This is a genomic window from Streptomyces sp. SD15 (genome assembly GCF_054462255.1).
Window position 1 is genome coordinate 1 of record NZ_JBTLMO010000031.1, and the last position, 57,671, is coordinate 57,671.

Annotated in this window: 51 protein-coding genes, 1 tRNA gene, 2 pseudogenes and 2 CRISPR repeat arrays (1 of these 56 running past the window's edge); of the genes and pseudogenes, 48 read left to right on the forward strand and 6 right to left on the reverse strand. The window is 69.6% G+C overall.

Going from position 1 to position 57,671, the window contains the following annotated elements; genetic code table 11:
• Nucleotides 1-147: 147 nt before the first annotated feature.
• The 9 genes from ACX28W_RS27315 to ACX28W_RS27355 all read left to right on the forward strand — a co-directional run bounded on the left by ACX28W_RS27315 (nucleotide 148) and on the right by ACX28W_RS27355 (nucleotide 8,238).
• Nucleotides 148-2,022: a tyrosine-type recombinase/integrase gene (locus ACX28W_RS27315; RefSeq protein ID WP_459002187.1), complete on the forward strand. Its 1,875-nt coding sequence runs from the start codon at nucleotides 148-150 to the stop codon at nucleotides 2,020-2,022.
• Between the two features lie 200 nt (nucleotides 2,023-2,222).
• Nucleotides 2,223-3,323 carry a hypothetical protein gene (locus ACX28W_RS27320; RefSeq protein ID WP_459002189.1) on the forward strand — a complete coding sequence of 367 codons (1,101 nt, stop codon included), beginning with the start codon at nucleotides 2,223-2,225 and terminating at the stop codon, nucleotides 3,321-3,323.
• 578 nt (nucleotides 3,324-3,901) lie between these two features.
• Nucleotides 3,902-4,741, forward strand: a complete 840-nt coding sequence (locus ACX28W_RS27325; RefSeq protein ID WP_459002190.1) for an IS5 family transposase — start codon at nucleotides 3,902-3,904, stop codon at nucleotides 4,739-4,741.
• 252 nt (nucleotides 4,742-4,993) lie between these two features.
• Entirely contained in the window at nucleotides 4,994-5,380 is a 387-nt protein-coding gene (locus ACX28W_RS27330) for a hypothetical protein (protein ID WP_459002191.1), read from the forward strand.
• A gap of 100 nt (nucleotides 5,381-5,480) precedes the next feature.
• The gene (locus ACX28W_RS27335) at nucleotides 5,481-5,906 is read left to right on the forward strand and encodes a hypothetical protein (RefSeq protein ID WP_459002192.1); all 426 of its coding nucleotides are present in this window, start codon (nucleotides 5,481-5,483) and stop codon (nucleotides 5,904-5,906) included.
• Complete coding sequence (locus ACX28W_RS27340; protein ID WP_459002194.1) at nucleotides 5,903-6,316, forward strand: hypothetical protein; 414 nt, start codon at nucleotides 5,903-5,905, stop codon at nucleotides 6,314-6,316. The genes ACX28W_RS27335 and ACX28W_RS27340 overlap by 4 nt, the downstream gene beginning before the upstream one ends.
• Nucleotides 6,205-6,747, forward strand: coding sequence for a hypothetical protein (locus ACX28W_RS27345; RefSeq protein WP_459002196.1), 543 nt, complete (start codon nucleotides 6,205-6,207; stop codon nucleotides 6,745-6,747). The genes ACX28W_RS27340 and ACX28W_RS27345 overlap by 112 nt, the downstream gene beginning before the upstream one ends.
• 13 nt (nucleotides 6,748-6,760) lie before the next feature.
• The gene (locus tag ACX28W_RS27350) at nucleotides 6,761-7,456 is read left to right on the forward strand and encodes a hypothetical protein (protein ID WP_459002197.1); all 696 of its coding nucleotides are present in this window, start codon (nucleotides 6,761-6,763) and stop codon (nucleotides 7,454-7,456) included.
• Nucleotides 7,457-7,479: 23 nt separating this feature from the next.
• On the forward strand, nucleotides 7,480-8,238 hold the full coding sequence (locus ACX28W_RS27355; protein ID WP_459002316.1) for a hypothetical protein: 759 nt from the start codon (nucleotides 7,480-7,482) through the stop codon (nucleotides 8,236-8,238).
• A 177-nt stretch (nucleotides 8,239-8,415) separates the two neighbouring features.
• Here the strand turns inward: ACX28W_RS27355 and ACX28W_RS27360 are convergent, their stop codons facing one another.
• Nucleotides 8,416-8,724 carry a hypothetical protein gene (locus ACX28W_RS27360; RefSeq protein ID WP_099498658.1) on the reverse strand — a complete coding sequence of 103 codons (309 nt, stop codon included), beginning with the start codon at nucleotides 8,722-8,724 and terminating at the stop codon, nucleotides 8,416-8,418.
• Between the two features lie 889 nt (nucleotides 8,725-9,613).
• Between ACX28W_RS27360 and ACX28W_RS27365 the strand changes: the two genes are divergently transcribed.
• The 15 genes from ACX28W_RS27365 to ACX28W_RS27435 all read left to right on the forward strand — a co-directional run bounded on the left by ACX28W_RS27365 (nucleotide 9,614) and on the right by ACX28W_RS27435 (nucleotide 22,195).
• Nucleotides 9,614-10,021, forward strand: coding sequence for a hypothetical protein (locus tag ACX28W_RS27365; RefSeq protein ID WP_459002198.1), 408 nt, complete (start codon nucleotides 9,614-9,616; stop codon nucleotides 10,019-10,021).
• A gap of 275 nt (nucleotides 10,022-10,296) precedes the next feature.
• Nucleotides 10,297-10,680, forward strand: coding sequence for a hypothetical protein (locus tag ACX28W_RS27370; RefSeq protein WP_459002200.1), 384 nt, complete (start codon nucleotides 10,297-10,299; stop codon nucleotides 10,678-10,680).
• A complete protein-coding gene (locus tag ACX28W_RS27375; RefSeq protein WP_459002202.1) occupies nucleotides 10,677-11,480 on the forward strand; it encodes an SPDY domain-containing protein in 804 nt (267 codons plus the stop codon). Before ACX28W_RS27370 ends, ACX28W_RS27375 begins: the two co-directional genes overlap by 4 nt.
• A 25-nt stretch (nucleotides 11,481-11,505) precedes the next feature.
• Complete coding sequence (locus ACX28W_RS27380) at nucleotides 11,506-11,862, forward strand: hypothetical protein (protein ID WP_459002204.1); 357 nt, start codon at nucleotides 11,506-11,508, stop codon at nucleotides 11,860-11,862.
• Nucleotides 11,853-12,674, forward strand: coding sequence for an SPDY domain-containing protein (locus tag ACX28W_RS27385; protein ID WP_459002317.1), 822 nt, complete (start codon nucleotides 11,853-11,855; stop codon nucleotides 12,672-12,674). The genes ACX28W_RS27380 and ACX28W_RS27385 overlap by 10 nt, the downstream gene beginning before the upstream one ends.
• A gap of 169 nt (nucleotides 12,675-12,843) precedes the next feature.
• The gene (locus ACX28W_RS27390) at nucleotides 12,844-13,260 is read left to right on the forward strand and encodes a hypothetical protein (protein WP_459002205.1); all 417 of its coding nucleotides are present in this window, start codon (nucleotides 12,844-12,846) and stop codon (nucleotides 13,258-13,260) included.
• 129 nt (nucleotides 13,261-13,389) lie between these two features.
• A complete protein-coding gene (locus ACX28W_RS27395; RefSeq protein ID WP_459002206.1) occupies nucleotides 13,390-14,037 on the forward strand; it encodes an SPDY domain-containing protein in 648 nt (215 codons plus the stop codon).
• Nucleotides 14,038-14,069: 32 nt separating this feature from the next.
• Entirely contained in the window at nucleotides 14,070-15,863 is a 1,794-nt protein-coding gene (locus ACX28W_RS27400; RefSeq protein ID WP_459002208.1) for a type IV secretory system conjugative DNA transfer family protein, read from the forward strand.
• A gap of 353 nt (nucleotides 15,864-16,216) precedes the next feature.
• Nucleotides 16,217-16,627 (forward strand): tryptophan synthase subunit alpha, encoded by a 411-nt coding sequence (locus tag ACX28W_RS27405; RefSeq protein ID WP_459002209.1) that lies wholly within the window; start codon nucleotides 16,217-16,219, stop codon nucleotides 16,625-16,627.
• Nucleotides 16,584-16,958: a tryptophan synthase subunit alpha gene (locus tag ACX28W_RS27410; RefSeq protein ID WP_459002211.1), complete on the forward strand. Its 375-nt coding sequence runs from the start codon at nucleotides 16,584-16,586 to the stop codon at nucleotides 16,956-16,958. The genes ACX28W_RS27405 and ACX28W_RS27410 overlap by 44 nt, the downstream gene beginning before the upstream one ends.
• Nucleotides 16,951-17,400 carry a hypothetical protein gene (locus ACX28W_RS27415; RefSeq protein ID WP_459002213.1) on the forward strand — a complete coding sequence of 150 codons (450 nt, stop codon included), beginning with the start codon at nucleotides 16,951-16,953 and terminating at the stop codon, nucleotides 17,398-17,400. Before ACX28W_RS27410 ends, ACX28W_RS27415 begins: the two co-directional genes overlap by 8 nt.
• Before the next feature lie 54 nt (nucleotides 17,401-17,454).
• Nucleotides 17,455-18,378: an adenine nucleotide alpha hydrolase family protein gene (locus ACX28W_RS27420; protein WP_459002319.1), complete on the forward strand. Its 924-nt coding sequence runs from the start codon at nucleotides 17,455-17,457 to the stop codon at nucleotides 18,376-18,378.
• Nucleotides 18,375-19,646 carry a DNA cytosine methyltransferase gene (locus tag ACX28W_RS27425; protein ID WP_459002215.1) on the forward strand — a complete coding sequence of 424 codons (1,272 nt, stop codon included), beginning with the start codon at nucleotides 18,375-18,377 and terminating at the stop codon, nucleotides 19,644-19,646. Before ACX28W_RS27420 ends, ACX28W_RS27425 begins: the two co-directional genes overlap by 4 nt.
• On the forward strand, nucleotides 19,646-20,764 hold the full coding sequence (locus ACX28W_RS27430; protein ID WP_459002216.1) for a DnaB-like helicase N-terminal domain-containing protein: 1,119 nt from the start codon (nucleotides 19,646-19,648) through the stop codon (nucleotides 20,762-20,764). Before ACX28W_RS27425 ends, ACX28W_RS27430 begins: the two co-directional genes overlap by 1 nt.
• 63 nt (nucleotides 20,765-20,827) lie before the next feature.
• Nucleotides 20,828-22,195, forward strand: a complete 1,368-nt coding sequence (locus ACX28W_RS27435) for an SPDY domain-containing protein (protein WP_459002217.1) — start codon at nucleotides 20,828-20,830, stop codon at nucleotides 22,193-22,195.
• A 178-nt stretch (nucleotides 22,196-22,373) separates the two neighbouring features.
• Here the strand turns inward: ACX28W_RS27435 and ACX28W_RS27440 are convergent, their stop codons facing one another.
• Complete coding sequence (locus ACX28W_RS27440; protein WP_459002218.1) at nucleotides 22,374-23,264, reverse strand: DUF5655 domain-containing protein; 891 nt, start codon at nucleotides 23,262-23,264, stop codon at nucleotides 22,374-22,376.
• Between the two features lie 1,268 nt (nucleotides 23,265-24,532).
• Between ACX28W_RS27440 and casA the strand changes: the two genes are divergently transcribed.
• The 8 genes from casA (at nucleotide 24,533) to ACX28W_RS27480 (ending at nucleotide 42,044) form a co-directional block, all read left to right on the forward strand.
• A complete protein-coding gene (gene casA, locus ACX28W_RS27445) occupies nucleotides 24,533-29,146 on the forward strand; it encodes a type I-E CRISPR-associated protein Cse1/CasA (RefSeq protein WP_459002220.1) in 4,614 nt (1,537 codons plus the stop codon).
• Nucleotides 29,147-29,240: 94 nt separating this feature from the next.
• A complete protein-coding gene (gene casB / locus ACX28W_RS27450; RefSeq protein WP_459002222.1) occupies nucleotides 29,241-29,981 on the forward strand; it encodes a type I-E CRISPR-associated protein Cse2/CasB in 741 nt (246 codons plus the stop codon).
• A gap of 102 nt (nucleotides 29,982-30,083) precedes the next feature.
• Nucleotides 30,084-31,313, forward strand: a complete 1,230-nt coding sequence (cas7e, locus tag ACX28W_RS27455) for a type I-E CRISPR-associated protein Cas7/Cse4/CasC (protein ID WP_459002224.1) — start codon at nucleotides 30,084-30,086, stop codon at nucleotides 31,311-31,313.
• Entirely contained in the window at nucleotides 31,310-32,041 is a 732-nt protein-coding gene (gene cas5e / locus ACX28W_RS27460; RefSeq protein WP_459002226.1) for a type I-E CRISPR-associated protein Cas5/CasD, read from the forward strand. The genes cas7e and cas5e overlap by 4 nt, the downstream gene beginning before the upstream one ends.
• Nucleotides 32,041-32,784, forward strand: a complete 744-nt coding sequence (gene cas6e / locus ACX28W_RS27465; RefSeq protein ID WP_354817437.1) for a type I-E CRISPR-associated protein Cas6/Cse3/CasE — start codon at nucleotides 32,041-32,043, stop codon at nucleotides 32,782-32,784. The genes cas5e and cas6e overlap by 1 nt, the downstream gene beginning before the upstream one ends.
• Nucleotides 32,785-32,787: 3 nt before the next feature.
• Entirely contained in the window at nucleotides 32,788-33,738 is a 951-nt protein-coding gene (gene cas1e / locus ACX28W_RS27470) for a type I-E CRISPR-associated endonuclease Cas1e (protein ID WP_459002228.1), read from the forward strand.
• Nucleotides 33,735-34,097 (forward strand): type I-E CRISPR-associated endoribonuclease Cas2e, encoded by a 363-nt coding sequence (gene cas2e / locus ACX28W_RS27475; RefSeq protein WP_459002230.1) that lies wholly within the window; start codon nucleotides 33,735-33,737, stop codon nucleotides 34,095-34,097. Before cas1e ends, cas2e begins: the two co-directional genes overlap by 4 nt.
• Before the next feature lie 168 nt (nucleotides 34,098-34,265).
• A CRISPR array of direct repeats spans nucleotides 34,266-40,942; the repeat unit is 29 nt; unit sequence GTGATCCCCGCGCCTGCGGGGTTGGTCCC.
• A gap of 301 nt (nucleotides 40,943-41,243) precedes the next feature.
• Entirely contained in the window at nucleotides 41,244-42,044 is an 801-nt protein-coding gene (locus ACX28W_RS27480; RefSeq protein ID WP_459002231.1) for an IS5 family transposase, read from the forward strand.
• Here the strand turns inward: ACX28W_RS27480 and ACX28W_RS27485 are convergent.
• Complete coding sequence (locus ACX28W_RS27485; protein ID WP_459002232.1) at nucleotides 42,013-42,243, reverse strand: hypothetical protein; 231 nt, start codon at nucleotides 42,241-42,243, stop codon at nucleotides 42,013-42,015. The genes ACX28W_RS27480 and ACX28W_RS27485 overlap by 32 nt on opposite strands.
• A gap of 192 nt (nucleotides 42,244-42,435) precedes the next feature.
• Nucleotides 42,436-43,074: direct repeats of the CRISPR family, unit length 29 nt; unit sequence GTGATCCCCGCGCCTGCGGGGTTGGTCCC.
• A gap of 70 nt (nucleotides 43,075-43,144) precedes the next feature.
• On the opposite strand from ACX28W_RS27485, the pseudogene ACX28W_RS27490 reads away from it, so the two are divergent.
• The 7 genes and pseudogenes from ACX28W_RS27490 to ACX28W_RS27520 all read left to right on the forward strand — a co-directional run.
• A pseudogene (locus ACX28W_RS27490) lies at nucleotides 43,145-43,318 on the forward strand (ISL3 family transposase); the annotation flags it as partial.
• A 70-nt stretch (nucleotides 43,319-43,388) separates the two neighbouring features.
• Nucleotides 43,389-43,820, forward strand: a complete 432-nt coding sequence (locus ACX28W_RS27495; RefSeq protein ID WP_459002233.1) for a hypothetical protein — start codon at nucleotides 43,389-43,391, stop codon at nucleotides 43,818-43,820.
• 160 nt (nucleotides 43,821-43,980) lie between these two features.
• Complete coding sequence (locus tag ACX28W_RS27500; protein ID WP_459002234.1) at nucleotides 43,981-44,745, forward strand: IS5 family transposase; 765 nt, start codon at nucleotides 43,981-43,983, stop codon at nucleotides 44,743-44,745.
• A gap of 307 nt (nucleotides 44,746-45,052) precedes the next feature.
• The gene (locus ACX28W_RS27505; RefSeq protein WP_459002236.1) at nucleotides 45,053-46,381 is read left to right on the forward strand and encodes an IS110 family RNA-guided transposase; all 1,329 of its coding nucleotides are present in this window, start codon (nucleotides 45,053-45,055) and stop codon (nucleotides 46,379-46,381) included.
• 352 nt (nucleotides 46,382-46,733) lie between these two features.
• Nucleotides 46,734-47,138 carry an FKBP-type peptidyl-prolyl cis-trans isomerase gene (locus ACX28W_RS27510; protein ID WP_354733873.1) on the forward strand — a complete coding sequence of 135 codons (405 nt, stop codon included), beginning with the start codon at nucleotides 46,734-46,736 and terminating at the stop codon, nucleotides 47,136-47,138.
• 59 nt (nucleotides 47,139-47,197) lie between these two features.
• Nucleotides 47,198-47,326, forward strand: a complete 129-nt coding sequence (locus ACX28W_RS27515) for a hypothetical protein (protein WP_459002238.1) — start codon at nucleotides 47,198-47,200, stop codon at nucleotides 47,324-47,326.
• A gap of 209 nt (nucleotides 47,327-47,535) precedes the next feature.
• Nucleotides 47,536-49,032 (forward strand): tyrosine-type recombinase/integrase, encoded by a 1,497-nt coding sequence (locus ACX28W_RS27520; protein WP_459002239.1) that lies wholly within the window; start codon nucleotides 47,536-47,538, stop codon nucleotides 49,030-49,032.
• A 31-nt stretch (nucleotides 49,033-49,063) separates the two neighbouring features.
• On the opposite strand, the gene ACX28W_RS27525 is transcribed toward ACX28W_RS27520, so the two are convergent.
• Nucleotides 49,064-49,140 (reverse strand) — tRNA-Pro (locus ACX28W_RS27525).
• A 100-nt stretch (nucleotides 49,141-49,240) separates the two neighbouring features.
• On the opposite strand from ACX28W_RS27525, the gene ACX28W_RS27530 reads away from it, so the two are divergent.
• From ACX28W_RS27530 to ACX28W_RS27540, 3 genes and pseudogenes are all read left to right on the forward strand, one after another.
• A complete protein-coding gene (locus ACX28W_RS27530; RefSeq protein ID WP_459002240.1) occupies nucleotides 49,241-49,768 on the forward strand; it encodes a DUF309 domain-containing protein in 528 nt (175 codons plus the stop codon).
• A gap of 70 nt (nucleotides 49,769-49,838) precedes the next feature.
• On the forward strand, nucleotides 49,839-50,609 hold the full coding sequence (gene cobF, locus ACX28W_RS27535) for a precorrin-6A synthase (deacetylating) (protein ID WP_459002242.1): 771 nt from the start codon (nucleotides 49,839-49,841) through the stop codon (nucleotides 50,607-50,609).
• A gap of 19 nt (nucleotides 50,610-50,628) precedes the next feature.
• Nucleotides 50,629-51,185 (forward strand): annotated as a pseudogene (locus ACX28W_RS27540) (MFS transporter); the annotation flags it as partial.
• A gap of 8 nt (nucleotides 51,186-51,193) precedes the next feature.
• Here ACX28W_RS27540 and ACX28W_RS27545 read toward each other — a convergent pair.
• Together ACX28W_RS27545 and ACX28W_RS27550 are read right to left on the reverse strand one after the other, a co-directional pair.
• Entirely contained in the window at nucleotides 51,194-51,940 is a 747-nt protein-coding gene (locus tag ACX28W_RS27545) for a cobalt-precorrin-6A reductase (RefSeq protein WP_459002243.1), read from the reverse strand.
• A 21-nt stretch (nucleotides 51,941-51,961) separates the two neighbouring features.
• Nucleotides 51,962-52,741 carry a sulfite exporter TauE/SafE family protein gene (locus ACX28W_RS27550; protein ID WP_459002244.1) on the reverse strand — a complete coding sequence of 260 codons (780 nt, stop codon included), beginning with the start codon at nucleotides 52,739-52,741 and terminating at the stop codon, nucleotides 51,962-51,964.
• 161 nt (nucleotides 52,742-52,902) lie between these two features.
• On the opposite strand from ACX28W_RS27550, the gene ACX28W_RS27555 reads away from it, so the two are divergent.
• The 6 genes from ACX28W_RS27555 to ACX28W_RS27580 all read left to right on the forward strand — a co-directional run.
• The gene (locus ACX28W_RS27555; protein WP_459002246.1) at nucleotides 52,903-53,724 is read left to right on the forward strand and encodes an SAM-dependent methyltransferase; all 822 of its coding nucleotides are present in this window, start codon (nucleotides 52,903-52,905) and stop codon (nucleotides 53,722-53,724) included.
• 44 nt (nucleotides 53,725-53,768) lie between these two features.
• Nucleotides 53,769-54,476, forward strand: coding sequence for a hypothetical protein (locus ACX28W_RS27560; RefSeq protein ID WP_459002248.1), 708 nt, complete (start codon nucleotides 53,769-53,771; stop codon nucleotides 54,474-54,476).
• A gap of 128 nt (nucleotides 54,477-54,604) precedes the next feature.
• On the forward strand, nucleotides 54,605-55,738 hold the full coding sequence (locus ACX28W_RS27565; RefSeq protein WP_459002249.1) for an acyl-CoA dehydrogenase: 1,134 nt from the start codon (nucleotides 54,605-54,607) through the stop codon (nucleotides 55,736-55,738).
• Between the two features lie 162 nt (nucleotides 55,739-55,900).
• On the forward strand, nucleotides 55,901-56,113 hold the full coding sequence (locus tag ACX28W_RS27570; RefSeq protein WP_459002250.1) for a hypothetical protein: 213 nt from the start codon (nucleotides 55,901-55,903) through the stop codon (nucleotides 56,111-56,113).
• A 151-nt stretch (nucleotides 56,114-56,264) separates the two neighbouring features.
• Entirely contained in the window at nucleotides 56,265-57,407 is a 1,143-nt protein-coding gene (locus ACX28W_RS27575; protein WP_459002252.1) for an SDR family oxidoreductase, read from the forward strand.
• Nucleotides 57,404-57,671: the start of an aspartate aminotransferase family protein gene (locus tag ACX28W_RS27580; RefSeq protein ID WP_459002253.1), read on the forward strand. It continues 1,016 nt past the right edge of the window; 268 of the gene's 1,284 nt are visible here — the first part of the coding sequence; its start codon is at nucleotides 57,404-57,406; its stop codon lies off the right edge, out of view. The genes ACX28W_RS27575 and ACX28W_RS27580 overlap by 4 nt, the downstream gene beginning before the upstream one ends.

A 57,671-nucleotide genomic window follows, 5' to 3' on the forward strand; every position in this document is an offset into this window, starting at 1 on the left:
CGACCACTTCCTCGCCTTCACCAGCATCGCCTGCACCCTCATCTGCTATCGCAGACTCACCAAATGAGATGACGTCTTAAGAAGTACGCCGCCCAGGTCGCTCACCATGATTTCTCCTGGCCCCACAAACGCGAAGCGCTCTTCGATGTGTGCTGCCTGCTCGCGGTCCAGGGCATCGGCTTCGCCGACCTCACCCCGGCGGCCCTGCTCCACCACGCCCACGCCTCACGCACGGCGAAGGCTGTTCTGCGGCCCGGCAACGCCAACGTGTTCGCCGGGCATGCTGCCTGGAACGTCCTGCACGCGATGGGCCACTTCCCGCCCAGCACACCCGCCACCCTGCGGCAGGCCCTGCACCGGGGCCAGCTCACGCTCGAGGAACTCGTCGACCGCCACACCATCAGCAACCAGGGCGTCCGCCGGCTCCTGCTCGACTACTTCCACCGCCGCAAGTCCGGTACCGACTACGCCTCCCTGGTCAACCTCGTCCGCAACGTCGCCCACGACTTCTGGGCCCGCATCGAAGAGATCAACCCCGAGCAAGCCGATCTGAACATCCCAGCCGACCTCTACAGCGCCTGGCGCCGGCAGATCGGCATCCGCCACGACGGCAAGCCCCGGATCGGTGTCGACACCATCGTCATCGCCGTCCGCAGCTTCTACTACGACCTGCACACCTGGGCTGCCGACGAACCCGAACGATGGGCTCCCTGGGTCGCCTCATGCCCTGTCCCGCCCAGCGAACTACGCGGACTGGCCAAGCGCCGCCGCCGGATCAACGAGCGGTCCGCCGACCGAACCCGTCTGCGCCAACCCCTCCTGCCCCTGCTCGTCCGACACGTCGAGGAGCGCTACGACCACACCCGCACCCTCCTGGAACACGCCTCAGCAGCCGCCACCGACACGCTCCTCACCCACGGAGGCCGCACCTACCGCCGCGTCCTGACCGAGGAGGACCGCACACTCGCCCGCGGCGGCCACCGCACCCCCGTCCGCGTCCGGGACGACACCGGGCAGCTGGTCCAGATCGAAGCGGAGGAAGAGACTGCCTTCTGGGACTGGGCAGCGGTCAAAACCTTGCGTCACTCAGGTGCCCGCATCGAGGAGATGTGCGAGGTCAGCCACCTCAGCATCCGCCACTACCAGCGCAACAACGGCGAGATGGTCGCCCTCCTGGTCATCAGCCCGTCCAAGACCGACCGCGAGCGCGTCATCCCGATGTCCGCCGAGCTGTTCCACGTCATCGCATCGGTCATCCGACGGCACACCCGTGACGGCAGCCCGGTCCCGATCCTGCGGCGCTTCGACCCGCACGACAAGGTCTGGAGCCCGCCGATGCCGTTCCTGTTCCAGCGCAAGATCGGCTCCACCCGCAGCGTGATCAGTCCCGTGACCGTCCTCAACATGCTCGCAAGGTGCTGCAAGGACCTCGCTGAGCACCATCCCGCGTTCCGCTCGGTGACATTCACCCCGCACGACTTCCGCCGCATCTTCACCACCGAGCTCGTCAACAGCGGACTGCCCATCCACATCGGCGCCATGCTGCTCGGCCACCTCAACATCCAGACCACCCGCGGTTACGTCGCCGTGTTCGACGAAGACGTCATCCGCCATTACCTCGCCCATCTCAACGAACGTCGCGAGCTCCGCCCCGACGACGAATACCGCGACGTCACCAGCGAGGAGTGGGACGAGTTCGAAGAGCACTTCGACAAGCGCAAGGTCGAACTCGGCGCATGCGGGCGCCCCTACGGCACCCCATGCCAGCATGAACACGCGTGCATCCGATGTCCGATGCTCCAGGTCAGCCCGAAGATGATCAGCCGGCTTGACGACCTGGAAGCCGACCTCATCACCCGCAGAGCCCGCGCCCAAGCCGAAGGCTGGGCCGGTGAACTCGAAGGACTCGACCTCACCCTCCAGCTCCTCCGCGCCAAACGCGACGACACCCACCGCCGCACCCGACGCCCCACCGTCGACCTCGGCATCCCCACACCCCGCAGAACAAAGGAGGATCAGTGAAAACCAACTAAAGGTTGTCCCGTATGGGACAACCTCTAGAGCGGCTGGTGCTGCGAAGTGTCGTCGAATGACCGTTGCGCTGTTTGGGGCGGCCGCGCCTTCGTTCGACATGTCGCGGCAATCCGCGACCACATATGCCTCTACGGTTGCGACGACAATTGGAGGCTGACTGCACAACCTGACAGGAAGCCCCAGCAGGCGTGAGAGAAAGCACCGAGGAGGCCCTCGCGATGCACGCTCCCTGGCGCGGCACCCGTCGACTCGCCGTCATCCCCACCCTCGACGTCACCGTGGACACGAACCCACCAGCGGACTTTGCGGATCAAGTGGCCGCGCGGGTCTGGTACGACCCGGACCCCGCGACCGGCGTCGACCGCTCTCTCCGGCGATACATCAACACCATCTCCTACGGCTTGGCCGACTTCGAAGCCACCATGTATCCCGTCGTGAAGGCACCGGACGCCCGCACCCGCGAAGCCGCTATCGATTCGCTCCCCGCCGGACACGGGTACACCTCAGTGCTCGTCGTGCTGGCTAGCGGCGGAGCCCACCGCACCGGCTTCGCTTGGATTCACGACACGCCCCGCAACGGGATCACCAATACTGCTCGCTGCAACCTCGACGAGGGACTCGGGGTATGGGGAATGGAGCTCCTGCACGCCCTCGCAGACTTCGGCGACCTATACTTCACCGACCCCAACCTCGGCCGGTTCGACAACATGGCCTGCTCCTGCGGTACGCACCCCAGCGCCCACACGAAGATGGCGATGCAATGGCTCGACCCGGCAACGATTGGGAACCACGTCCACGGCGGCACTACCCACCACAACCTGCACGCGATCGGGCTTAGGCAACCGCCAACGCCCGGTCGGCACTCTGCTGTCCGCATCCGCTCCCGTGTGACCGAGCGTCACTTTCTAGCGGAAGCGCGCCTCCGAGTCGACGACTACGAGCGCGAGTCGTATGCCTCCTCGGGTATCCCCGGCGAGGGCGTAATCGTGTACGAGGTAGCTGGTACGACCGAGGTGTACTTGCGAACGGCCACGGCGCTGGGCGTGGGCGAAACGTTCTCGCTGGGCCCGGACGAACAGACGACGGTGCACGTGACGGGACAGATCCCCGGTGGATTCACTGTTTCGGTGGAGAGCCCAGAGCATCCCGAGTGCCCTGGGCTGCGCGACCAGATCGACACCGTAATGCAGGCTCTCCATGGGGAACTTGACCTGGATGACCGTCGGGAACTCATCGCGGAACTGCACGAGCTCAATAGGCGCAAGGCCGAACTGGGGTGTGCCTCGTAGTACTCCGGCAGCGGTCCGCTATCTGGCCTAGCCGGAGATGAGCTGGTCACAGCGGTGGCGCAAGCGTAAGGCCGTCGTCCGGCACCCTGCCACTACCGGCGACGAGCCCACCCTTGAGAGGGCGGTAAGTGACTGTTTGTCCAGCCTTGACGCGGCTTATCGAGGCGGTGGCACGCGGCGCGCTACCTCGGCGGCCTGGGACGATGCCGCTGACCGATCGGCTGCGTGGGGTGATTTCGCCCAAGCCGGTGTCGGCCTGAGCGGCCGGAGCCGGGCCCCTGTGGAGCGAACGACCAGCTCGCCTACCCCAACCGCTAAGACAGAACTCCATGTTCAGTCGCAAACCGCCCTCTCAGTGGGCGTTTGGAGGTGGTCTGTGTCGTTAAATGAGCTCTACGGTCGAGGGTTTTCACGGTTTTTGCCCCATGCGTGCACCTTCGCGTCCGTCGAGCCGTTGACCCGGCCACCCGTTTGCTCCGCTTCTCGTGCGTGAAGTCCGTCTGGTTTGAAGATGAGGCAGAAACGCCCAGCAGGCAGCGGAACGACATCGTCCGCCGCGTCCACGCCAACGCTACGAGGTGAGTCAGCGCAAGCCGTACCCCAGCGACCTGTCCGACGCCCGATGGGCCTTGATCGAGCCGACGCTGACGGCCTGGAGAAAGGCCCGGCTCGACCGCAGGCCCACCGGCCAGCCAGCCAAGATCGACCTCCGTGACGTGTTCAACGCGATTCTCTACGTCAACCGCACCGGAATCCCCTGGAAATACCTCCCACACGACTTCCCGAACCACGGCACCGTCTACGCCTACTACGCCGCCTGGCGCGACGAGGGAATCCTTGCCAGGCTCAATTACGACCTGACCGGACTGGCCCGCGTGAAAGAGGGCCGAAAACCCGAACCGACGGCCTCCGTCATCGACACCCAGAGCGTGAAGACCTCCACCAACGTGCCCCTGACCAGCCAGGGAACGGACGCCGCCAAGAAGATCGTGGGCCGGAAGCGGGGCATCGTCACCGACACGATCGGCCTGATCCTCGCCGTGACCGTCACTGCCGCGAACCTCTCGGAAAACGCCGTAGGAATACGCCTTCTCAACCAGGCCAAGAAGACCTACCCCAGCATCTCCAAGAGCTGGGTCGACACCGGCTTCAAGAACGCCGTCGTCGAGCACGGCGCAGGTCTCGGAATCGACGTCGAAGTCGTCAATAGAAACCCCGGAGTTCGCGGCTTTCATGTCGTGAAAAGGCGCTGGGTTGTCGAGCGAAGTCTGGGTTGGATCATGATGCACAGGCGCCTCGCCCGCGACTACGAGACCCTCCCGGCCAGCTCCGAAGCGATGATCCATATCGCTTCGATCGACAACCTCGCCAAGCGCATAACGGACGAGACCACCCCCACCTGGCGAGGAACCTACTAGGGCAGAAAGGGCAATCTGCCTAGATCAAACGCCCTCTCAGGGGTCAGCTCGTGGTCGTCCGGGTTCGGGGAGACGACCTCGCAGCCAGTGACATGGCTGATCACCCGCTGATTGTTTGGGGAACGGGCCATCCAGGACCCGGTCCTGGTCAAAAACGGGCCGTCCGGCGCCCCATGCCAGCAACCAATCAACTGTCCCCTCAGGAAAGGAACATCCCCCTGCGCCATAGCCCGCCCCGCCCATTCGAGTGAAGTGCAGAGAAGCTCTGACTGCTGGAAGGCGGCGCGCGATGCCGACACCGAGTCCAAGGAGGAGTGGCTCGCGGCGAAGCGCGCCGCTGCGCAGGAGGCTGCCGTCGCGTGGGCGAAGCAGTTCGACATGCCGCAGTTGGAGGGACCGGAGAAGGCCCTGGAGTGGGGCGAGCGATCCCGCCACCAGCTGATGACGGCCGCGCACACCGCGCTGGTCGTGGAAGGGACCTGGGACGAGGCGGACTGGGCGGAGCTGGAGGAGAAGGCCCGCGCCATCACCGCCGCCGGATGGTGGATCGACCAGCGCGACGCCGAGGGCACTGACCTGCTCGAACTCCTCAACGCTGCAGGCGAGAACGACCGCGGTACGGAGAACCCGTTCCGCTGACGGCGGGGGAACATAGCCGGGAAACGCCGGTTAGCCAAACCGGCGTTCCTCCGGACCATTGTTCCTCCCACCCCGCCACCGATTGCGTGGAAGGAACCGCATGTCCCAGCCCCCGCCCACTTCGGCCTTCGCCCCGACGCCCGACCCGCTCACCCCCGCCCGGGACATCACGCACCAGCACTTCCAGGCCGGTGAAACTGTCGTCGTCCTGAAGGGGGTGGCCGGCGGGGAACTGTGGGGCGACGCGATGCGCGTCGTCGCCCCGTCCTGGCACACCCCGACCGACGAGGACGGGTGGCGGCTGCGTGATGCGACCGGCGGCGCCCAGTCCTACGTCACCGGCCACCCCCGCTACCTCGTGCACCTCTCGCGCCGCTGCCCGGACTGCCTGATCTACCTGCGGGCCATGGAGGACGCCCTCCTGCCGCGGTACCCCGGCCATGACGAGCTGATCGACTGCGGCTGGTACACCACCACCGCCCTCAACCAGTTGGTGCACATCGCCGACATCCGGGGCGGCCGGTGATTCCCCGCCTGCACGAGCGGACCCACACGCCGCACGACCCGCTCGCCGAGGCGCTGAGGCGGCCGGTCTCGCCAAACGAGGGCCTGACGGAGTGCACGGTCGTCGCCCACTGGCCGGGCCTGGATTACTTCACCCTGGACGACGAGCAGAAGACCTGGACCTCCGTCCAGTGGGCCGAGCACCTCGAAGACCCGTACCTGGAGCACCCGTTCGCAGCCAGCCCGGACGACGACCGGCGGGCGATCCTCCACCTCGACATCCGGCTTCACCCGGACGACCGAGAGCTGACCGGACCAGAGTGGGCCGAAACAGCCCACCGCCTCGCCCGGGCCGCGGCATCGAGATTCCCGGCAAGGAGCACGGCTGCCGGTGGATCGCCGTTCAGGCCCAGCCCGGACGCCTCGACCTGATCGCCAACCCGATCCACCTCGACGGCGCGTGGCACGCCCCGCCCGCGGACATCCTGCGCCGCCTCTCGGACGAGGCGCGTCGCATCGACCAGGACCTCCACCTAATTTCCGTGCGCACCGGACCCGCGGCGCGGCCCGCCATCCGGCCGGCGCCCACGGCATCGGCCCAGCTCGCGAGCGTCCTCACGCAGCTCGCCGACGAGCAAGTCGGCCCGCTGGCCACGGTCCGCGGACTCGTCGAGCACACCGCCCACCGGATCGCCCGCCAGCCCGGCGCCGCCGGCACCGACACGGCGCACCGCCTGGAGCTGATCGCCCGCCGCCTACACGCCATCCAGCAGGACCTGGACAGCACCGCAGCCCACCTGGTCCAGCCCTGGGTCGCCGCCGTACCGCCCGCCGCCCGGCACACCGCCCACCGATCGCCGTAGGAGAAACGTCTCCTTGCCCCGTACCGACCGCTTCCTGGACATCCGCCGCGACCCGCACTCCGACGAACTCCTCGCCCGCGGCGGGGACTCCGAGGCACACAGCATCCTCCAGCGCGCGGGTTTCATCGCCGTCGTCCGCCTCCACGAGACCTACCACCGCGCCCCCACCGGCCTCACCGAAGACGACGAGAACCGCCTCGCCACCGACGCCGTCACCCGCCTCCGGGCAGCCGGATACCACGTCGACTGCGCCCCGGACTTCGACACCGACGCCCGGCCGACCAGTTACCTGCCGCTGGGCTTCTCCGTCGCCCACCGCGCCGAGCGCCTTCGTAACGCCACCACCACGGACGAGGCGGCCGACGCGCTGACCGAGCTGACCGCCGCCCACGACGGCATCCTCGCCGCGCTGGAGGAAGTGCTCACCGCCACCGCCGAGTTCCACGACGGTCTCGGCCAGCCGGCCGACCCCTACACCGCCCGGCGACTGCGCTACCTCGCCGACGAGCACCTCCACATCATCCGCACCGACCTCGCCCACACCCGCAACGCCCTCGCCGACCGGCACGCCCCGCACCCCGGCCGCAGCACCTGCACCGGGGAGGTCCCCACCACCGAACGCGAACGCTCCGCCGTGTGCGCCTGCCCGCCCCCGCCGCGCACGCTCCCGGCCCCGCCGCCACCGGTAGCCGCCGGACTGCGACGCTGACCCCCACCTCGCCCAAGGACACCATGCACAACCACGACACCTCCGAGCGCCTCGCCTCGTACGCCGACGTCCTCATCGGCGAGCTCCCCGACACCTGGACCAGCACTCACCTCCCGCCGGAGGCCAAGGACGATCTCGCCGAACTGGCCGACCGCATCTGGGACCTGGACCTAGTCGCCGCGTCCCTCGCCGAGTGCCCGCTTCAGCAGGCAGCCGTCCTGAGCCGCCCCGACGGCGCCCAGCTCGTCCTTCTGGACCGGCACGACGAACGCGACGGCTTCCTCATCGCCGCCATCGCCCCTCGCGCCCTGCCCGACGAGGCGTACCGCGCCGTCCCCGAGCCCAACGGCATCGCCCTAGCGGACGACCCGTTCCTTAGCGCGGAACAGATCGCCGGCGACCTGCTCGCCCGCTACGACAGCGCGCTCGCCCAGGTCCGGCACAACGCCCTGGGCGGCATCCAGCCCTCCCAGGCCGACCGGGTCGTCCTGACCTGGCAGCAGGACGGCAGCGTCGCCACCGCACCCGTCGACGACCGTGCCGGCGCGATCCTCGTCGCCCACGGCTTCGTCCAGGACCCGCAGAGCGGCATCTACCGCCTCAGCGGTGACGACACCAGGGCGCAGGCGCGCGCCCTGCGCGAGATCGGCCCGCAGCTGGACGCGCTCGGCATCGGCACCGCCCTCCAGCACCCCGCAGGCCGGACCGCGCCCACCTCCGCCCCAGCCTCCATGCCGCCCTCTCCGGCCGGCAGTCGTGCGCCGGCCACCAGGGCTCGATGAAGCAGACGGAGCCCGAGTTCTGGGTGCTGGAGTACATCACCATCACCAAGGATCCCCGCACTTCTGTTGGGGTGCCAAGCACGTCGTGCACTGTCGCAGTTCGCAGGTCCACTCACCCGAGTGAGACAGCCGCTGTAGGGGTGTCGTGCACGTCAGGGCGGGACAGAATGACGCGCGTCAGTCCTGGTCGGGGTCATACTCGAACACGTACTTGAGGGAGTCGAAGGTGCGTGCCGTGATGCCCTCAGCATCGCTCGGGTTGATAGGCCGAGTGCTTGCGGCGGCTCCTGCGGTGTAGTTCGCGATGGTGCGACCGGTCCCGTCTTCCACGGCAAGCAGTGCCGGAACCGCAGTGCCTCCATGGGCAATGAGCACCGCGACGCCGTCCCTGTAGTGCAGGGAGAGCATCCCCACATCTGCGGGGTCGACATCCTCCACCGGCCTGATGAGTCCGCCGTCTTCCGACGAAGTCTGCTTGTCGGTCATGGTCTTCCCCTTTGTCGTCGGGATCTCACAGGCTGTAACTGATCCTGCCACGCCCTGACCGGCCCCAAGCAGCGAACTGGGCGATGATCCAAACGAAACGGCCTAGACGGCGCGGCCACCCGGAGCCTTCCAGCTGTCCCGGCAACCGCGCGATACAAGGGAAGCAAGAACGCAACGTCGAATACGTGCGCGACACCTGTCGCGCTGCGCGCGGGCACCTCCGCCTTTCTGGTCAGCCACAACCCGCGCAACGCCAACGACTACGGGCCAGTAGCCATACAGAAGAAGTCCAGCCTGGTCGTCGCCATCGGCGGTACCGAGAAGGCGGCGGACATCCTCCAGCGAACCGGCGGCTTCCTCTCCGCTGCCGGACCGCGCGGTGATTACCACCGGCTTCCCCACGGCCTGCCCGTCGAGCAGCAGCGCCTGAAGGCGACCACCGCCTCGCACGCCCTGCTCGCCGCCGGTCACAGCGTCCACCTCGACCCCGCACTGAATGCGCTGGCCACACCGGACGGCGAACGTGACGCGGCCCTGCGCTACCTCGCCCATCTCGCCGAGCGGGCCTCTGCTGCCAAGACCGGCAGTTCGGTGGCCGAGGTGCTGACCGAGATCGCCGCCCCGGTCAACGGGCTGCTGCCCCTCACCAGGGAAGTGGTCGTCCGGGCCTGGATCGCCACCAGTGATCTCCAGGGGACTTCCCCCGGCGAGGAACCCGAACCCCTCGCCCGGCTCGGGGACACTGCCAGCTCCATGAGCCAGGCCGCGCACGTGATCCTCCGCGCCCGCAACCACGCCGCCCGCGCTCCGCAACCGGCGGCCCCCATACCGCCGCCGAGCACCGCCCAGCCCTCGGCCTCCCGCCGCCGTTGGCCCCGGAGAGATATGCATGGCCAACCTGGCCGACGAATACGGCACGGACGTCGAGATCTACATCAAGGCCCTGACGACCACCATCCACGCCGACACCCCCACCGGCGCCCCCGCCAAGCTCCACGACCTGCTGGAACAGCTCGGCCTCGAACGCCACGAATACCCCACGGGCGGGCCGCTGTACATCTGGCACACCGTGCCCGCATACCTGGGCGCCGACGAGCAGAAGCGCCTGGCGACCCGCGCCATCCCCGCTCTTCTCCTGGCCGGGTACGAGGTCAACTGCACGCCCGATGTCTTCGACGAAGCCACCGACCGGCAGGCCGTGCACGATGTCCGCTCCCGTGCTGCCCGCCCTGCCGCGCAGCATCCGGCACCGGCCGGCTCCCCCTCGCGCCCCGCACCGGCCCGGCGCGCCTCGTAAGGCCGCCCGGGCGGTCCCGGCGCCCGCGGGGCCGTCCACCGCACCGCTCAATCCCCGGAGAAACCCGTAGCAGCCCGCACACCCCCGCCGATCAGCCACCGGCTCAAACCCCGACTCGCGACCGCGCTGTTCCGCCGCTATCTGCGCGCCTGTATCCCGACTGGCCCGGACCGCGCTTCCCCGCTGGTCGGCGCCCGCCCGGAGGCTGTCCTCGCCGAGACGCAGCGCGTCGGCCACCGCCACCACCACTGACCGTCCCCCTGACCCGGAGGAGCATGTCCCACCCCGCCCCCTATCCGGTGAGACTGGCCGACGAGATCACACGCCAGCTCGGCCAGCTCGCCGATCACCTCTCTCAGCTTCCCCCTCCCCAGGCCGCGCAGGTCATCGCCCGCGTTCTCGACCCGGACGCCGGAGTCCTCGGCGGCGTCGCCCACCTCGTCGCCACCGGCAGCGTGTTCGCCAAGGACCAGGCCGAACGAGGCGCCCTCCCCGCGGAGGTGTGGCTCGCTCTGGGCCGTGCCTCGAACGAACTGCACGACGTCGCCCTCGACCTGGACGAACACAAGGGCACCTTTCAGCGCGTCGGCACCCAGCTCGCCACCACCGCGGCGAAGCCCCCGGCACCCGCACCGCTCGTCGTGCGGCGGCGCCGGTGAAGAAGAAGCAATGGCAGGGCTGGGGGCCAGGCGAACAGGCCGAGCAGCACTACCTCGTCCAGCCCCGTGCCGTCGCCGGCGGCGGCGACGTCCGGCACGTCTCGGAGTTCCTGCGTGCCTCGGGATGGCGGGACAGGTCCAAGACGAACGGCCCTCTGCTCATGGAGAGCCCCGACCGCACTGTCCGTGTCGCCTACGACCCCTACGTCCTTCCCGGCGGGTGGACCGTTCACGGCAGAGCGGACGGCCCCAACGGCGAGTGGTCGGCGCACCTGGGCCGGCAGACCCCGGTGGAGATCGTCGCCGGTCTGACCGACGCCCTCACCCGTTCCCGCTCCGCCCACGCTCCCAACGTCTGGGCACCGTTGGAGGAGCAGAACTGGCACACGCGTTTCGAGGGCGAGCACTACACCGCGACCAGCCCCGGCGGTGCCGCGTGGATGCAGTACCACCACAGCTCGGACGGCGCGGCGGTGTGGTGGACCGGAGCGAAGGACAAGCAGGGAAACGGCTGGACGGCCAACTTCACGCCGAACACGCCGATGCACCTGGTGCAAGCCTTTTCGGCCGAACTCGCCAACCCGGATCCCGTGATGCGCCCGCGCGGGCGCGTCCCGCACAGCGCACAGATCCGCACCTGGTCGGTCTCCGTCAAGCCCTCCCAGCTCCGTGCGTGGCAACAGGCCCGGATCACGGCTGCCCGCGCCGCGACCTGGGCCCGCAACAGCGCCCGAAGCACACGGCCACGCACCAGCGCCCGTCTCTATACCCACGCCGGCGGCGCCCGGACCCGCCGTTGACCCGATGCCCGTCCCAAGGAGCCCGATGCCCGCACTCACCCCGGACACCATCCGCACCGCTACCGAGACCCTGTCGGACCTCACCGACTACCTGCGCGAGAACCCTGACCCCGTGGAGGCCCTCGCCCTCGTCGAGCCCCTTCTCGATGAGTACACGGGCCTGCCCGTTCAGCTGGCCGACACCCTGCGCGCCCTCGCCCGTGCCTTGCAGGAGGCCCCGGACGTCCCGCGCACCGCGCAGGTCGACCTTCTGATCACCGAGTTGCGCACGGCCGCGTGGGAGCAGGCCGACCAGCACACCCTCCACTACGTCCTGGACGACCTCCGCGACCTGTACGGCAGTGCCGGCGGGAGCGAGCCGGGGTGCTGCTGGTGCCGCTGAGCGAACGGCAGCTCGCCGCGTACGCCGACAAGCACGCCGGGCGCATCCCGTTCGACACCAGCCCCCGCCACCTCGCCGGCCCCGGAGACGCCCGCCACGTCACCCACGGTCTGGCTGCCGCCGGATGGAGCGTCGTCTCCGACCCCCTGAGTGCCGAGGTCGTCCTGCGCAGCCCCGACCTGCGCCACCGCCTCCAGTTCGACCCGCAGTCCGCCACCTCTGCGTGGTGGCGGCTGCGGGCGGAGCCCACCGACACCGAGCCGGGCTGGTACGCCGAGTTCGGCGAACTCGTGCCCGCCGAGGTCCTCGCTGGCTTCACGGACGCCCTCGTCGTCCCGCCGCCACAGCAGCCGGACCCGTGGCAGCCGGTGACCTCGGCGGGGTGGCACCGCGACTCAGACGGCACAGCGCGCTCGCCAGACTCCATGTGTCACATCGAACTGCGCCCGTTGAGCGAATTCCGCGACCGGCCGTCCTGGCACGTCGAGACCCGTGAGCCCGGCCACGGAGAGTTCCACGGCCCGCGCATCTGGCACGCCTACTTCGACGAGCACACACCCGCCCACCTGGTCGGATCGTTCCTCACCGCGCTGGCCGACCGTAGCCCTCTCCAGCGCGGCATGTACGACCGCACTGGCCACTACAGCGCTGTGCAGGAGCCCAGCCCGCTGCGCCCACAGCAGGTGGTCGACGCCCACGCCGCGCGCCTTAAGTCCGTCCGCGCGCAGGCACGCTCCGCCCGTCGGCAGCAGACGAAACCCGCGACGACCCCGGCGAACGTCGGCCCAGCCCAGCCGGCCGCTCGCCGCTGAACCGACAGGACTCCACCTCATCTCCACCGACCACCGCGCACACCGCGACTTCCTCCGTCACCTCGACGACTATCTGAGCGACAGCAAGAAGATCCTCGACGCCTGGGACGCTTACTCCGACGAGCACACCGACCTCGACGGATGGCCTTACGACGACCACGCCTACGGCATGCGCGCGAGCCAGCGCGACGCCGACACCCTCACGGCGTTCGAGCCGCTCCGCTACGGCGCCCGTCACCTGCTGGCCACCGCCGAGACACAGCTGGCCCAGCTGCCGGAGAACACGGTGCAGAGCCGCTGGGTCTACCAGTTGGGCGTCCTGCGCGACGCCCTCGACCGGCTCGACGAACTGCACGAGCAGTGGCTGGAGACCCGAGACGCTCTCCCCGCCACCGCCAAGCCCGGCACCGCCGACTTCGACGACGCCCTCGCCGAGCATCACGCCGAATCGTGGAGCTACCTCGATGACTGGGCCACTCACGGCAAGGCGCTCCGGGAGATCAACTCCGCCGCTCGCAAGGCCCGTTCGCCTCTGGCCCCCATACCGGTCCCCGCACCCGTCCGGCGGATTGCGGCACGGAAGTGAGCATGCCCCCGGCTACCGAGACCGTCTAGGTCGGCTTCATCGCGTCACTTCGCTCGCGGCGGTGATCCCGCCTGGATCACCGTCGCCCTCCACCGTGCCTGCGGCTGGAGTCATGGCAACGACCCCCTGATGCCGCGCGTCCTGCTCGACAGCCCCGACCAGAAGGCCCTCCTGCGCCTGGAGCCCGACCTTGACGGACGGTGGTGGACCTTGAGCCACGCTGCGGAGCCGGACAAGCCCGCCTGGTACGCCAGCTTCGGCGCCCGCACCCCCGTCGAACTGATCGCCGCTGTCACCGACGCCCTGACCGACCCGGCCCCAGCCGCTGACGCGCCCACTGATCCGTACGAGCCGCTCCAACAGAGCGGCTGGATGCCCGACTCCGCGGACAACGCCCTTGTGTCACCCGACCGCATCGCTTACGTCCAGCGGCTGGGCAGCGCGGAAGAACCGGGAGCCTGGTTCGTCACCTCCACACTCGGTCTGGACCGGCCGGTGTGGCAGGCCCGCTTCGGCGCGCACACCCCCGCCCATCTGGTCGCCGCGTTCACCCGTGCACTGGCCGATCCGAAGCCCCTGCACCGCCCCGACAGCGGGCGCAGTCTGCCGACCCTCGACCCGAACGTCGTCACCCGCCGGGCCACGAACGTGCTCGCCGTGTACGTCGCCGGCGCGCTGGAACAACGCGTTCACTCCCTCGCTGACCGGCACACCACCGCGCCGACGGTCGCGATCCCCTCACGGCAGGCACCGCCGAGGCACAGCCGCAGCCGCTGACCCTCACCTCCCCGCCCGGAAGCACGTAGCCCTTGCCCCCCTCCTCCTCCAGCAGCAACACCGACGGGTACGACCTCGTCCTGCGCCTCCTCCTTGGCGTGCTCGCCGTCGTCGTCCCCCTGTCCCACCTGGCCTGGCTGTCCGGCAACATCACCGCCTACCTCACCGGCACCGCCTGGGCCCCCTACCAACCGACCAACGCCCTGCTCCACCCCGAGCAGGTCTGGCCCGACGCAGGAGAAACGTCCCTGCTGATCGGTGCCCGCATCGTCCCCGTTCTCCTGCTCCTGGCCCTCGGAGTCTGGGCGGGCGTCCTATGGGCCCGGCACAAGAACCGAAGCGGCGGCCGGAAGAAGAAGATCACCGACATGGCCAAGGCCCGGGACATCGAGCCGCTGATGGCCAAGGCGATCACTGACAAAGCTCGCTCCCTGCGCCCAAGCCTCAAGGACAGCAAGCACATCGACGCGAAGGACACCGGCATTCTTCTCGGCAACCTGCAGGGCAGCCGCCACGAAGTACGGATGGGATTCGAGGACGTCGCCGTCGCGATCATGGCGCCCCGGTCCGGCAAGACCACCTCGCTCGCCATTCCGTCCATGCTCAGTGCACCCGGCCCGGTCCTGCTGACGTCGAACAAGGCCGCCGGCGACGCCTTCACCACCGCCTACGAGGCGAGGGCCCGGGCGGGGGCGGTGTGGACCATGGACCCCCAGCAGATCGCCCACGCCGCCCGCGAGATGTGGTGGAACCCCCTCGCCAGCGCGACCACCCTGGACGGGGCGAACCGGCTCGCCGGTCACTTCCTCGCCGCCTCGGTAGACGCCTCCCAGCAGGGCGACTTCTGGTCGAAGGCCGGCAGCAACATCCTGTCCCAACTGCTCCTGGCCGCAGCACTCGACAAGCGGCCCATCACCGACATCATGCAGTGGCTCGCCTTCCCCGCCGACCGCACTCCGCTGGACATCCTGCGGGACCATGGCTTCGCCGCCGTCGCCGCTCAGCTCAAGGGCACAGTCGAAGGGCCGCCCGAGACCCGGGACGGCATCTACGAGACCGCCCGGCAGTACGCCTCCGCGCTGCTGAACTCCGAGATAGCCGCGTGGGTGACACCGCAGAAGGACGTCCCGGAATTCCGGCCGGAGCAGTTCGTCACCTCCACCGACACGCTGTTCCTGCTCAGCAAGGACGGCGGAGGCGGAGCCTCGGCGCTGATCGCCGCGTGCGCAGACTCCGTGATGCGGGCCGCGACCGCGCAGGCCGAACGCGCAGGCGGACGCCTCGACCCGCCCATGCTCGCGATCCTCGACGAGGCCGCCAACGTGTGCAAGATCAGCGACCTGCCGGATCTGTACTCCCACCTCGGCAGCCGCGGAATCATCCCGATCACCATCTTGCAGTCCTACCGCCAGGGCCAGAAGGTCTGGGGAGACGCCGGCATGGACGCCATGTGGTCTGCCTCGACCGTCAAGGTCATCGGCTCCGGCATCGACGACCCCGACTTCGCGGACAAGCTCAGCCGCTTGATCGGCGACCACGACGTGGAGACCACGTCCACCTCGCACTCGGAGTCCGGTACGTCGACCTCTGTCAGCATGCGGCAGGAGCGGATCCTGCCCGCCGACGCGATCCGCGCCCTGCCCAAGGGCACCGCACTCTGCTTCGCCACCGGCATGCGCGCCGCCATGCTCGACCTCCGGCCGTGGTACCGGGAGCCCGGCGCGGAGGAGCTGTCCGCGGCGTCCGCCCGCGCGTCGCAGGCGATCACTGCCCGCGCCGTGGCGAAGCACGCGCCGACGCAGTCCGACTTCGGGAAGGCCGTGTGAGGGACGCCCCGCTGCACCTGGTGCCGGTCCGCTCACGCCAGGCGAAGGACTTCGTGCGCACCTGGCACCGCCACCACCCACCACCCACCACCCGCAGGACAGATCTTCGCCGTCGGCGCCGCCGACGAGACCGGCACCCTGCGCGCCGTCGCCATGCTCGCTGACGCCCACGACCAGGCCCAGCGCTCAGGCCACTCACGACCGGAGCGCCACCACTCCCGTGGCCTCCCGGCCGTCACCGGCCACACGCCACCGCTGACCTGCAGCGACAGCCCGGCCGCCGAGAAAGGCACCCCCTGGCCACCACCGACTCCCTCCACGCCCTCCTCACCCAACCCCGAAGCGCCCTCGGCGTGTTCGTTCCCGCCGGACTGCACCCGCCCCACGCCGAGCGCCGTCATCTCGACCAGATCGCACGGGCCGGTGCCGACCTGTTCGAGGTCGGCCTCGCCCACCATGACGCCGGCCTCGACGGACCCGTCATCCAAGCGGCCTACCGCCGCGCCCTGAGCCGCGGGAACGTCCTCGACCACACTCTCCGCGCGGTCGAGCATGCCGCCGGCCTGCGGCCGACCGTCGTCATGACCTACTGGGAACCCGTCAGCCGGCACGGCCCCGAACACCTGGCCCATCTGTTCGCCGACGCCGGTGCCGCCGGCGTGATGGTCGTCGACCTGCCCAAACCACCAGGCAGCCCGCTGGCAGGCCGCAGCGAAGGACGTGAACCTCCACACCCCACGCCTCGTGCCGCGCCACACAGCTGACACCGACCTCGCCACCGTGGCCGCCGACGCGTCGGGATGGCTCTACGCGCCCGCCAGTACGGCCCCCACCGGCTACCGCGGCCCGCTCGACATCCCGGCACTCGCCGACTTCACGAAACGCCTTCGCGCCGCGAGCCCCCTGCCCGTCGTATCGGGCGTAGGGATCTCCACCCCAGCCCTCGCGGCACGCGTCGCCCTGCTGGTGAACGCCGTCGTCATCGGCACCCCCGTCGTCCGCGCTCTGACCACCGCCCCCGAGCAGGCATCAGCACTGACCGCCGCGTTCGCCCAAGCCCTGAACCCACACACCGCCACGGAGCCTCGTGCCTGACCCCACCACCCCGGTCCCGGCCCTCGCCCAGATCGCGTCCGACGCGTCCGCCCTGCACCGAGCCCTGCGCGTCCACCCCGCCGACCGTGCATCCGTACTGGCCACGCGGATCAATGACGCCCAGCAACTCGCCGGCACCGCCCTGCGGCTGTTCCTCACCCTCGGCCCGCGGGCATCGCAGCCCACACCCACGGACCTGCTGCTCCTTCACCAGGTCGCGCAGATCGCCAAGGCCGCCCAGGACGCCGGAGCCGAACTGGCCGCTGCCCTGGCCCGCGGCGTGGAGAACCAGCGCCGCCAGGCCGACGCCGCATCAGGACGGGTCGTCCTGGTCGGGCCGACGCCGCAGCAGTTCATCGAGTCGGCCATCGACCTCCTCGACCGCATCCCCGCCCTCTGCCACGCCATGTCCCGCGACCGGCCGATTTCCCCCAACCGCTGACGCGCCAGCGCAGTGAGGGCGCACCCTCCCGTTTCCTTACTTCCAGGACAAACCATTTCAGATCAGCCCCGATTTCGCGCCCTTTCTCTCGGCGCCGGAGTTCAATCCAGCACCCTCCTCGCCCTGTCGGCCGAGGGTGCCCTCCCGAGGGTCGACTACGCCATTTTCGCCGACACCGGCTGGGAACCCGAAGCAGTTTATGCCCACCTTGACCGGCTGGAAGAAGAGATAGCCGCGCCCGCCGGAATACCGGTACTGCGCGTGTCGGCCGGAAATATTCGCAGTGACGCCCTAAACCCGCATCATCGGTTCGCATCCATGCCCCTCCACATTCTCAATAAGGACGGGCAGCCTGGAATGACCCGGAGGCAGTGCACTGGTGCATATAAGGTAAAGCCGATAAAACAGAAGGTGCGCGAACTACTCGGGCACCCCTATCCTGCCCGCATCCCGAAGGGGGTGTTCGTCGAACAATGGGTGGGAATATCGACCGATGAATTTCACCGCGCCAAGGACGCCGACGTCAAGTACATGCGCAACAGGCATCCGCTTCTGGACATGTCCTGGAGCAGGGCCGACTGCATTCGTTACCTGACCTCGCTCGGTCTCGCCGATACACCGAAATCGAGTTGCCTTGGGTGCCCGTTCCACGGAAATGCGCAGTGGAGGCACATCAGGGACACCTCTCCGTCCGAGTGGGCGGACGTCGTCGAATTCGACGAAGCTATCCGGCAGGGCAATGCCCGCGCCAATGCGTCGGGCAGCCGCCTGCTCGGCGAGGCATTCCTGCACCGCTCCCGCGTCCCGCTGAGCGCGGCGCCGATCGACCACGTCACCCGGGCGGAGCGGGCCGCCCTGCGGATCAGCGCGGACGAGGCCGACGTACTGGAGAACGGCGTCGAGGACGGCTGCTCGCCCTGGGCGTGCCGCGGCGACGCCGATGCACTGACGCAGGACGACTTCGGGCTGGCCACGTGATTCTCGACCTCTTCGCGGGGCCGGGTGGCTGGAGCAGGGCGCTGCACGTCCTCGGCGTACGCGACGTCGGACTGGAATGGGACCAGTGGGCATGCAAGACCCGCTCTGCGGCTGGCCAGTTGACCATTCGGACCGACGTGGCGATGTATCCGACCTGGCCCTTCATCGGCCGCACCCGCGGAGTGATCGCATCCCCGCCGTGCCAGGCGTGGAGCATGGCCGGCAAGCGGCTCGGACTGCTCGACCAGCCGCTGGTGCACGCGGCGGTCGAGGACCTGGCCGCCGGACGCGACACCCGCGAACGCCTCCTCGCTGCGTGCCGCGACGAGCGCTCCCTGCTCGCAGCCGAGCCCATGCGCTACCTGCACGCCCTCAACACGGTCGGCGAGCCCGACTGGGTCGCCATGGAGGAAGTGCCGGACGTCCTGCCGCTGTGGAAGCAATACGCCGCCGTCCTGCGCGGATGGGGGTTCTCCGTCTGGTACGGGATCCTCAACGCCGCCGACTTCGGCGTTCCGCAGACCAGGCGACGGGCGATCCTCCTGGCCTCCCGCGTCCGTACGGCGCAGCCGCCCACGCCCACGCACTCCCAACTCGCCGAGCCGGAATCGCTGTTCGGTCCGGGCCGCGCCCGCTGGGTCAGCATGGCCGAGTCCCTGGGATGGGGCGCGACCGACCGGCCCGTCCCCACGGTCTGTGCAGGCGGTGGCCCCGGCGGCGGACCCGAACCCTTCCCGTCGGGCTCCCGCAAGACGCTGTCCGACGCCCGGGATCGCGGCACCTGGATGCCCCGGCCGGACGGAGTGGTCCTGCAGTCCCGCCGCGAAGGCGCCGGATGGGCGGCCCGCCACGGCACACGCGAGAACCGGGCCGCCGACGCGCCAGCGCCGACGTTCACCGCCGAGGCCCACCGCTGGTCCTGGTCCCTGCGCAGCAACAACCAGGCCAACGCCACCGTCCGTCCGCTGTCTGAGCCGGCAGGCACGCTGTTCTTCGGGCACCGCGCCAACGAGTGCACCTGGGTCGCCGAGCCCGCCTCACCTCCGGCCAAGGACACCGACGCGCCCGCGGTTCCCGAGCCGATCCGGATCACCGCCCGCGAGGCCGGCCTTCTGCAGACCTTCCCCGCCGACTACCCCTGGGCCGGAAACAAGGGCCAGCAGTTCTCCCAGATCGGCAACGCCGTACCGCCGTTGCTCGCCGGCCACCTCGTCGCCCCACACCTCGGCGTCACCCTCGGCCCCGACGACTTCACCCTCGCCGCCTGATGCCCCACGCCCCCGAACCCGACGAAGACGACCTCGACGCCATCGCACCGCCCCAGCCGGTGTTCCACGTCGAGCAGGCCCTCCTCGGGGCCCTCCTCCTCGATCCGCACCGTCTCAGCGACGTGACCGGCATCGCCGCCGACTCGTTCTCCACCGCCGCGCACTCCGCCCTGTACGCCGCGATCACCACCGTGCCGCCGCCCGACCCCGCCGAGCACGCGAAGAACACCAAGTGGCTCGACCGCGTACTCGCCACAGGTCGCGAGCAGGCACGCGGACTGACCGCCTCCTACCTGCACACCCTCGTCCAGGTCTGCCCCTGGCCCAGCCACGCACCGGCCTATGCCCGGATGGTCGAGGCGGAACACGCCCGCCGCCGCCTGCTGACAGCCACCGAACGCCTCGCCCAGACCGTCCACGACGCCTCCCTCCCGCACCCCGTCCAGACCGTGCTCGCCAAGGCCGACGCGCTCGCCGCGGTCGTGGACGACATCGCGGCCCGCTTCCCGCCACGCGCAGGCGTGCTGCCCCGTACCACGGCACCGCCGCCGCCCGCCGCGCCCGGCCACACGGAGGCCGTCGAGGAGGAGCAGATACTGCTCGCCACCGCCACGGCCTACCCCTCCGACATCGACTCCGTCCGGTGGCTGCTGCCCGACGACCTCACCCTGCCGCTGCACGCCGGCCTGTGGCAGTGCCTGACCGCCCTGACCCGCCGCCGCGAACCCGTCGACCCCGTCACGGTTCTGTGGGAGGCACAGCAGCGCGGTCTGATGGACGACGGCAGTGAACCGGGCGAGGTCCTCCGCCTGCTGGCCGAACCGGCCGGTTCGGTCGAGCACTGGGGCGAGAGGGCCCTGCAGCGTTCCCTCCTGGCCACGGCCGAGCACACCGGCCGGCGTATCGAGGCGTATGCCGGCGACCCGGCGAATACACCGTTCCAGCTCGTCGTCGGCGCCCGCCGCGCCCTCGCCGACATCAGCGCTGTCCGCACCCGCTGGCAGCACGCCACCGGAACCGCCCCGCCACAGCGGCGGCGACCGGCGCCCATCACCCGCGCCGGCCCGCCGACCACCTCGGCCGCGCACACCGTCCGCTCCACACGAGCAACCCGATAGACCGCCTACGCCGGTGGCCGGACCCGAAGGCCCGGCCACCGGCAAAGGAGACGACACCCCAACGTGACCCCCGCCATCGACGCCCACGTCCGCCTTGACACCCACCCCACTCATCCCAGCGCCGTGACCGCCGTCCTGACCGGAACCCAGGCCCGCGTCGCCCTCATGGGCCTGGAGGCAGCCGACTGGACCGTCGCCGCCGACAACGTCCTGGTCCTGGCCCGCATCGATCATGAGGAGCCCTACTGGGCCGAGGACGCAGCCAAGCACCTGATCGCCGAAGGCATCACCGTCGAGATCGCCCCTCGGCTCCGGGAGGCGATGGACGAGGAATGGACCTGGCCCAACTACCCGATGCCGTGGTGCACCCGCAGCGAGATCCGCGAGGTCTCCAACGCGGCCCAGAAGATCCACGACGACATCTGCCACGGCCAGCTCCTCATCCACGCCCACGCCCACGACGCCCACACCACCGTCGCGGTCGGCAGCTACCTCCACCGAGGCGGCAAGTCCGTCTACCTCCACGGCGAGGATCACCTGCGCCAGGTCGCCGATACCTTCGACTCACCCGCACAGGCCCTGCTCGCCTTCGAGAAGGTCCACGCGGCCGAGATGCGCCCCGGCCCGGCGCCCCTGACCGACACCGAACGCGCCGCCATCGAGGCCCGCTCCGTCTTCGACGTCACCGCGGCCAAGTCCGAACCCTCCCGCCCGGAGCCGGAGACCGTCCCCGTCTACCTGGCCGATGCCGGCGACCACGACGCTCTCCTCGACGCCTTCATCGACGCGCACGGCGAGTTCGAGAAGTGGCGGACTTGGTCGGATGAGACAACCCACGCCATCCACGAGTCGCAGACCCTGCGCATCGAGCGCGTCCACGAAACCCCCGCCCACGAGACCGCGTGGACCGTAGCCGCCTACGAGACACCCGTCTCCGACCGCATGTGGGTCCTCACCGCGACCGGCGCAACCCCAGCCCCAGTGCTGCAGGAGCTGCTGACCCACCTCGCCGACGGCGACAGCTGGGACACAGCCATCGGCACACCCGTGGACGAGAAGATGGTCACCGCGGCCACCCAGCCGCTCTCCGACGCCGGATGGAAGCACACCGTGGACGGGCGATGGATCCGCTGGACATCCCCCGACGGTGACGCAGGCGTCCAATTCGACGCCTTCACCGCACAGCACCCGAGTCAGAACCTGGCCACCTGGACCGTCTGGGCCGGCCCCGGTCCGGACCGTCCCACCTGGGCCATCACCGCGTCCCCGCACACCCCGAGTTCGCTGCTGGCCGATCTCTCCGAGACCCTCGCCCACGAGACCGGCACGCGCCAGGCCCAGCCGAGCCGCGAGCACAGGCCCCGCCTCGCCACCAGTGCGCCAGCCGCTCCGGCGATCGCGGCCGGCCGAACCGCCAGCCGTTCACGCTGATCATCGGCGCACACGAGCGGGGCAACATAGCGCGGGATCGCCGGTTGGCCAAACCGGCGATCCCGCGCACCATAGATAGTCCACCGCCACCCCCCGCCCGCACGTCGAAAGGCACCCACCTACGACCGCATATACGGCACGAAGCGCAGCCCGCCAAGTCGGCGGCAGGGACATCCGATCACGCCGCCGCGTAGCTTGCCCGGAACAGATCCCGCGCCCGCTCCACGTCCATCGGCGTACGGAGCTGTACCTCCAGATCACCCGTCCCGTGGTGACCGAGACCGGACACGTCCCAGGTGAAGCCCGGAACAAGGTCGACATCCTTCGGGTCGACCTTCAGGTAAACCAACAGCTTGCTTCGCTGCGGAGGGCACAGGCAGGCGAAGTTCCGCAGCCGCTGATACGCCCGGTAGGTCTTGCGCTCAACCCTGTCCACACCATCCCCAAGCCCGAGCAGGACCTCGTCGACCGCGCCCGCCAACTCCATCATTCCTGCGCCCTGGACGTCGGCCGCCGCCCGGGCAACCGCCTGGCGCCGTGCCCGACGGGCCACCTGCGTGCCGCCGCTCACGGAGGCCACGGTCTCAAGGCCGAGCAGGTCGCTGCCGAAGAGTCGGTAGCGGACCAGGTCGATCGATCGACGGTGCTCGCGCACGGCATGCACGTCGTAGCGGATGAAGTCGCCGGCGATGCAGATCAGGCGCGGGCCGCTCCAAAGGACCTGGGACGCGGCCGTCGCCCCGAGCCGGTCGCGGACCAGGTGCTCGAACTCGGCCCGGTGGTCCATCAGCCACGAGAGGTAGAACAAGCCCTGGTGGATGACGCCGGGGTCGACGCCGCGCTTGGTCTCGACGATGACCGGCGACCCGTTCTCGTCCAGCCCGAGCAAGTCGATTCGGCCCCCGTGGACCGGCCCGGTGCTGTACTCGCTCGCCAGGAACCGGACGCCCAGCATCGTCTCCATGTGCGCCTCGACGAGATCCTGCACATCCGCCTCGACGTCGGCAAGACGCGGCATGACCTCGGTCACGCCGCTATTCGTCGTGTGGAACAGCTTCAGGCCCGACACCTTCCCCTCCTCAGCTCGGAAATCAATAACACAGGGGAGGTGCAGGATTGTTTCCGCGAGGGGCTTCGGCCCTGTGAAGATGGTGTGAGAAGCTACGTCCGAGCCGCAGGGGCCCACGAACGTCCCACAGTTCCCAGGGATCTACGGGTCCCACATACGTCCCACAGGTTCCTGGGGCATGCGCATGGGATTTTACGTTTTCGCAGGTCAGCCCCCGTAGCTCAGTGGATAGAGCAGGCGCCTTCTAAGCGCCTGCTCCACCACCTGTCACAGCCTTGGCCATACGCTGCGCGTGACGGACCCCGCGGCAATGGATTGGTCGCTGTAGAGCGTCCATCCCAGCTCACCCCCGCCTTCGCGGGCTCCGGGCGAACGGGCGAGACACCCGCGCATGCGGCCCCAGACCGTCGCGGCGACACCGTTCCGCACACACGGGTCACATCAAGGAGTACCGTTTCGTTGCCACGCAACTGTCCCCACATACGAGGGGTTGACCCCTAGGGCACCTACGGCCGTGCTACGGCACCGCGTTGTTCCCCGTGTCTGCGGGGCTGTCTCCATCCGTTGAGTTATAGCATCACCTAAATTGCTACAACTAGGGAACCTGCGGCCGTGTGTTCTGCTTCCAGAAGGCTTGTGCAACATCACGGCAACAAGACTTTTAAGGTTCCCCTGCGAAGGCGCGCTCCATCCCCTACTCTCGGAGCGACCGGAAGCAGTGAGGCGCGCATCAGCTGCCCGCCTCACCCGGACCGGTGTACGCAAAAGGGCTGAGCCCGCCCCCCGGTCACACGAGGGAATACAAAGGGCCCAGCCCACCTCCAGCCGCAAGCAATGCATCAGGAGGTACATCAATGATATTCGAACGCACCAATGCTGGACAGGGCGACGGCCACTCGGCCGACGCTGGCCATTTACTTCTTGCTCTGGTCGCGGCGGCACCGCTCGCGCCAACGCCCGTTGCCCCGTGGGTCTGGGGGATTGCGGTGGTCGTGGTTGTGGTGGTCGTGGTTGTCGTTCCTAGGGTGAAGACATGGAGGCCGTGGGCCTGACTGTCGTTCCGCGCGGCAGCGCACGACAGTGACCCATTGATGGCGAAGTAGCACCATCGGGCGCGGGTGTGAGGGTGGGGCGGGTGGGCGCGGGCCAGGTTGGCGCACCCGCCCGCCTCAGATCCAGGGTGATCAGATATCGCCAAGTTTAGGCAATCTTCGACCTTTTTCGGAACTTCGCTCACGGTTGAGGGCCCAGGCATGTCGAATGCACGCATGAATCAAGATCGCCCCACGTCCGGGGCGCGCTTCGATCGCTTGTCCGTCGCTGCCCGGATGGCCTGGGGCAAGCACGAGCGAAGGACTGATGAGTGGCTTCCGTTGTGGCGACACATGGCGGACAGCGGCGCGGTCGCGGGGAAGTTGTGGGACGAGTGGGTCCCCGCCAATGTCAAGGCGCTCATCGCGGAGGTGTTGCCTGGGGGGATGGATGACGCGCGCCGCCTTGTGGTTTTCCTGGCGACCGCGCACGACATCGGGAAGGCGACTCCGGCATTCGCTTGTCAGGTGGACGGTCTCGGCGACCGTATGCGCACCGCGGGACTGAGCATGCCGTACCAGAAGGAGTTCGGCACCGATCGGCGGATGGCTCCGCATGGGCTTGCCGGGCAGTTGCTCATTCAGGAGTGGCTGTCCGAACGGTATGGCTGGAGCAGCCGGGCTTCGGGACAGTTCGCTGTCGTAGCAGGGGGTCACCACGGGACTCCGCCGGATCATCAGCAGATCCACGACCTGCGCCTGCATCCGCGTCTGCTGCGCACCCCGGGCCCCAGCGAAGCGAAGTGGCGCAGCGTGCAGTACGAGTTGATGGATGCCTGTGTGGAAGTCGCTGACGTGGGTGACCGGTTTCCGGACTGGCAGTCGGTGCGGTTGCCGCAGTCGGTGCAGGTGGTTGTGACCGCCGTAGTGATTGTCTCCGATTGGATAGCCAGCTCCGCCGAGCTCTTCCCCTATGATCCCTCGTCATGGTCTGGCGACAACAGCGGTGAAGAGCGGCGCCTCGGCGCGGCCTGGGCCGGGCTCGACCTCCCTGGGCCGTGGGCGCCGACACAGCCGACCCAGTCAGCGGCCGGCTTGTTCAAGGATCGCTTCGACCTACCTGACGGTGCTGTGATCAGGCCGGTGCAGGAGGAGGCCGTAGGGATGGCGCGGCGCATGCCCGCCGCCGGGCTGCTGATCATCGAAGCGCCGATGGGTGAGGGCAAGACGGAGGCGGCCTTCGCGGCAGCGGAGATCTTGGCGGCGCGGACCGGGGCCGGCGGTTGTCTGGTGGCGCTGCCGACCCGGGCCACGGGTGATGCCATGTTCCCCCGGTTGCTGAACTGGCTGGAACATCTGCCCTCCGACGGGCCCCGGTCCGTCGTCCTGGCGCACGCCAAGTCCGCGCTCAATGACGTATGGGCGGGGCTGCTGCGAGCGGAACACCGGACGATCGCCGCTGTCGAACCGGACAGCGCGGACACGGTCGCCGCCGCCGGGAAAGCCCGGAGGTCGAGCCCTTCTGGACTTCATGCGCACCAGTGGCTACGGGGGCGCAAGAAGGCCCTACTCGCCTCGTTCGCGGTGGGCACCATCGATCAGGTGCTCTTCGCGGGGCTCAAGAGTCGGCATCTGGCCCTGCGGCATCTCGCCGTCGCGGGCAAGGTCGTCATCATCGACGAGGCCCACGCCTACGACGCCTATATGAACGCCTACCTCGACCGCGTACTGGAATGGCTGGCGGCCTACCGGGTGCCGGTGGTGCTGCTCTCCGCGACCCTGCCCGCGAAGCGGAGGCGGGAACTGGCAGCCGCGTACGCCGGTCAGATACCCGGCGCGGACGACGTACGTACCGACGTACCCGATGACGCCTACCCCCTCATCACCGCTGCGGCACCTGGCGCCCCTGTTCTGACCGCGCGCCCGGCAGCCGCGTCGGGGCGCCGTACCGAGGTAGAGCTTGAACGGCTGGATGACGATTCCTGCCTGCTGGCCGAGCGGCTGGCGAGGGATCTGCGCGATGGTGGCTGCGCGTTGGTCGTGCGCAACACGGTGGACCGCGTACTGGAGACGGCAGAGCGCCTGCGGGAGCGCTTCGGCGCGGAGGCGGTGACGGTGGCGCACTCCCGGTTCATCGCCGCCGACCGTGCCCGCAACGACGCCGAACTGCTGACGCGTTTTGGGCCCGACGGCGATCGCCCCGCCGGACCGCATATCGTCGTCGCCAGCCAGGTTGTCGAGCAGTCCTTGGACATCGACTTCGATCTGCTGGTCACCGATCTGGCTCCGGTGGACCTCATGCTTCAGCGCATGGGACGGCTGCATCGCCACCCGCGGCCCCGCCCGGCCCCGCTGGCGCGGGCCCGCTGTCTGGTGACGGGTGTCGACTGGCAGCCCTCCGCTTCCAACTCCGCTGCGGACGCTGACGCCGGCCCACCGGAGCCCGTAGGAGGCTCGCTCGGTGTGTATCAGGGGCCGCACACCCTGCTGCGTGCACTCGCCGTCCTCGGTCCGCACCTCGACGGTGCGCCGCTGGTCCTGCCGGATCACATCAGTTCGCTGGTTCAGTGCGCGTACGGGGACGAGCCCGTCGGTCCCGAGCACTGGGCGACCGCTCTCGACGACAGCCGTCAGGCGTATCTGACCCGGCTGGCCGGGAAGCGGGAGCGTGCCGAGGTGTTCCGGCTCGGTCCCGTACGAAGGGCGGGGCGACCGGTGTTCGGCTGGCTCGACGCGAACGCCGGGGACGTGGACGACAGCCGCACCGGCCGCGCCCAGGTACGGGACAGCGAGGAGAGCCTGGAGGTGCTGGTCCTCCAGCGCCGAAGGGACGGCCGGCTCACCACCCTTGGCTGGCTTGACGGCGGGAGGGGCGGTCTGGAGCTTCCCGAGCACAGCCCTCCTGCGCGCCGCGCCGCCGAAGCCGTCGCTGCGAGTGCGCTGACCCTGCCCTGGCAGTTCTGCAAGCGGTGGGCGATCGACCGGACCATCGACGAGCTGGAGCGATTCCTTGTTCCGGCCTGGCAGGTAAAGGAATGCCCTTGGCTGGCAGGGGAGTTGCTGCTCGTTCTCGATGAGGATTGTCAGACCCGTCTGTCAGGCTTCGAACTCCGTTACAGCCGCGCCGACGGACTGCGTGTGACTTCCGTCGACACACCGGACGCAAAGGTGCTGGTCCCCATGTCGACGCCCTCCTTCGACCTCGTCTCCCAGCCCTGGCTTCCGGCGCAGCGCCTGGACGGGACGACAGTGGAACTGTCGCTGCTGGAGGTCTTCGCCCAGGCGCATGAGCTGCGGCGACTGGTGGGTGATCTGCCCACGCAGGAGTTCGCGCTGCTCAGGTTGCTGCTGGCGATCCTGCACGACGCTCTGGAAGGCCCTGCGGAGCTGGAGGATTGGGAGGAGTTGTGGCAGTCCGCAGAGCCTTTTGCCGCTGTTGTGGGCTACCTCGAACGGCACCGTGACCGCTTCGACCTGATCCATCCCGAGCATCCGTTCTTCCAGGTGGCGGGGCTGCGTACGGTAAAGCACGAGATCGCTTCGCTGAACCGAATCGTCGCCGACGTACCGAACGGCGAACCGTTCTTCGCGATGCGCCGGCCCGGCGTGGACCGCCTGGGCCTCGCCGAAGCCGCCCGGTGGCTGGTGCACACGCATGCCTTCGACTCGTCCGGGATCAAGTCCGGTATGGAGGGTGACGAGGAACGGGTCAAGGGGGGAAAGGTCTATCCGCAGGGGACTGGCTGGGCGGGCAACCTCGGCGGGGTCTTCGCCGAAGGCGTCACACTGCGCGAAACGCTGCTGCTGAACCTGATCGCGGCGGACGAGGACATCCTGGCTGCGGAACTGAAGAACGATCTGCCGGTCTGGCGCCGCGATCCGCTGAGTCCGGGCCCGTTGAAACAGGATCCGTCGATCCGTCGGCCTGCCGGCCCTCGTGACCTCTACACCTGGCAGTCGCGGCGACTGCTGCTGCACATCGGGGAAGACGGGGGCGAGGCTGTCACCGGGGTCGTACTGGGTTACGGCGACCCGCTCAGCCCGCACGACCGCTGGGCATTGGAGCCCATGACGGGCTGGCGTCGCAGCCCGGCGCAGGAGAAGAAGCAGGGCCGCCCCCTCGTCTACATGCCGCGTCAGCACGACCCCACCCGCGCGGCCTGGCGGGGGCTCGCGAGCCTGCTCCCCGCCCGGCGTTCGGCAACGGACGACGGGGGGCGGGGGACTGCGTCGAGCCTGGCTCCGGGGGTGGTGAAGTGGCTCGCGCTGCTGACCACGGAGGGGGTGCTCCCCGAAGGCTCACTGATCCGTACGCGCGTCGTGGGGGCGGTGTACGGAACCCAGCAGTCCGTGGTGGACGAAGTCGTCGACGACGGGGTCACGCTGCCCGTCGTACTGCTCCATCACGAACGCCCGGAGTACGGTGCCACGGCGGTCGACGCCGTCACGGACGCCGAGCAGGGCGTGAGCGCGCTGGGGCACCTGGCCGGGAATCTGGCGCGCGCCGCCGGCTCGGAGCCGGGCCCGGCCACGGAGACCGCCCGGGACCTGGGGTTCGGGGCGCTCGACGGTCCCTACCGGCAATGGCTGCGCAAGCTGGGGGATCATCCCGACCCGAACGCGGCCCACGCCGAGTGGCGGGCCACCGCACGCCGGATCATCCGGGGCCTTGGCCGACAACTGCTCGACGCCTCGGGACCGGCCGCCGCGGAGGGCCGGGTCGCCGATGTGCCGGGGGTCGGCAAGCGATGGGTCGACGACTCCCGCGCTGATCTGTGGTTCCGCAGTCGGCTCAACAAAGTGCTGCCCATCGACGACCCGCGTTCGCAGGGGCCAGGAAGCACACCGTAACTCCCCCAACCGCTCCTCTGAGCCCCGACGTTCCACCGGCATTTCGACCGGCATTTCCGTTCTCTTCCGACGATGACGCGACGGAGCTCACCGCATGACCACGACAGATCAACGGCCCGAGCCCAAGCAGCCCGCCGGCTCCCCCTCGTCCAGTCACCGGCGCGGCCCCGGTCCGGCCGGCCAGGCCGCGGCCCGCTGCATCTCACGGCTCCAGTCGCGTTACCGCAAGGACAACGCCGCCGCCGTGGCAGAACTCGCCAGGCTGCGACGCGGCGCCGGACGAACGGCGCACACGGTTCAAGAGCACTGGGGACTTGGAGGTCTGGAGGATCTCGCCGACGTCCTGGCCAAAGGGCATCCGGGCGTGCGGCGCGAGCACGCCGAGGAGGCGGTGTATCTCGCGGTGACCCTGTGGGCCCTGCACCAGCAATCCGCCCGAGACAGCGACATGCATGTCCCTGGTCAGACTCTGGGGCGCGCGGTCCGCACCTTGATGCGGAAGAGCCAGGCCGAAAACCAGGCCGACGCAGAACAGAACGAACCGCTGCGCACACGACTCGTGCGGGTCGGTACGGCCAACTCGATCGACTCGGTGGCCCTGCGACTGCGCGAGATCGTGTTGCTGCTGCGGGGTGCGGGGGTGCCGCTCGATTACGGGCGGCTCGCCGACCAGCTCTACCGCTGGCAGTCACCCCCCGAGCGTGCCGATGTGCGACGGGAGTGGGGGCGCGAGTTCCACCTCGCGGCCTGGAGCGGCAAAAACGCCCCGCAGGACGCCGAAAGCATCGGACAGGACGACGGCAGCAACCAGGAGTACGACGAGTCGGGAGAGTGACGTCCGGCATCTCCGGCTTCCGGGCCGGCACCCTTCCGCCCCCTCCACTCGCACACCGGCCACCGGCCACCGGCCCTCGACCATGACAAGGAACTGAAACCCGTGATCAGGACGATTCTCGACATTCACATCCTTCAGACCGTCCCACCGAGCAACCTCAACCGGGACGACACCGGAACGCCGAAGAGCGCCGTCTACGGTGGCGTACGGCGGGCGCGCGTCTCCAGTCAGGCGTGGAAGCGGGCCACTCGCACGGCGTTCTCGGACCTGCTCGACGCATCGGAGCTGGGTGTCCGCACGAAAAAGGTCGCCGAAGTGCTGGCCGAGCGGATCAAGGCGCTGGACCCGTCGCTGTCCAAGGCCGCAGCCGTGGAACTCGCCGCCGAAACAATGCGGACGGCCACCGGCTCCAAGATCGAGGTTCCGAAGCGGAAGGCCAAGGACAGCGAGAACGGTGAAAGCGAACCCGCGCCGGAATCCGCGTATCTGATGTACCTAAGCGGGCGCCAGCTCAACGCCCTCGCCGCCTTGGCCGTCGAGGGCAGCAAGGGCGGCGACCCCAAGGCGCTCAAGGAGTTCCTCAAGACGAGAGAGAACAAGGCACGCGCCCGCCAGTTCGTCGACTCCGAGCACTCGGTGGACATCGCGCTCTTCGGCCGTATGGTCGCGGACTCGACCGATCTCAATGTGGACGCGGCCACCCAGGTAGCGCACGCGCTCAGCGTGCACGCGGTGGAGGTCGAGTCGGACTACTTCACCGCCGTGGACGACAAGAACACGGACGCCGAAATGGGCGCCGGCATGATCGGCTCCGTCGACTTCAACTCGGCGACCCTCTACCGGTACGCGGCGGTCGACGTCGACAAGCTCCACGAGAACCTGGGCCCCGCCCTGCGCGAGGGTGAGGACCTGCCGGCCGCCGATCCCACCCGGCGGGCCGTAGCCGCCTTCCTCGAAGGCTTCATCACCTCCCTGCCCACCGGGAAAATCAACACCTTCGGCAACCACACACTGCCCGCCGCGGTAATCGTCAAGCTCCGCTCCCGGCGCCCGATCAGCTTCGTCGGCGCCTTCGAGAAGCCGGTGGCGGCAGGCGCGGAAGGCGGTTTTCTGCGGCAGAGCTGCGAACAGCTCGCCAAGTTCGTACCCGACTTGGAAAGCAAGTACGGGCTCGGGCTGGGTGGGGGACAGAGCTGGGTGCTCCGGGTGGGCGAGGAGACGGAGGCGCTGGGTGTCCTTGGCACCGAGCTGGCACTGCCCGAACTCATCACGGCAGTGGCAGACGCCGTAGCCGCCAGGCTGGAGCCCAAGGAGCCCGAGGCACGCTCATGAGCACGAGCACGAGCGTGCTGCTGCTGCGGCTCGCAGGCCCCCTTCAGTCATGGGGCTCCGCTGCCCGCTTCACCCGCCGCACCACCGAGAACGCCCCGACCAAGAGCGGTGTCCTCGGGCTCCTGGCCGGGGCCCAGGGCCGTGCCCGGGACGCCGATCTCTCCGACCTCGCCGCGCTGGAGTTCGGCGTACGCATCGATCAGCCAGGCACCCGACTGCGCGACTTCCAGACCGCCCACAACGCCGACTCGGGCAAATCCATGCCATTGTCGGAACGCTTCTACCTCACCGACGCCGTTTTCGTGGCGGGCGTGAAGGGCGATGCCCGGCTGATCAACGCACTGTACGAGGCCCTGCTGGACCCGGTGTACCTGCCGTATCTCGGACGGCGCTCCTGCCCTCCGGCAGAGCCCATCACCATGAGGGAACCCCTGGCGGACGCCGACAGCCTCGAACAGGCGCTGCGCGAAGCCGAGTGGCAGGCGTCCCACTGGTACCGCGAGCGCCGCCGACAGCAGCCCAAAGAACTGGAACTGCTGCTCGATTGCCCACCCGGCCAGGAACCTGACGTCACGCAGCGCGATCTTCCGCTGAGCTTCGACCCGCGCCATCGGCATTACGCACTGCGGGGCATCCGAAATGGATCCGTCGCTCTGCCGGACCTCCCGCAGCCCTCACCACATGATCCGACCACCCTGCTCCAGCCCGCCGCACCGAGGACCACGTGATGTACCTGACCCGCTTCCGCGTCAACACCGGGCGCTCCGATGCCCGGCGGCTGCTTGGTTCCCCGCACCTCATGCACGGCGCAGTGAACATGTCCTTTCCCGAGCCGCCGCCCCGCGACGGTTCCGGGCCCCGGGTGTTGTGGCGCGTCGACCGCAACACACCCTCCGAGACACTGCTGTTCATCGTCAGCCCAACCCGGCCCGACCTCACTCATCTGGTCGAGCAGGCAGGGTGGCCTGCCGCGGCGGACGAGGCCGGGGCCGGGGCCGGCTGGAAGACTTTCGCGTACGGAGATTTCCTCAGTGCCCTCGCGAAGGGAGACTCCTGGGCATTCCGGCTCACGGCGAACCCCGTGCACAGCATCCACCACAAGCCGGACATGAAAGGTGAGCCCACCAAGCGCGCCGCGCACCGGACACCGCAGCACCAGATGCGGTGGCTACTGGAGCGGCAGGAGCGCGGGGGGTTCGAGGTGGTGCAAAAGCCTGCGGAGCGCCGGCTTCTGGAGCACGGCGACGAGCACGAGCTGATCGTCCGCGATCAGCGTCCCCTCCAGTTCCGCAGGGCACCCGGGACGGCGGCAGGCACGGGAGGACGCAGCGAAGTCCAGTTCACCAGCGTCACGTTCGACGGCCGGCTGCGCGTGAGCAATCCCGACGTCTTCCGCCGCACGCTCACTCACGGTCTGGGCAAGTCCAAGGCGTACGGCTGCGGCCTGATGACGCTCGCCCCGGTGCGGTGATCGATGAGTACGGTCAGCCGCCGTGGTGCCTCATCACCCCGTGAGCTCGCCCGGATCGGGGACCGGCTCTCCTTCGTCTACCTGGAGCGGTGCACCGTGCATCGCGACTCCAACGCCATCACCGCGGAGGACGCGGACGGAGTCACGCACATTCCCTCCGCCACCATCGGCACACTGCTGCTCGGTCCGGGCACCCGCATCACCCACCAGGCGATGGCAGTCCTTGGTGACTGCGGTGCGGGCGTGGCATGGGTCGGTGAGCACGGAGTGCGCTACTACGCCGGCGGACGGGCCCTGACCCGTTCCTCCGGCCTGGTCGAAGCACAGGCCACAGCCTGGGCGAACCGGCGCACCCGACTGGAAGTGGCCCGCGCGATGTACCGGCTGCGCTTCCCGGACGAGGACCCCGCCGGTCGTACCCGGCAGGACCTGCTGAGCATGGAGGGCCGCCGCCTCAAGGAGTGCTACCGGCGCGAGTCCACCCGCACCGGCGTCCCATGGCGTCGACGCGAGTACCACCGCAGCGACTTCTCGGCCGGAGACGCACCGAACCAGGGAGTTACGGCGGCAGCCCAGTGCATGTACGGAATCGCCCACGCCGTCGTCGCCGCCCTCGGCTGCTCCCCGGGCCTGGGCTTTGTCCACTCCGGTCACGAGCGTTCGTTCGTCCTGGATGTAGCCGACCTGTACAAGACCGATGTCGCCATTCCGGCAGCATTCGACGCAGCCACCGAAGGTGAGGAGGACGTCGCGGCACGGACCCGCCGAATGCTCCGGGACCGCATCAACGAGACCGGACTGCTCGACCGCTGCGTACGCGACATCAAGGACCTGCTCCGCTACGACGGCACACGCGACACGACCGACACCACCCAGGACCGCGTGACACTCCAGTCCGACGGCGACCTCCACGTTGAGAACGGCCGCAACTACGGTGACGAGATCATCTGGTGACCGTCATCATCCTCACCAACTGCCCGGCAGGACTGCGCGGCTTCCTCACCCGCTGGCTCCTGGAAATCTCCCCGGGCGTCTTCCTCGGCGCACCGTCCAAGCGCATACGGGAAGCTCTATGGGAGGAAGTCCGCCAATACGCGGGACAGGGCCGAGCACTGCTGGCCTACCAGACCAACAACGAGCAGGGCTATACCTTCGAAACCCACGACCACTCATGGCATCCCACTGACCACGAGGGACTGACTCTGATCCACCGCCCGAACCCGGGCGCACAGCGCGCTACTCAGAGGCAGGCGAGCGTCCCGCGACAGGGCTGGAGTAAGGCTTCCAAACGGCGGAAGTACGGTGGGAGTTAGACGACGACGCCGTCTCTGAAGCGTTTGGAAGGAAACGGGGCGGCTACGGCAAGCGGCCGGGAGATTCGCCCGGGTCACCCATAAAGGGATCAGAAGTCCGCTATGACGGAATCTACGAAAGTAAGCAAAAAGGGGCCCTTGCCCTCGTGAAGCCCCAGGTCAGCTCCTGTGATCCCCGCGCCTGCGGGGTTGGTCCCTCGGCTTCCTTTATCGGGGCCAGGTTCTTCCGGTGATCCCCGCGCCTGCGGGGTTGGTCCCCAGATCGCGGCGATCTACGGGGTGCCGCCGGAGTGATCCCCGCGCCTGCGGGGTTGGTCCCTCCCAGAAAGCCTACGAGATCTACAAGAAGCAGTGATCCCCGCGCCTGCGGGGTTGGTCCCTCGGGCGCCGACGTGGCATAGGCGGAGACGGTGTGATCCCCGCGCCTGCGGGGTTGGTCCCCCGAACATGTTCCGGGAACTGGCAAGCAGCGGGTGATCCCCGCGCCTGCGGGGTTGGTCCCGCCTCCGGTGTAGTCGCGGCCCCGCAGGTCGGGTGATCCCCGCGCCTGCGGGGTTGGTCCCCTCACGCCCGTACTCGTTCCGGATCGCCACGTGTGATCCCCGCGCCTGCGGGGTTGGTCCCACCGTCCACGAGGACCGTCTCGAAGCCCTTCAGTGATCCCCGCGCCTGCGGGGTTGGTCCCTCGCCATGAACCCGGTCATCGCCGCCGGAGTGGTGATCCCCGCGCCTGCGGGGTTGGTCCCTTCTCCAGCGCTCTCGCCATGCCGACGGGCAAGTGATCCCCGCGCCTGCGGGGTTGGTCCCCTCCGCAACCTCCCGCGGACTCGCCGCATGGGGTGATCCCCGCGCCTGCGGGGTTGGTCCCTCTCCACTGCCCGCGAGCTACTGGGACTACGGGTGATCCCCGCGCCTGCGGGGTTGGTCCCAGAAGGACAGTGCCTGGGCCTCGGCCTGGGCCGTGATCCCCGCGCCTGCGGGGTTGGTCCCTCGCCGCGGTGTTCGGTGACGAGCCGGTGAATGTGATCCCCGCGCCTGCGGGGTTGGTCCCGTGGTCCTCGCCGTACTGGAAGTTGTGCTCGCGTGATCCCCGCGCCTGCGGGGTTGGTCCCGACATGCCGTTCACGGACTGCTCCGCGATCGCGTGATCCCCGCGCCTGCGGGGTTGGTCCCGCGAGAAGCGGGCCGCGGCCGGGCAACCCGAGGTGATCCCCGCGCCTGCGGGGTTGGTCCCTTCGACGTGATCAACCCGCAGACCTTCACGGTGTGATCCCCGCGCCTGCGGGGTTGGTCCAGTGCGCGACTCGTCGAGACGCCGCCTGTCCAGGTGATCCCCGCGCCTGCGGGGTTGGTCCCTACGGTCCCCCAGGTCAGAGGGGGGTCATTCAGTGATCCCCGCGCCTGCGGGGTTGGTCCCTGCAGCCACACCTGGACCACCGCATACGACCCGTGATCCCCGCGCCTGCGGGGTTGGTCCCGTGCGCACGGTCGCGTTGACGCTGTCGAGGCGGTGATCCCCGCGCCTGCGGGGTTGGTCCCACAAGAATGGCCCCCAGGGAAGTCCCTGGGGGGTGATCCCCGCGCCTGCGGGGTTGGTCCCGTCGCGACACTGCCCGTGTCGGGGGTGGCCGGGTGATCCCCGCGCCTGCGGGGTTGGTCCCGACTACCAGTGAGTCTCAATGAGGATCAATGAGTGATCCCCGCGCCTGCGGGGTTGGTCCCCGGAACACCGTCAGCCCGGCACCCGTGCGCTGGTGATCCCCGCGCCTGCGGGGTTGGTCCCCTGCCAGGCATGCCGTCCGCGTTGGCCCAACCGTGATCCCCGCGCCTGCGGGGTTGGTCCCCGGCCGAACTCTTCCTGCATGTGCTCCACCCAGTGATCCCCGCGCCTGCGGGGTTGGTCCCGTCCGCCACATGCCGCGCGACCAGGCGGACCAGTGATCCCCGCGCCTGCGGGGTTGGTCCCGTCGACAAGCTGACGACCAGCTTGGGCGAGTTGTGATCCCCGCGCCTGCGGGGTTGGTCCCATCGCGAAGATCGCCGAGACGCCGGACACCTTGTGATCCCCGCGCCTGCGGGGTTGGTCCCGCAAAGAAGCGGCCCGCCATCCCGAAGGACAGGTGATCCCCGCGCCTGCGGGGTTGGTCCCCTCGGTGACGGCGCGAAGGAACTGGTCGTAGCGGTGATCCCCGCGCCTGCGGGGTTGGTCCCTACAAGCCGGTGTTCAGCGACGCCCAGGGCATGTGATCCCCGCGCCTGCGGGGTTGGTCCCTCCATCGGGTGCGTGGGGCTCTGGCAGATCAAGTGATCCCCGCGCCTGCGGGGTTGGTCCCTGACCGACGTCGGCTCCAGAGCCTTCGTCTTGGTGATCCCCGCGCCTGCGGGGTTGGTCCCATCCCGGGCAGGCCCACACCCAGCACGTCCCGGTGATCCCCGCGCCTGCGGGGTTGGTCCCCTGCTCAAGGTGTTCCGCATCGTGACGGGCGGGTGATCCCCGCGCCTGCGGGGTTGGTCCCTGCTGCTTCATGGCGGTCTTGCAGGCTGCGGTGTGATCCCCGCGCCTGCGGGGTTGGTCCCGACCCAGTGATCTTCACCTGGTCGTTGGAGATGTGATCCCCGCGCCTGCGGGGTTGGTCCCCAGCTGATCTTCCGCATGGGGACGCCGTCCCAGTGATCCCCGCGCCTGCGGGGTTGGTCCCCCGGCTACCACATACCCCGCCGCGGAGCCTGGCGTGATCCCCGCGCCTGCGGGGTTGGTCCCGGCGCGAATCTTCTCGGCCTCAGCCTTGCCTGGTGATCCCCGCGCCTGCGGGGTTGGTCCCGTCGACCTCCTCGGCATGCACGGCGCCGGGCTGTGATCCCCGCGCCTGCGGGGTTGGTCCCCCGCCGGTGCCGAGGTGCCTCGGCAGCAGGTGGTGATCCCCGCGCCTGCGGGGTTGGTCCCAAGGGACGCTCGGGAGAGCGCACCTCTCGCAGGTGATCCCCGCGCCTGCGGGGTTGGTCCCGCGCGATCCGCGCGGCAGATAAGCGCGGCCCCGTGATCCCCGCGCCTGCGGGGTTGGTCCCCGGCCATAGGTGACCGGTCCGGGTTTCACGTTGTGATCCCCGCGCCTGCGGGGTTGGTCCCTGTGGAAGCCCGTCGGTGTCAGCGGCAAGGCGGTGATCCCCGCGCCTGCGGGGTTGGTCCCCCTGGTCGAACTGCCCAACCCGGAGCCCATCGGTGATCCCCGCGCCTGCGGGGTTGGTCCCAAACGCCGCGGCCTCGTTCAGGGCAGCCAGGGGTGATCCCCGCGCCTGCGGGGTTGGTCCCAAGCGCCTCGAAGGACGGAACCAGGCGCTCGCGTGATCCCCGCGCCTGCGGGGTTGGTCCCGCGTCGACCGCGGCATCCCGAGCCCAGATCAGGTGATCCCCGCGCCTGCGGGGTTGGTCCCGATGCGGTCGGTGGTCCTGCGGTCGCCACGCTGTGATCCCCACGCCTGCGGGGTTGGTCCCGGGCGCCCCTACCGCCGACTCGTCGCCGCGCAGTGATCCCCGCGCCTGCGGGGTTGGTCCACTGGTGTCGCAGTGTGTGGGGCTTGATGCTGGCGTGATCCCCGCGCCTGCGGGGTTGGTCCCAGCTCATCGGCGTGGCACGACCGGTCGAGGGCGTGATCCCCGCGCCTGCGGGGTTGGTCCCACGCTGAACCACTCGCCGCAGCAGCGCATGCAGTGATCCCCGCGCCTGCGGGGTTGGTCCCGCGCTCTTCCAGAGGCCCAATACGACTACGGGGTGATCCCCGCGCCTGCGGGGTTGGTCCCGCGTCGATCTGGCCTGCACCCTTGAGGAGCGGGTGATCCCCGCGCCTGCGGGGTTGGTCCCCCGTTCATCGCTGCGGCGACCGCGCTGAACAAGTGATCCCCGCGCCTGCGGGGTTGGTCCCTCCCCGATCCACGCGCCGGGCGGCACTGATGTGTGATCCCCGCGCCTGCGGGGTTGGTCCCTCGACTATGCCGGGGGATTTTTTGAAAACCAGGTGATCCCCGCGCCTGCGGGGTTGGTCCCCACTCCGTATCGCGACGCGTCACGGCGGGCCAGTGATCCCCGCGCCTGCGGGGTTGGTCCGGTCCTCGTCATCACCTGGCCACAGCAGTCCCGGTGATCCCCGCGCCTGCGGGGTTGGTCCCCGGCGGCGGCCGCCAGGACGACGGGCTGAGAGGTGATCCCCGCGCCTGCGGGGTTGGTCCCACCAGCGGCTTGCGCGAACGCATCGACGCCGAGTGATCCCCGCGCCTGCGGGGTTGGTCCCGCCGCGTACGTGTCCGCCGCGAGCTCCGCGAAGTGATCCCCGCGCCTGCGGGGTTGGTCCCCGGTTCGTGGATCCGCTGCCGGTGGTGAGGGCGTGATCCCCGCGCCTGCGGGGTTGGTCCCGTCCCCGTTTTCAGCGCCATCTGGCCGAAGTGGTGATCCCCGCGCCTGCGGGGTTGGTCCCCTGCGCCTGCACGTCTCATTCCTCAAAACCACGTGATCCCCGCGCCTGCGGGGTTGGTCCCTCCCCGGTGTCGAACTGGCCCTGTACGGCGTCGTGATCCCCGCGCCTGCGGGGTTGGTCCCCCCGGAAACGCGAAAAGCCCCAGAGACCGTGAGTGATCCCCGCGCCTGCGGGGTTGGTCCCTGCACCTCGCACGCCGGGCGATGGCCTCGCTGGTGATCCCCGCGCCTGCGGGGTTGGTCCCTTGCTGCGGCTGGTCAAGGGCGAGGCGAACCTGTGATCCCCGCGCCTGCGGGGTTGGTCCCTTGCTGCGGCTGGTCAAGGGCGAGGCGAACCTGTGATCCCCGCGCCTGCGGGGTTGGTCCCTTGCTGCGGCTGGTCAAGGGCGAGGCGAACCTGTGATCCCCGCGCCTGCGGGGTTGGTCCCAGCTCCGCGATCAGGTGTTCAAGCTGATCGGTGTGATCCCCGCGCCTGCGGGGTTGGTCCCTGGGACCGGATGAAGGAAGCGTGGGAGTCGGGGTGATCCCCGCGCCTGCGGGGTTGGTCCCGGGCGCTCGCTGGGCGCTGGCGGTGGATCGCCGTGATCCCCGCGCCTGCGGGGTTGGTCCCTCGCCGAAGTGGGCGCGCAGTTCGTCGGCGTCGTGATCCCCGCGCCTGCGGGGTTGGTCCCGTGTCGTTGCCGGTGCAGACGAACGACACTCCGTGATCCCCGCGCCTGCGGGGTTGGTCCCAGCGGAGTCACGGACTCTGCCACTATCGGCGTGTGATCCCCGCGCCTGCGGGGTTGGTCCCCTTGCCGACGGGAACTGGCACCACATCGTCCAGTGATCCCCGCGCCTGCGGGGTTGGTCCCGACGCCTCGAGCATCACCCCGCGGGGCTTCACGTGATCCCCGCGCCTGCGGGGTTGGTCCCGAGTTGTCAGTACTTCGTCTCGCCTCGTATCAGTGATCCCCGCGCCTGCGGGGTTGGTCCCTGAAGACCATCCTTGCGGCCAGCGCAGGGTGATCCCCGCGCCTGCGGGGTTGGTCCCTGGCCGCGACTGGTGTCGGTCTGAGAGTCGGCGTGATCCCCGCGCCTGCGGGGTTGGTCCCGGACTCGCCCTGGACCGCTGCGAAGTCGACCTGTGATCCCCGCGCCTGCGGGGTTGGTCCCGACTGGAGCACGCCACCGTTGGCGTAAGGAAGGTGATCCCCGCGCCTGCGGGGTTGGTCCCGCGTGTTCACCCGTTCGGGTGAACAACCCCTGGTGATCCCCGCGCCTGCGGGGTTGGTCCCTGTGGGGCCCGATGATCGCGCTCCCCGACGGCGTGATCCCCGCGCCTGCGGGGTTGGTCCCTTGGCAGGTCAGGACGCGGCTTCGTACATGTAGTGATCCCCGCGCCTGCGGGGTTGGTCCCGTTTCGAAGAACGTCGACGCGATCAGTGGGCCGTGATCCCCGCGCCTGCGGGGTTGGTCCCAGACCCATGCTGTCAGCGGCGAGCTGCTGCTCGTGATCCCCGCGCCTGCGGGGTTGGTCCCGACCCGTGGCCCGCAGAGCAGTTGCTCGCCATGTGATCCCCGCGCCTGCGGGGTTGGTCCCGTGGGGATCCGCCGGCGCAGCGTCGAGTCCAAGTGATCCCCGCGCCTGCGGGGTTGGTCCCGTGGGGATCCGCCGGCGCAGCGTCGAGTCCAAGTGATCCCCGCGCCTGCGGGGTTGGTCCCGTGGGGATCCGCCGGCGCAGCGTCGAGTCCAAGTGATCCCCGCGCCTGCGGGGTTGGTCCCCGGCGCTCATCATCGCCACAGTCAGCGCCGCCGTGATCCCCGCGCCTGCGGGGTTGGTCCCTCCCGTAACAGCTCGACGTTCATCGTCCCTCAGTGATCCCCGCGCCTGCGGGGTTGGTCCCCCGAGGTCGTCCGCAGCTTGTTCAGCTGCTTCGTGATCCCCGCGCCTGCGGGGTTGGTCCCCGCAAGGCCGCGGGCTGCTCGGCCTGGCAATGGTGATCCCCGCGCCTGCGGGGTTGGTCCCGATTCCTCGAACGGCAAGGGAGCCGACCAGCCGTGATCCCCGCGCCTGCGGGGTTGGTCCCCTCGTAGGCGGGACGGCTGCCGTCGTTGACAGGTGATCCCCGCGCCTGCGGGGTTGGTCCGGCGCCCCGTGCTGCGGCCAGCGGACGCGTTGGGTGATCCCCGCGCCTGCGGGGTTGGTCCCCATGTTCCGCAGGGTCACGAAGACCCTGACCGGTGATCCCCGCGCCTGCGGGGTTGGTCCCGAGCCGCCGCCCGCGCCGGCGTCGCCGCCCACGTGATCCCCGCGCCTGCGGGGTTGGTCCCTCTGCGCGGTTGGGCACCTTGGGGGCGAGCATGTGATCCCCGCGCCTGCGGGGTTGGTCCCTCTGGGCTTTCAGGCCCTGCTTGAGGAACTCAGAAGGCTTCCGCATACCGGTCGGTGGGGGTGTTCAGTCGAACTGGGTTCTGGATCGGGTGATCGCGGCGGTGCCGGTGCATGAAGGCAGAGTCCCCTCGGTAGCTCGGGGTTGCGAAGCCACTCGAGCACCAAGGAGACCCTGTTGTCGCAGTCTTGCGTGGCCGTGCCCGTCGCGTCCAACTCCCGTGTGTCGTTGTGCGAGTGCCTCGCTCACCGGTTCGGGAACGCGGGTGACCGGCCGGGGCGAAATCCGTGTTATGCCTCGGACATGACGGAGGCGGAATGGCAGGAAGTCCGCTCTGCGCTGCCGGTGCCGGCCTGGCTGGCGGGCCGGGGCGGGCGGCCCGAGGGCTACTGCCACCGCGTGATGTTGGATGCGGTCCGCTATGTCGTCGACAACGGAGTGAAGTGGGTCAACCTGCCTGCGGACTTCCCGCCGTTTCGGCGGGTGCATGCCTTTGCCCGCCGCTGGCAGGCCAGCGGGCTGCTGACCGAGTTCCACGACCGGCTGCGCGACCGCGTGCGCGTGAAGGAGGGCCGCTCGGTGGATCCGACGGCTGCGATCGCGGACTCGCAGTCGGTGCGGGCCGCGGCGAATATCCCGCGCGCGACGTCAGGGTGGGACGGGCGCAAGCGGCACGTGGTGGTGGACTGTCTCGGCCTGGTCCTGGCGGTGCTGGTGAGTGCGGCGAGCGTGCAGGACCGCGACGCCGGCGTCGCGCTGCTCACGCGGCTGCGCGAGCAGTATTTCTCGATCCGTCTCGTCTGGGCGGACGGCGGCTATGCCGGCCGCCTGGTCGACTTCGCCCGCTCAGAGCTCCGGCTCACCCTCGACATCGTCCGCCGCTGCGACGACACCACGGGTTTCGTGGTGCTGCCGAGACGATGGGTGGTGGAGAGAACGCTGAGCTGGCTGATGCGCTCGCGTCGTCTGGTGCGTGACTACGAGACGCTGCCAGCTATGCACGAGGCGATGGTGCTGTGGTCGATGACCATGCTCATGAGCAGCCGGCTCGCCGGACGCCGCCGCAATGCCTTCATCCCGCGGCAGCCGGCGCCGTCGCCATAGCGGAGACGAACACGTTCGGCCGCACCTCGGTGGCCCACCCGCGGGCGGCCAGCCGCTTGACCCGCGATCGCACTCCCTCGATCCGGGTCGGTGTCGCCTCCCACCCCAGCCCGGCCAGGATCTGCTTCACCCGCATCCCACCAGCCGCCTCCGGCGCGGCGAGCACCTGCAGGATCTGCTGGTATTCAGGCGCGAGCACCGATGCGACGGCATTCGCACCCCGGTGCGGAACGGTCGAGCCGGCTACCGCACTACGGGTCAACACACCGCCCTAATGGGACTCAGCGGGCCGTAGGAGAGACTGCGGTCTGTAGCCGCCAGCAGGTGAGCACTCACCAGCCCGGAACCACTGCGAGTTCTGTGGTCAGACCGTGCCCCCGCTGGTCGGACAGTGATCCCCGCGCCTGCGGGGTTGGTCCGACCTCGTGGATCGCGGGCACTTGGCAAGTCGTGTGATCCCCGCGCCTGCGGGGTTGGTCCCGCGAAGTGGATCCGGGCGATCGGGCGGCCGTCGTGATCCCCGCGCCTGCGGGGTTGGTCCCAGGGCTTCATCTACGGCGAGTACCAGACCGTCGTGATCCCCGCGCCTGCGGGGTTGGTCCCGTCTCCTCGCCTTTGGCTTCTTGGTCGGTTTTGTGATCCCCGCGCCTGCGGGGTTGGTCCCGGGGCGAGGGGCGTGGTCAAGTCGTCTCCTTCGTGATCCCCGCGCCTGCGGGGTTGGTCCCAAGATCGGCATCGAGCCCAACAACACCTATCCGTGATCCCCGCGCCTGCGGGGTTGGTCCCTCCAACTCGACTCCGTGCGCACCGCCAAGGGCGTGATCCCCGCGCCTGCGGGGTTGGTCCCGTGGACGCGGAAGGCGGTGTAGCCATGGGCTCGTGATCCCCGCGCCTGCGGGGTTGGTCCCACCCGCCAGCCCGATGGCGCCGTGTGGGAGGGGTGATCCCCGCGCCTGCGGGGTTGGTCCCGTCAGCCTCGACACCGCCTACTGGCTGGGCCTGTGATCCCCGCGCCTGCGGGGTTGGTCCCATGCCTCACCATCACCGCAGTCACACTGATCGCGTGATCCCCGCGCCTGGATGCTCCCACCCCGGTCAGCTCCTTCGCCGGATTCCTCCGCCAGGACCTCGACGCCGTCACAGCCGGCCTCACCCTGCCCTGGAGCGCGGGCATCGTCGAGGGCAACGTCAACCGCGTCAAAACGATCAAGCGAGCCATGTACGGCCGAGCATCCTTCCGGTTACTGCGCATCCGGATACTCATCCGAGGATGACGAGCCAGCTTCTGAAGCCGAGCCAGGAAAATTCCAGGTCAGTGCCGCCATCTCCTGCGATCCTGAGGCCATGGGAACCTTCGAACCTGACCAGGAGCTGCCTGCGGCAACCAAGGACGCGGACTCCGCCTCCTGGTCAGTGAGAGCCGCTGCGGGGCGGCGGCTTGCAGCGTCAGCAGAACTTGCGGAGGTCACCGAAGTCCTGCATCGCCTTCTCCTGGATAACCAGGACACGGCAGTGATTCAAGATACGGCTGAGGCGCTGCTCGCACGCGGGGATACCTGCGGACTGCGTACAGTGCTGGCGGCCCTCGCTTGCGCGGCAGACACGTGCACCTTGGACGAGCTCAACGCGGCAGTGAACGGCAACCCACACTGGATGACCGGGGAAGGCGCTAACCGGCTCATCCAGCAACTGCAGGAACTGGCCGCCGATGACGACGCTGGCGTCCGAGACGAAGCTCAGAGACTCCTACGCCCGACTTTCCAGCGCAGGAAGTAACCACCGCCTTCGATCTTCACGGAACTGCGGCCAGAACCGTTTCCAAAGAGTGAGCCTTTTCCAACCTCCTGCGTCGGCTGGGCAGTTGGCCTGACAAACGGATGAAGCCCCTGGTAGATGGGTTTTCGACCAAGAGAACCGTCTCCACCAGAGGCTTCGCATGCTTGTCTACCCGTCCGGCGTCGACGTGTCCAGCTCTGCCCTCCGCTTCCTCGCCGCCCGTCTGAGGGGGCATCGTCGTGCTCTCGGCACCCGATGGCGGCGTCTGAGCGCGGGCCGACAGGCCCTGCTCACCCTCACCCACCTCCGCAACGGCCAGCCCTACGCCCAGCTCGCGGCCGGTTTCGGGATCGGCACCACCACCGTCTACCGGTACATCACCGAGGCCGTCGAACTCCTGGCCGCCCTCGCCCCCACGCTCGCCGAAGCAGTACGGGCCGCGTCGATGAAGGCGTACCTGATCCTGGACGGGACGCTTCTGCCGATCGACAGGATCGCCGCCGACCGGCCCTTCTACTCGGGCAAACACAAGAAGCACGGCATGAACGTGCAGGTCATAGCCGACCCGAAGGGCCGTCTCCTCTGGGCTTCACCAGCCCTGGCCGGTGCCGTTCATGACGTCCGGGCCGCACGCGAGCACGGCATCATCGACGCTCTCGCCCAGGCCGGCATCAACTGCTGGGCGGACAAGGGCTACCAGGGCGCGGGCGGCACGGTCAGCCTCCCTTACCGCGGCCGATGGGACAGTCTTTCCGCAGGTCAGCAGGCCGTCAACCGGTCCCACGCGAAGATCCGGGCACTGGTCGAACAGGCCATCGCCACCCTCAAGTCCTGGCGGCTCCTGCGCAAGCTCCGCTGCTCGACGACCCGAATCACGAGCCTCGTCCAGGCTGTCCTCACCCTCCATCTGGCCAGCTCAGACTGAGGATGGAAAAGGCTCAGTCCTCCTGTAACTCCCGTCACGCCTGGCGGCGTGAAAATCGGTATGTGTCGGACTCCTTGAGTCGCGTGCTTCCAGGCGCCCTGCCGGTCGCGATGTGTGCGCCTTGACCATGGCAGTGGGGGCTGTCCGCGCACGTCGATGGGGTTTGGGCGGGTGCGCCCGAGAAAGAGTCTGACGCGGGAGCCAGCCAGGGGTCGCCAACTGTTGCCTCGTGCACGCCGATCAGCCTTTCCGTTCCCCTCCGGTTCCCCGGGCAGCCTCCGCCCAGTACCAGGACACAGGAGGCACGGTGGACGAGTCGCGCGAAGAACCGCAGGAGGAAGCGGTAGCCCGGGTTGCCGCGATCGACATCGCCAAGAACAGCGGGGTCGTCTGCACCCGGCTCCCGCACGAACAGCGTGAGGGCAAGCGCGCTCAGCGGGTCTGGACGGCCGCTTCGACAACCAACGCGATCGTCGAGCTCGGCGACCACCTGGTCTGCCAAGGCGTCACGCTGGTGGTGATGGAGGCCACCGGCAACTACTGGCGCCCGTTCTTCTACCTGCTGGAGAGTCGTGGACTTCGGTGCTGGCTGGTCAACGCCCGCCAGGTCAAGAACGTCCCGGGCCGCCCCAAGACCGACAAGCTGGACGCTGTCTGGCTGGCCAAGCTCGCCGAACGCGGCATGGTCCGCCCTTCTTTCGTACCGCCCAAGCCGGTCCGACAGCTGAGGGACTTCACCCGTACTCGCACCGTGTTCGTGCATGAGCGCACCCGTCACAAGCAGCGCATCGACAAGGTCCTGCAGGACGCTCAGATCAGGCTCTCGTCCGTGGCCACCGATCCGCTCGGCGTCTCCGGCCGGGCGATGATGGAGGCGCTGATCGCCGGTGAGCGCAGCCCCCGGTCCCTTGCCGGCCTCGCCCAGGGCAAGCTGACCGCCAAGCGCGACGCGCTCATCGAGGCGATGACGGGACAGTTCGAGGACCACCACGCCCGGCTGCTGAAACTCCTGCTCGCCACGGTTGATCACCTGAGCGGGCAGATCGCCGTCCTGGACCAGGAAATCGCCGCCTCGATCGACGCACTGCCCGATCCACACGGTGCCCCGATCGACACGTCGGCAGACGACGGCACCCTCTTCGGCTGCGAGCTGCTGATCCGGTTGGACGAGATCCCCGGCGTCGGACCGGTCGCAGCCCGTGCCCTGCTCGCCGAGATCGGCCCGGACATGAGCGTCTTCCCCTCACCGGATCATCTCGCGTCCTGGGCGAAGCTCTGCCCACGCACCATCCAGTCCGGCGCCAAGAGCACCACCGGCCCCGCCGGCAAGGGCAACCCGTGGCTCAAGGGCGCCCTCGGCGAAGCGGCCAGCGCCGCCGCACGCACCGACACCTTCCTCGGCGCCCGCTACCGCCGCTTGGTCAAACGCCGAGGCCACGCCAAGGCCCTGGTCGCCGTCGCCCGCTCGATCCTCGTCATCGCCTGGCACCTCGTCAACGACCCGCAGGCCCGCTACCACGAACTCGGACCGGACTGGCACCACAAGCACCTCAACCCACAGCGCAGGACACGCGACCTCGTCCGACAGCTCGAACACCTCGGCCACACCGTCACCCTCGCCCCGACCACCACGTGACCGTACAGACCCATCCGGCCAGCTTCGCCGGCCGGATGCTGCCGCCTGCCCACCTGAGCATTGATTTTCCGTTCAGCCTCATCAGGCCCGCGCCGCAACGGACACCGCCCACCCTGCTCACCGCTGGCGACCCGGCCAGCGCCTTCACCCAGCTGCGCCTGCTGGCGATTACTGCGCAACCTGTGCGTGGCGGTCGCGTTCATCGGCTGCGCGAAAGATCATCACGTATGGCCGCTGGATCTGGTGTGCTCCGGGGCTGGCATTCTCGGTAGCGTGACCATCTGCTGCATGGAGTGTCCATGTGTCCGGCTGGTCCGTGCGACGGCTTCCGACGGAGAGTGATGAGGCTGCAATGAGTGAACTGACGAAGCCCGAGGTCGACGTTCCGGAGGGTGACACTCCTACCGAGCTGACCATCCGGGACCTGGTCGTCGGGGACGGGGCTGAGGTGAAGCCGGGCATGGTGGTAAGGGTCCACTATGTCGGGGTGACCTTCGAGTCCGGGAAGGAGTTCGATGCCTCCTGGGACCGGGGCCAGCCGTTCAAATTCGCCCTGGGCAGTGGCAAGGTCATCAAGGGCTGGGACCGGGGAGTGAGGGGGATGAAGGTCGGCGGTCGGCGCGAGATCATCGTTCCCCCGCGTCTCGGCTACGGCAATCAGTCGCACTCGCCGTTGATCCCGGCGGGCTCGACCCTGGTCTTCGTGGTGGACCTGCTGGACTCGTATTCCAGCACAACCGGGTGGAGCAACGCCTAATGACCCTGGCCGCTCCTCTCCTACGACGTGCTGCGTCGTCCCTCGGGGTTGACGCCGCCATGCCCTTCGCTACCGCTCCTGCCTCCGCCTCCGCCTCCGCAGCGTCCGAACGGTTCCGCTGCGACTCATTGACCGCCGAAGGCCACAAGGCGACCGACTTCCTCAACGGCCTGCCCGGCGCCGCCTGAACGTCTGAACCCGGCAGCCGCGCTCGGCAATCGGAGGAGGCCCCCGGCGGAATCCAGCTCGTCGCACTGCCGATCACAGCGCCGGTCCGAGAAGGCCCCGCCCAGCAGCAGCACATTGCGCAAGCCGATACGGACCAAGATCCGGACCATTTCCGGACCAGCCCCCGCCAGCGAGCCGCACCATCTACTGTTTCCGCTGGTCAGCTTGGGTGCAACTGCTGTACCACCAGCAGACCAAGAATCTGCTGGTCGTCTGTGGTCGCAGGCTGGAAGCGTCCATTTCCCTCCGCCTCCCGGAGGCGATCCCCATGCGTACCAGCGTCGGCCGCGGCCGCATCTACCGCCGCTGCGGCTGCCGGGACACCCAGCATCACCAGCTCGGCACCCACTGCCCTCACCTGATCACCAACAGTCAGCACGGCGCCTGGGGCTTCGCCGTCGACGTCCCCGCCCCGGACCACCGCCGCACCACGGTGCGCCGGGGCGGATTCCCCAGCCAGGAAACGGCCGAGCAGGCTCTGAGCCGGTTCCTCGAGGGCGAGGCCGGCGGCTACAACGCCGATCCGAGCCAGACCGTCGCCTCCTACCTGGAGGCGTGGCTGGACGCGAAGGCCCTGGTGCTGAAGCCGACCACGATGGCCCGCTACCGCGACTACGTCCGCAACGACCTCGTCCCCGCCTTCGGCACCCTCAAGCTCGACCAGCTCGCCCACCGGCACATCTCGGCCTACGTCACCTGCCAACTCGCCGCCGGCCGCGGCCGCACCACTCTCTACCGCTGCCTGGCCACCCTCTCTAGCGCCCTCGGCGACGCCGTCCGCCAACACCGCCTCCCCCACAACCCGGCCAGTCCCCCGGTCCTGCGCCGGCCGCCGTCGCCGGAACAGCGGATCTGGACGGCGGAGGAGGCTGCCCGCTTCCTCGATTACTGCCACCGGGCCGACCCCGAGATGGCCGACCTGTTCGAGTTCCTCATCGGTACCGGCATGCGCAAAGGGGAAGCCCTCGGTCTGCACTGGGACGACGTCCACCTGGCGGAAGGCGTCCTCCACGTGCGCTGCACCCTCTCCGCGATCGACAACAACCGCCTCGTCATCACCACACCGAAGACCCGGTCGAGCCGCGGCTGGGTGGCCATCCCACCCCGCGTCGCCACCGCCCTCCGGCACCACGCAGGAACAACGCCCCGCAGGTGCGGTGATCCTGACGACCCGTTCACCGGTCTCGTCTTCTGCCGACCCGACGGCCGACCGCTTGGCCCGCACCAGGTCCTCGACCGTCTCCATCAACTGTCCGAAGAGGCCAGCGTCCCGCGGATCACGGTCCACGACCTGCGCTACCTGGCCGCCACCATCACCATCACCGCCGGTGTGCCGCTCACCGTCGTCTCCCAGACGCTGCGGCACTCCACCCTGTCGACCACCGCGAACATCTACAGCCACCTCACCCGGCAGGCAGCCCGCGAGGCCGTCGACACCATCGACCAGACCCTCACCGGAACCGAGAAGGCCAGCCGCCGCACGGACCATGCGTCGTGGCTGCGACCACCACGCGACCACATCCACCGACTCCGCGAGGTTGTGCGCCGACTCCGCTCCCCCGCTGTCCCCGGCTTCAGCGCCGCAGCCGACCAGCCACAGACTGGACGTGCGACCACACTGCGACCACCATGCCTCCGGACGCGCGAAAGGCCGCCCTCTCGTTAGTGAGAGAACGGCCTCCGACCTGCTAAAAGCATGGTCGGGACGACAGGATTTGAACCTGCGACCCCTTGACCCCCAGTCAAGTGCGCTACCAAGCTGCGCCACGTCCCGATGCGTTTCACCCGCGGTGTCCCGCGTGATCGTGCGAGCAGAACTTTACCCCACGTCGGGGGCTGCTCCGAGCGGGCGCTGGGCGCGCGACAATCGAGGCATGAGCGGAGCATCCGGAGGTCGGCGGGACAGCGGGCGGGATCGAGACACGGCGGGGCGGGCGCGCAACGCCCGGCCGCGGGACGGGTTGGGGCGGCCGCTGCCGTACGGCGCGGACGGTGTGGAGCGGCAGCCGGAGGGCGTCGTACGCAGCCCCGACGAGACGGTCGCCGAGGCGCAGGCACTGCTGGACGGGGGGAAGCCGTTCCACGCGCACGAGGTCTTCGAGGACGCCTGGAAGTCGGGTCCCGAGGCCGAGCGCGCGCTCTGGCGGGGGCTGGCCCAGCTCGCCGTGGGGCTCACCCACGCGGCCCGGGGCAACACGACGGGCGGGGCCCGGCTGCTGCGACGCGGGGCCGCGGCCGCCGAGGAGTGGGCGGCCGGGGCCGGCGGCCAAGCCCGTCCGCACGGGTTGGATCTCGGTGACCTGGCTGCCTGGGCACGGGAGTTGTCGACCGTCGTGGAGCGTGACGGTGTCGCCGTCAGCGCGGTGGCGTGGGCACCTCGGCTGCGGGGACGCCGGGGCTGAACAAGGCCTCCCCCAGCACCGATCCGGGTGCGGTGCGTCGCCTGTCAGTGGCGTGCGGCAGACTCGGGGTGTGCGAAAGATTCATGTCATCGGTATCGGCGCGGGCGACCCCGACCAGCTCACCTTGCAGGCGGTCAGGGCGCTGCGGAGCACGGACGTGTTCTTCATCCTGGACAAGGGCGAGGTGAAGTCGGACCTCGTCCAGCTGCGCCGTGACATCCTCGACGCGCACATACCGGACGGGGGGTACCGCCTGGTCGAGGCGCGTGACCCGGACCGCGACCGGTCCGCCGGGGGCGCCGCCTACTCCCCCGCCGTCGGGGACTGGCGCAGTGCCCGCGCCGACATCTACCAACGACTCATCGCCGAGGAACTGGGCGAGGAGGAGAGCGGCGCGTTCCTGGTGTGGGGCGATCCCGCGCTGTACGACAGCACGCTCGGGATCCTGGAGGAGATCCTGAACCGGGGCGCGGTGGCGTTCACGTATGACGTCGTGCCCGGCATCAGCAGTGTCTCCGCGCTCGTCGCCCGGCACCGCACAGGGCTGAACCGGGTCGCCCGGCCGGTCCAGATCACCACCGGCCGCCGCCTCGCGGAGGGCTTCCCCGAGGGGGTCGACGACGTGGTCGTGATGCTCGACGCCCAGCAGACCTTCCGGCAGTACGTCGCCGAGGACATCGACATCTACTGGGGCGCGTACATAGGCACGCCCGACGAGATCCTCGCCTCCGGGCCCATCGCGGAGGCGGCCCCTCGTATCGAGCGGCTGCGGGCCGAGGCGCGGGAGCGCAAGGGTTGGATCATGGACACGTATCTGCTGCGCAGGCATCCGCGGGGATAGTGCAGGTCGGCGAAGTCCCAAGCAGGTGCGGCTGCGGGACAGCGCGCGGATGGGCTCGACCGACATGGGTGAGGGGTTCGCGTCGCCGTCCACCGCCGATTCGCGGCGACTGCTGGAGGCGGCGGTCGGAAAGATCATCGGCAGTACGGGGCTCGACAGCGTGCGCCGTATCCTCCGCGAGTCCGACACCCGTCTCGACGTGGCCGGGGCGTGGGCCGTCATGCAGGTCGAGCTGTTCACCCGAATGGTGGGCCACGCCAGTCTCAGCCTGATCGCCGCCAGCCGTCGCCTGCCCCCTGAAGTCCTGGGCCGGTCTTCGACCGCATGGTCGAGGAGGGCTATCTCACCCGCGACGGCTCCCTCTTCTCCCACACCCCGGCCGGCGAGCGCGAGGCCCAGGTCATCGGCACGGCCTGGGGCAGCCGGCTCGCCGAGCGCGTCGAGCAGGACATCGGCCGCCCCTCCGGCGAGGAACTCCGCGCCGCGGTCGACAGCATCGCCAAGCAACTCCTGGTCGAGGATCTGACCAGCGGCCTGCCCACCCGCAACCGGGAACTGGCGTCCAGCACGGCCTGACCTCTCCGTCACCGCGGGGTGAGCTCCAGCAGGGCCAGCGCCGACGCCACGTCCGGCACCGCGGTCACGCCCCCCGGAAGCGGTGGACGGCCTACGACGACCACGGGCAGGCCGAGGTCGCGTGCGGCGGTGAGCTTGGCCGCCGTCGCCTCTCCCCCGCTGTCCTTCGTCACCAGGACGTCGATACGGTGCTCACGCAGCAGGTTCTTCTCGTCGTCCAGGGTGAACGGACCGCGGGCGATCAACAGTTCGACGTTGGACGGCAGCGGTGGCTCGGGAGGCTCCACCGAGCGCAGGAGGAAGTGGAGTTCGAGAAGGTCCGCGAAGGCCGCCAGGCCCAGACGGCCCGTGGTGAGGAAGACACGGCGGCCCAGCGGCGCGAGGAGTGCGGCGGCTTCGGTGAGGGACGACGCCGGGTGCCATCGGTCGCCGGGGCCGGGGCGCCACCCCGGTCGGCGCAGCACGACGGCCGGGATCTTGGTGGCCTCCGCCGCCCGCGCCGCGTGCGCCGTGATGCCCGAGGCGAAGGGGTGGGTGGCGTCGACCACGGCGTCCACGCGGTGCTCGCGCAGCCACCGCGCCAGCCCTTCCGCTCCGCCGAACCCGCCGATGCGTACGTCCCCTTCGAGCGCCCCCGGCCGGGACACGCGCCCCGCGAGGGACGTGGTCACCCGCACACCGGGACGGGCCGCCAGCTCGGCGGCGAGCTCACGTGCCTCGGTGGTGCCGCCGAGGACCAGGACATGGGGGGACATGGCGTCGAGCCTACGAGGTGGTCAGCGCAGCAACAGCTGCACCCCTCCCAGCACCGTCGCCCCGATCACCAACCTCTCGAAGAGCAGCTGGTTGATTCGGTTCACAGCCCATTTACCAAGGAACGCCCCCGGCACGACGAAGACCGCGAGCGCCGCGTCAAGGAGCAGCGAGTGCCCGTCGATCAGGCCCAGGCCCACACTGAAGGGCACCTTGGACACGTTGACGATCAGGAAGAAGAACGCCGAGGTGCCGAGGAAGCCCAGCTTCCTGAAGCCCGCCGACAGGAGATACATCGACATCACCGGACCGCCCGCGTTGGCGACCATCGTGGTGAAGCCGCCGAGGACGCCGTACGAGCGGGCCTTGACCCGGCCCGCGGGCGTGGTCACCGAGTCGGGTTCCTCTTCCGCCTCTTTCGCGGCGACCCGGCGGCGCCACAGCGTGACCGCCGCCATCAGCAGCAGGATCGCGCCGATCGAGGTCCGTACGGTCCCGTCGTCGGCCCACATCAGGAACAGCGTGCCGAGGACGACGCCCGCGGCGACCGCCGGGAACAGCCGCCACAGCGTGGGCCAGTGGGCGTGGCGCCGGTAGGTGAGCACCGCGAGCACGTCCCCGACGATGAGGACGGGAAGCAGCACGCCGGTGGAGGCGCGGGCGGGCAGTACGGCGGCGAAGATCGCCAGACTGACCGTGTTGGCCCCGCTCACGGCGGTCTTCGAGAAACCGACGAGCAGGGCCGCAGCGGCGAGGGCGGCGAACTCCCAGATGGATAGGTGCCAGAGCGTCATCGTATTCATGCGGGAACCGATGCTAAGCCCACGCAACTCTCGACGTAAGGACCATCTCGCCAGGTGACCCCTGCCCCGGGGGGAAGAGCCGGACAGCCAGGAACGCCTCCGCCAGGTCCAACCGCCATGGCAGACTTCTCGAACATCACGACGAGCAAGAGGAGTTGCGCATGACCGCGACCGGGCCGTCCGCCCAGCGGATCGACACCAGCAGGCCGCACCCGGCACGGATGTACGACTGGTTCCTCGGCGGCAAGGACAACTACCCGGTCGACGAGGAACTCGGGCGACGCATCATGTCCCTGGACCCGACGGCCCCGCGTTCGGCCCGCAGCAATCGCTGGTTCATGCAGCGCGCCACGCGCTGGCTGGTCCGGGAGACGGAAATCCGCCAGTTCCTCGACATCGGCACGGGCATTCCCACGGAGCCGAACCTCCACCAGATCGCCCAGGCCACCGTGCCGGACGCGCGGGTCGCCTATGTCGACAACGACCCGATCGTCCTCGCCCACGCCGAGGCCCTGCTCCGTGGCACCCCGGAAGGCGTGACGAAGTACTTCCAGGCCGACGCGCGCGAACCGGGGAAGATACTCGAACAGGCCGCAGTCGTCCTCGACTTCGACCGGCCCATCGCGCTGTCCCTCATCGCCCTGATGCACTTCATCGCCGAGGAGGACGGCGCCTACGACCTGGTGGACACCCTGGTCGACGCGCTGGCGCCGGGCAGCTGCCTGGTCCTGTCCGCGATGACCGGCGACTACGACCCCGTGACGGTGGCGCGCGGCGTCGCGGCGTACGCGGCGGGCGGCGTGACCCTCGTGGCCCGCTCGCACACCGAAGTGAGCCGCTTCTTCAAGGGACTCGACCCGGTCGACCCGGGAGTGGTGTCGGTGGCGAAATGGCACCCCGAACTCGCGGTGGACGAGGACGAGATCGGGGACGAGCCCGTTCCACTGTACGGCGGGGTCGCCTTCAAGTCCCCGCGGGTCTGAGGGACTTCGGTCTGCGGAGGCAGGTTGTGGGAGTGGATCACCGCATGGGCGATGTTCTGCTGCTCTCCTGCCCCCGCACCGACGCACGGGTCACCGGCCTCTCCCGGACCCACGTGTCGGTCAAGTGGCCGTGGTGGGCGGTGGATCCGGAATGCGACTGGATCGAGTGGAACGGCGACGTGGCTCTCGTCCGTGATCCCCAGTCCCACGAAGGGGACATGGAGCTGTTCCACACCGAGCCGACGGCCCCGGATCTCGCTGTCGGCGAGGTGTGCCGCATCGGCATCCCACCCACGGTGGTGCATGTGACGGCCGTCGATCGATTCGATCCACCGTTGGAGACGGGACGCCTTCCGCGCCCGCGGACGCTTGTGAGGGTGCTGCGAGCGGGCCGGTCGCACGACCCCGACCGGCTGGAGCAGGGCTACGAGATCGACCCCGACGACGGGATTCCGATCTCCTTCGACCTTCTGTTCCGCCCGTACGCCTGCCTCGTCGCGGGTGACGAGGTCGCGGACGCCGCGGGGCGCGCCTGGCGGTTCGACACGCCTTGGGACTGGTACCCGTTCGACGGCGGGGAACCGTGCACGCCTGCCTGGCCGCTACGGCTGCTGAACCGCGCCGGAGAGGCCGACGCCGCGGCGGGCGCCGCCGTCACGCGGGCGACGAGCACCGGTTCGCACGAGGCCGAACTGGCCCGCTGGGTGGAACTCACGCAGGCCAGTCCCAGCCGCGGCACTCCGCCAGGGTGAGCGTCCCAACTCCTCGTATCCCGCGCCGACGCCCCAACATCGCTTTGGCCCGAGGGGTTCCGCCGTTTCGCGCGTAAACAGAAACGACGCTGCCGGCGACACCTGAGGATCAAGGAGCTGGGGACGACATGAGATTCCTGGAGCGTGAGCGCGCGGCCCTCGCCAAACTGCTGCCCGGCCTCGACGAAAGTCTGAGGGCCGTACCGCTGATGACGCTGGAAGGGCCCAAGAGCCCCGGCATCCGGCTCTTCCGGGAGGCAGGGGGACCCGGTCTGCTGGCCCCGACGGCCTTCCAGGGCAGGGGCGCCACGGCACTGGAAGCCCTGCGGGTGCAGCGTGCGCTGGGCAGTCGTTCACCCTCGCTCGCGGTGGCGACGACCATGCACCACTTCTCGATGGCCACACTGGTCGGACTGAGCGACTCCGGCGAGGGACTGGAATGGATGCTCGTCCAGGGCGTCGCGGCCGAGAACCGTCTGATGGCGTCCGGCTTCGCCGAAGGGCGCAGCGGCACCGGCATTCTGTCGCCGTCGATGTCCGCCACGGTGACCGCCGAGGGCGTGCGGATCACCGGCGTGAAACGGCCGTGCAGCCTCGCCCGTTCCATGGACCTGCTCACCGCCAGTGTGATGGTGCCGTGCGAGGAGGGCGAGGGCCAGGAGCTGGCTGTGGCCCTGGTCCCGGCGGAGAGCGAGGGGCTGAGCGTCAGCGGTTTCTGGTCGAGTACGTTCCTCGCGGGCGCCGAGAGCGACCAGGTCACCCTGGACAACGTACTGGTGCCGAAGGAACTGCTGGTGCGGACGGCCTCGTCGGCCGGGGCCCGCCTCGACGCGGTGCAGACCGCGGGGCTGGTCTGGTTCGAGCTGCTGATGACCGGCAGCTATCTCGGCGCGGCCAGCGCCCTGGTGGAGCGGGTCCTGCTCAACGACCGGGTGCCGGACGCCGAGCGGGTCCGGTTGCTGGTGGAGGTCGAGGGCGCGACCGCGGCGGTCGAGGGCCTTGCCCGCCGGGTGGACGAGGAGGCGCCCGACGAGTCCGCTCTCGCCGACTCGCTCTACGCGCGCTACACCGTGCAGGACGCCCTCGCGCGGATCGTCCCGCGGTCCGTCGAACTGCTCGGCGGGCTCAACTTCATGACGTCGGACGAGGTCGGCTACCTCGCCGCCTGCGCCAACGGCCTCGCCCTGCACCCACCGTCGCGGTCGCGGATGACCGGCCCGCTGTCCGCGTACCTCGCCGACGAGCCGTTGACCGTCGTCTGACCCGACCCCGCTCGGGCCGGCACCGCCCTGCCCTCGACCGGCCCGAGCGGACCCTCCTCACCCCCTTGGCCCCCACCAATGCGCCCGCGCCGACACGGGCCTACGACCTGGTCTGCGGCCTGGTCGGCGTCAGCGCGACCTGCCCGGATCCGACCGCAGGCCATGCGACCGCCAGATCCGCCGTGCCCCGACCCGGTCCGGCCCGACCACCGCCGCACCGACCACCGCCTGGCCGACGGCGGCGGCCAGACCGACGGCCGGCGACCTGTCGGCGTCGACGGCCGCCGCACCGACCACAGCCGGACCGCCGCGCGACACCCGCCCGGCTCACCACCGCCAGTCCAACCCACCGCCGCCCCGTCCACCACCGACTGACCCACCGCGACCGGCCGCCGTCCGAAAGCCACCCGGCTCATCTCCGGCCCCCGCCCGCCGCCCGTCGCCCGCCCGTTCGACCGTCCGCCGCCTGACACGAGCCACCGCCTGACCAGCGCCCTGTGCTCACTCGACCGAGGGGAACACCGCCATGCCTCTGTCCCGGCCCCGGCCCAGTGCTCCGACCAGCCCGCCGCCCTCCGCGAAACGCCCCACGGTGCTGCTCAGCGGCGGCGCCGGAGTGCTCGGCCGAGCCCTGATCGAAGAGCTGGCGCCTGACTTCAGAATTGTCTGCCTGCGCCATCGCACCCCCGTGAACGACCGCCGGGTCCGTGAGGTACGCGCCGATCTGCTGGAGCCCGGACTCGGTCTGACCCGGGAGGACTTCGCACAGCTCACCACCGACGTGGACCTGGTCGTGCACTCCGCCGCCGCCACCAACTGGAAGGCCGAGCCCGACGCGATCCGGCGCGCCAACCTCGACGGCACCGTCGCGATGCTCGACCTCGCCGCCCGCGCCGACGCGTCGTTCTTCCACATGAGCACCGCCTTCGTCGCCAATCCGCTGGCGCCGGAGGAGCAGCAGCGCTTCCCCGGTGCCGCCGCGTATCTCGCCTCCAAGACCGCGGCCGAGCAGGTGGTGCGCGACGCCCCGGTGCCGGGTGTGATCCTGCGTCCGTCGGTGGTGATGGGCGACTCCGTCACCGGTCGGATCGCCGGGATGCAGGGGCTGACACGGGCGCTGGGCGCCATCGTGAAGGGGCAGGTGCCGGTGCTTCCGGGAGCCCCGGACGCGCGGATCGACATGGTGCCCCAGGACGTCGTCGCGCGTGCCGTGGGTGACCTGCTCCGTGCCGGCGTCACGGACGGCGAGTACTGGCTGACGGCCGGCGCGGAAGCTCTGTTGCAGCGCGAAGTGGTCGACACCTGCCTGGAGTTCGCCGACCAGTACGGACCCCGGCCGCACCCGCCCCGGCTCATTCCGCTGGAGTCCGTGCACCGGCTGCTGCTGCCGCTGATCGAGGGCCCCACCTTCCCCGAGTCGCTGCGCCGCCGCTTCCACACCTACGCGGAACTGCTCCTGGTCTTCCAGCGGGCGCTGCCCTTCGAATCGTCCCTGGGCTCGCCCCACTGCGGCTCGGCCCTCTCGAAGGGCGACCTTCGGCAGGCGCTGGTCCGCAACCTCGCCGCCTGGTCCACCGGACGCGGCGGCATGCGGACCCGGCACCGGGCGCAGTCCCCGCAGGCCGCGCAGGCAGCACCGGCCGCGCAGACCCAGGAGCTGGCCTCGTGACCGCGGCGGCCCCCGCCGTGGCACCGGTCACCGACCCCGCCACGGATCGGGCGCACATCGCCCACCTCTACCGCGCGCATCTGTCCTCCGGGCGTGCCGTTCTCGGTACGGTGCTCGGCGGCATGCTGGAGACGGCGTCCGAGGGCGCGTGGGTGTACACCGAGGACGGCCGCCGTTACCTCGACTTCGGCGGTTACGGCGTCTTCATCCTGGGGCACCGACACCCCCACGTGACGGCGGCCGTGCACCGCCAGGTGGATACCC

Coding starts and splice junctions, on each gene's coding strand:
- ACX28W_RS27335 (WP_459002192.1), top strand. CDS start 5,481: ATGTCCCAGCCCCCGCCCACTTCGGCCTTCGCCCCGACGCCCGACCCG.
- ACX28W_RS27355 (WP_459002316.1), top strand. CDS start 7,480: ATGCACAACCACGACACCTCCGAGCGCCTCGCCTCGTACGCCGACGTC.
- ACX28W_RS27360 (WP_099498658.1), bottom strand. CDS start 8,724: ATGACCGACAAGCAGACTTCGTCGGAAGACGGCGGACTCATCAGGCCG.
- ACX28W_RS27365 (WP_459002198.1), top strand. CDS start 9,614: ATGGCCAACCTGGCCGACGAATACGGCACGGACGTCGAGATCTACATC.
- ACX28W_RS27370 (WP_459002200.1), top strand. CDS start 10,297: ATGTCCCACCCCGCCCCCTATCCGGTGAGACTGGCCGACGAGATCACA.
- ACX28W_RS27380 (WP_459002204.1), top strand. CDS start 11,506: ATGCCCGCACTCACCCCGGACACCATCCGCACCGCTACCGAGACCCTG.
- ACX28W_RS27390 (WP_459002205.1), top strand. CDS start 12,844: ATGCGCGCGAGCCAGCGCGACGCCGACACCCTCACGGCGTTCGAGCCG.
- ACX28W_RS27395 (WP_459002206.1), top strand. CDS start 13,390: ATGCCGCGCGTCCTGCTCGACAGCCCCGACCAGAAGGCCCTCCTGCGC.
- ACX28W_RS27430 (WP_459002216.1), top strand. CDS start 19,646: ATGCCCCACGCCCCCGAACCCGACGAAGACGACCTCGACGCCATCGCA.
- casA (WP_459002220.1), top strand. CDS start 24,533: ATGAATCAAGATCGCCCCACGTCCGGGGCGCGCTTCGATCGCTTGTCC.
- casB (WP_459002222.1), top strand. CDS start 29,241: ATGACCACGACAGATCAACGGCCCGAGCCCAAGCAGCCCGCCGGCTCC.
- cas5e (WP_459002226.1), top strand. CDS start 31,310: ATGAGCACGAGCACGAGCGTGCTGCTGCTGCGGCTCGCAGGCCCCCTT.
- cas6e (WP_354817437.1), top strand. CDS start 32,041: ATGTACCTGACCCGCTTCCGCGTCAACACCGGGCGCTCCGATGCCCGG.
- cas1e (WP_459002228.1), top strand. CDS start 32,788: ATGAGTACGGTCAGCCGCCGTGGTGCCTCATCACCCCGTGAGCTCGCC.
- ACX28W_RS27480 (WP_459002231.1), top strand. CDS start 41,244: ATGACGGAGGCGGAATGGCAGGAAGTCCGCTCTGCGCTGCCGGTGCCG.
- ACX28W_RS27495 (WP_459002233.1), top strand. CDS start 43,389: ATGGGAACCTTCGAACCTGACCAGGAGCTGCCTGCGGCAACCAAGGAC.
- ACX28W_RS27500 (WP_459002234.1), top strand. CDS start 43,981: ATGCTTGTCTACCCGTCCGGCGTCGACGTGTCCAGCTCTGCCCTCCGC.
- ACX28W_RS27510 (WP_354733873.1), top strand. CDS start 46,734: ATGAGTGAACTGACGAAGCCCGAGGTCGACGTTCCGGAGGGTGACACT.
- ACX28W_RS27515 (WP_459002238.1), top strand. CDS start 47,198: ATGCCCTTCGCTACCGCTCCTGCCTCCGCCTCCGCCTCCGCAGCGTCC.
- ACX28W_RS27530 (WP_459002240.1), top strand. CDS start 49,241: ATGAGCGGAGCATCCGGAGGTCGGCGGGACAGCGGGCGGGATCGAGAC.
- ACX28W_RS27545 (WP_459002243.1), bottom strand. CDS start 51,940: ATGTCCCCCCATGTCCTGGTCCTCGGCGGCACCACCGAGGCACGTGAG.
- ACX28W_RS27550 (WP_459002244.1), bottom strand. CDS start 52,741: ATGAATACGATGACGCTCTGGCACCTATCCATCTGGGAGTTCGCCGCC.
- ACX28W_RS27555 (WP_459002246.1), top strand. CDS start 52,903: ATGACCGCGACCGGGCCGTCCGCCCAGCGGATCGACACCAGCAGGCCG.
- ACX28W_RS27560 (WP_459002248.1), top strand. CDS start 53,769: ATGGGCGATGTTCTGCTGCTCTCCTGCCCCCGCACCGACGCACGGGTC.
- ACX28W_RS27565 (WP_459002249.1), top strand. CDS start 54,605: ATGAGATTCCTGGAGCGTGAGCGCGCGGCCCTCGCCAAACTGCTGCCC.
- ACX28W_RS27570 (WP_459002250.1), top strand. CDS start 55,901: ATGCGACCGCCAGATCCGCCGTGCCCCGACCCGGTCCGGCCCGACCAC.
- ACX28W_RS27575 (WP_459002252.1), top strand. CDS start 56,265: ATGCCTCTGTCCCGGCCCCGGCCCAGTGCTCCGACCAGCCCGCCGCCC.